The sequence below is a fragment of the Stenotrophomonas sp. Y-13 genome (assembly GCF_046267925.1).
In the GTDB taxonomy this organism is placed as follows: Bacteria; Pseudomonadota; Gammaproteobacteria; order Xanthomonadales; family Xanthomonadaceae; genus Stenotrophomonas; species Stenotrophomonas acidaminiphila_A.
Genome location: NZ_CP176501.1, coordinates 585,172 through 641,084, shown reverse-complemented (window position 1 = coordinate 641,084; position 55,913 = coordinate 585,172). Strand labels below are relative to the sequence as shown.

Genomic DNA, 55,913 nt, shown 5'->3' with positions numbered 1-55,913 from the left:
CTCGGCGGCCAGCACGTAGGAAGTCATCACCTTGGTGATGCTGGCCGGCGGCAGCGGCATGTGGATGTTCTCGCCGGCCAGCACCTGCCCGGAGGCGTAGTCCATCAGCACCCACGCGGTGGAGGTGGACGGCGCCGGCGCGGGCGGGATCGCCACCTGGGCGGGGGCGGCGGCCGGCGCCGGGGCCGGGGTGGGCGTCTGGGCGGAGGCCAGGCCGATGGCGAACGTCGTGGCCATGGCGGCGGCGGCAAAGCGGAATTTCATCGGAAAGCGGTTCCTGTCGGGACAAGGAATGGAAAACAGGCGGTCATTGTAGGGCGTGGTGGCGGCATCGCACCGGCATCAGCGCCCGATCGGCGTGGCTTCCATGCCTTGTAGCGCAGTCAGTCGCGGACGATCTGTGGCCTGCCGAAGCCCAGACCGGTGATGCGGCCGGCAAGTTCCGCCGCCTTGGCCACGTCCTCGGCCGGCACGCGCAGGCGCCACAGGGTGCGCCCGCCACTGACCACGTCGCTGAGCGTGGCGCCGGCGATGCCGGCCGCACTCAACTGCCCCAGCGCGCGGGCGGCGTTGTCGCGGCTGGAAAAACTGGCGACCTGCAGCAGGATCGCGCCCAGCGCGCGTGCCGCGGCATCGGGCGCGGGCGTGGCCGCCACCGGTGCGGCGCCAACCGGCGCCGCCGATGACGATGGGCCGGGGGCCGCCGGTAACGCCTGCACGGCCACCGCCTGCGGCGCCGGACCGGCGGCGTGGACTTCGGCCGGCCGCGGCGTTGCCGGCGCAGCGGCCGGCAGCGCCTGGACCAGCTGGTCCATGCGGCTGGGCGACGGCGGCGCGGCGGCGGTGCTGCCGGCCGCCGCCGTGGCGCGCGCGCGCGCCGGGCGGCGCGTCTCGCGCGAGGCCAGCAGGTTGTCGCTGCCGGGCGTCAGCCCGCGTACTTCCACCCGGCCGGTACCGCGCTGGGTGATGCCCAGGCGCACCGCGGCGGCATAACTGAGGTCGATCACGCGGCCATCATGGAACGGGCCGCGGTCGTTGACCCGCACGATCACCGACTCGCCGTTGTCCAGGTTGGTGACGCGGGCGAAGCTGGGCAGCGGCAACGTCTTGTGCGCGGCAGTGAACTGGTACATGTCGTAGACCTCGCGGTTGGAGGTCAGGCGCCCGTGGAACTTGGCGCCGTAGTAGGAAGCCGTGCCCTGCTCGACGTAATCGTCGACCCGCTCCATCACCCGGTATTCCTTGCCGAGCACCACGTACGGCGAGCGGTTGCCGATGGCCGAGCGCGGCTCGTCGCTGACCACCGGTTCCGGGATGCAGGCTACGTCGGGCACGTAGTCGGGGGTGCTGTCCTTGACGCCCGGGCGGTACAGGCCGCCGGCACTGTAGTGGCCGCGCGTGCCGGGATCCTCCTGTGCCTTGGCGTAGGGCGAACCCTCGGGGCAATGCGCGGGGCGCCCGCCGCGGCCCTGCACCACGCTGCCGTGCGTGGCGCCATGGCCGCTACCGGCGGCCCTGGACTTCGGTGGCGCGCTGCTGCAGGCAGCCAGCCCGAGGACGATCAACGCAGGGACCAGCCACTTGCTGTTCATGCCGGCGGCAACTCCTGTCCGGCGATGGCCTGCGACAACTGGAACACGGCCATCGCGTACATCTTGGAAAGGTTGTAACGGGTGATCGCGTAGTAGTTCTGGAAGCCCAGCCAGTACTGCTTGCCGTCGCTGCCTTCCAGGGTGATCGGGGTGGCGGTGGCCCCGGCCGCGCGTACCGGCACCCGCGGGTGGTAGCCGCGGGCGGCCAGGGCATCGAGGCCCAGGGTCGGCGTCCAGTCGACGGGGTTGAGTTCCTCGCGGCCGGCGTCGAGCGTGGCCGGCACCGCGACCGTGCCGCCGCGCACCCAGCCGCCCTTCTTCACGAAGTAGTTGGCGATGGAGGCGAACACGTCGTCGTAGCTGGTGAACAGGTCGCGGCGGCCGTCGCCGTCGCCATCCACGGCATAGTCCAGGTAACTGGACGGCATGAACTGGCCCATGCCCATCGCGCCGGCGTAACTGCCCTTGAGCGCGGCGATGTCCAGCTTCTCCTGCGCGGCCAGTTCGAACAGCTTGGCCAGTTCGTCGCGGAAGAACAGTTCGCGGCGCACTTCGCGCTCGAGCTTCTCCGGGTCGCCGCTGCGCGGGTACTTGAACGCCAGCGTGTACAGCGCATCGAGCACGCGGTGGTTGCCGGTGTTGGCGCCGTAACTGGTCTCCACGCCGATGATCGCCACGATCACCTCGGCCGGCACGCCGCTGCGCGCCTGCACGCGCTGCAGGGCGTCGCGGTGCGTGGCCAGGAACCTGCGGCCGCCGTCGATGCGCGCCTGGCTGATGAACATCGGCCGGTACTCGTTCCACGGCTTGACCCGTTCGGCCGGGCGCGCCATGGCGGCGATGATCGGTTCGCGGATCTGCGCCTGCGCCAGCACCGATTCGATGTAGGCCGGGTCCAGCCGGTAGCGCGCGGCGGTGTCGCGTACGAAGTTGGCGCGCGCGGTCTCGAACGGCACCGGGGTCAGGTCCACCGGCGGCAGGTCGGACCTGCGCTCGGGGACGGCTTCGGCCGGCGTACCGCCGGTGCCTATCGGTTTGCCCGCCGCGAGCGGAGCGGGAGCAGGCGCCTGGGGCTGGGTCGCGCAGGCGACCATGCCCAGGGTGAGACAGCAGACCAGAACACGTCGAATCATCAGCCGAGATTAACAGGTCATTGATGAATTTCCATCAATAACACCATGAATCGCAAAGGGATTGGAAGTGCCCGGGAGCCGGCGGCGGCCCATGCCGCCACCCGGCAACTGAATGCGCTGCCAGCGGAAAGTACCGGCGCGGCGCCCTGCCCGCTCCCCTCCGCACCCGGCGCGGAGGGCGGCCCGCTGTACGCACCGGCCTGTCCGCACCTGCCGCGACCGAGCGCACGTTTCCTGCCGGCCGCGTGCGTGCCCGAACGCGCCGCACCACGCCAGCGGACGCCAGAAAAAATCTGGGCACCGGCTGCACCCCCCATCCCAGTGGGTGCAGCCGGTGCCCGGACCGGATCGCGACACGTGCCGGGCGTCTCCCCACGCCCGGCCGGCGGATCCCGGCCTTGCCGTCCCGCGGATTCGCAGGCCGGCCGCCACGGCGCGACGCGTCCGGTGGCGGGGAGCATTGTGACGCTTTTGTTAATTCCGGTGTTTGATCGTGATCAACCCCGGCCGGACCGGCGTCGCAGTTTCCGCCGGCTCAGCCGTGGCCGCCGTGCACCGGGTTGTAGCTGCGCGCGGCCATCACCAGGCCGAACCCGGCCAGCAGCGACACCGCGGCGGTACCGCCGTAACTGATCAGCGGCATCGGCACGCCCACCACCGGCAGCAGGCCCGAAATCATGCCGCCGTTGACCAGCGCATAGACGAAGAACGACAGGCCGGTGGCGCCGGCGACCAGCCGCGAGAAGCCATCGCGCGACTGCGCCGCGATCCACAGGCAGCGGCCGATGATGAAGATGTACAGCGCGATCACGATCGCCACGCCCAGCCAGCCGAATTCCTCGCTCAGCACCGAGAACGCGAAGTCGGTGGTCTGCTCGGGAATGAAGTTCAGGTGCGACTGCGACCCCAGCCCCCAGCCCTTGCCGGTCAATCCGCCCGAGCCGATGGCGATCTTGGACTGGATGATGTTCCAGCCAGCGCCCAGCGGATCGTTGTCCGGATCGCGGAAAGTGAGGATGCGATCCTGCTGGTAGGGACGCAGGAACGAGAACCACGAGATCGGCGCGAACAGCACTACCGCCAGCGCGCTGCCGCCGACGGTGCCGGCGGTGATGAACCACCACCACGGCATGCCCGACAGGTACAGGACGAAGACGCCGCTGGCGGCGATCAGCATGGCGGTACCCAGGTCCGGCTGCAGCATCACCAGCGCGGTGGGCACGCCGATGATCAGGCCGGCGACCAGCACCACCGGTATCCGCGGCGGCAACGGCATCCGGTGCAGGTACCACGCCACCATCATCGGCATGCTCACCTTGAGCAGCTCGGCCGGCTGCAGGTAGAACAGCTTCAGGTCCAGCCACTGGCGCCCGTACTTGCCGGTGCCCAGCACGAACACCGCCAGCAACGGCAGCATCGACAGCGCGTAGATCATCGGCGTCCAAGCGCGGATGCGCAGCACCGGCACCCGCGCGATCGCCCACATCGCCACCAGGCCCACCGCGAAGCGCGCGCCCTGGGCCATCACCAGGCCGCTGCCGCCGGCGCTGTCCAGCACCGCCAGGCCCATGCCCATCAGCGCGCACAGCGCCAGCAGCAGCGGCCAGTCGAGGCCACGGGTAAGGCGCTGCGCCATCTCCAGCAGCCAGCGCAGGAAGTCCCTCATCGCCGTTCCTCCTGTACCGGTTCCGGCGACGATGCCGGTGACGGTGACGGTACCGGTGTCGGGGACGGCTCGCCCGCCGGCACTACCGCGGGAGCGGGGGCGGGGGCGGAGGTGGCGGAACCGGTATTGGCCGCCCCTTCGACCACGCCGCTGGCATCGACGGCCTGCTGCACGTCCGGCATCACCCCGAGCAGCCACGCATCGAACACCTTGCGCGCGATCGGCGCCGCCGCCGCGCCGCCATAGCCGCCGCCCTCGACCGCGACCGCGATGGCGATGCGCGGGTCCTCGGCCGGGGCGAAACCGATGAACAGCGCGCGGTGGCGCAGGTGCATCGGCAGGCTCTTCGGGTTCACCGCGGCGGTGCCCTTGCGGCTGACCACCTGCGCGGTACCGGTCTTGCCGGCCATCAGGTACGGCGCCCCGGCCGCCACCCGCCAGCCGCTGCCGCCCGGCTGCATGGTGCCCATCATGCCTTCGCGCACGGCCTGCAGGTTGCCGGGATTGGGGCTGATCGGCCGCGGTGCGGGCTGCGGCAGCGGCGTCCAGTCATGGTCGAAGCCGACCTTCTGCTCGACCACCAGGTGCGGCCGGCGCAACTGCCCGGAGGCCAGCCCGCCGACGCCGCGCACCAGCTGCAGCGGGGTCACTTTCCACAGGCCCTGGCCGATGCTGGCGTTGACCATGTCGCCGGGATACCAGCGCTCGTTGCGCAGCCGCGCCTTGGCCGCCGGCGACGGCAGGATGCCGCCGATCTCGCCGGCCAGGTCGATGCCGGTGGGCTGGCCGAAGCCGTAGTGGCCGCCCATGTACTGGTCATAGCGCTCCACGCCCATGTCCACGCCGAGCTGGTAGTAGTAGGTGTTCACCGACTGCGAGATCGACTTGCGCAGGTCGGTCCAGCCGTGGCCGCCGCGATTGGCGTCGCCCCAGCCGCGGCTCACGCCCGGCAGGTAGAACATGCCGCGCGAGAGGATCTTGTCCTCGGGCCGGCGCAGGCCGCTGTCGAGCCCGGCCAGGCCCAGGAACGGCTTGACCGTGGAGCCCGGCGCCACGCCGCCCAGCACCAGGCGGTTGAACTGCGGCCGCGAGGGGTTTTCGTTGAGGCGCTTGAAGTCGGCGTGGGAAATGCCGTTGACGAACAGGTTGGGGTCGTACGAAGGCAGGCTGACCATGGCCAGGATCTCGCCGGTGCGCGGGTCGATCGCCACCGCCGACCCTTCCTGCTCGCCGAACGCGGTCACCATCGCCTGCTGCAGGTCCACGTCGATCGACAGCCGCAGGTCGGCGCCGGACTGCGCCGGTACCCGGCCGAGCGTGCGGATCGCCCGGCCCTGCACGTTGGTCTCCACCCGCTCGTAGCCGATCCTGCCGCGCAGCCGGTCCTCGTAATAGCGCTCCAGCCCGGACTTGCCGATATGGGTCAGCGCCGCATTGCCCTCGCCCAGCTCCTGCAGGTCCTTGTCGTCGACCCGGCCGACATAGCCGATGACGTGCGCCAGCAGGTCGCCATAGGGGTAGCGGCGGGTCAGGTACGGCTCCAGCTCCACCCCCGGGTAGCGCCAGCGGTCGACCGCGAAGCGCGCCATTTCCTCGTCGCTGACCCGCAGCTTCAGCGTCACCGGCATGAAGCTGCGCCGCGCCTTGCGCGACTGGTTGAAGCGCTCGATGTCCTCGTCGCTCAACGAAAAGATCGCGCGCAGCCCGGCCAGCGTGGCGGCCATGTCCTGGACCTTGTTCGGGGTCACGTCCAGGCGGAACGCCGGCACGTTCTCGGCCAGCAGGCGGCCCTTGCGGTCGTAGATCAAGCCGCGCCCGGGCACCACCGGCCGCGCCTTGATGCGGTTGGCTTCCGAGCGGGTGGCGTAGACGTCGTGGTCCAGCACCTGCAGCTTGAAGTACCAGCCGGCCAGCACGCCCAGCCCCAGCAGCACGCCGAGGAAGCCGACCGCCGCACGGCGCCGGAACTGCTCGACCTCGGCCTGCGGGTTCTTGTGCTGGCGCCGCCCGTACATGGCTCAGGGCCCGCGCTTGCCCAGCCGCGCGGCGTCCAGCAGCACGTAGATCGGCAACCACAGCAGCATGCCCGGCAGCGGCGCCCACCAGTAGCTCCACGGCAGCAGCGGCTCGGCGGTGAACAGGTGCACGGCGGCGCTGATGATGCGGTCGTTGAGCAGCAGCCCGCCGATCGCCAGCGCCTGCTGCGACAGCGGGAAGAAGCGGATGCGCGCGCGGAAGCGCTGCAGGATGAAGGCGAACACCACCAGCCGCAGCGCCTGCTCGCCGAGGATCCCGCCATACAGCAGGTCGGCCAGCAGGCCGATGATGAAGGCAAAGCCCAGCCCGACCCGCTCCGGGGTCTCGATCACCCAGTAGCCCAGCACCAGCGCCAGCCAGTACGGGCGGATGGGCTGCAGCAGTTCCGGCAGCGGCACCAGCCCCAGCAGCAGGGCCAGCGCGATGCTGGCGGGCAGTACCCAGCCGCGGTTGCGCAGGCGGCTCATGGCCGGGTCTCCTGTGGAAGCGTGGGCGCGCGGCCGGAGGTCGCGGGGCGGGGCGCAGGCGGGTTGGCGGCGGACGGGGCGTTTTCCGGCGCCGGTGGGGTCGGGCGCGGCGCATCGGCCGCGCCGCCCTGCGTTGCCGCGGCCGCGGGACGCGGGCCGGTACCCCCGGATGTCCCGTTGTCCGGCGCCGGACGCGGGCCGGGCACCGTGTCGCCGCCGCCCGGCGGCTCCAGGCCGCTGGTCACCGGCATGCGCGGGATCTGCGGCACCGAGCGCAGCAGCAGCACGTCGCGGCCCCGGTCCAGCTTGGCCGCCGGCTCCAGCGCGCCGACCAGGAAGGCATGGGTATCGTCCGGCCGCAGTTCCACGATCCTGCCCACCGGGAAACCGGCCGGGAAACGCCCGCCCAGCCCGGAGGTGACGATCTCGTCGCCCACCTCGACCCCCGCGCTGAGCGGGATGTCACGCAGTTCGAGGCGGTCGCCACGGCCATAGGCGATCAGGCGCACGCCGTTGCGCGCGACCGTCACCGGCACCGCGTGGTCGGGGTCGGTCAGCAGCAGCACGGTCGAATGCAGCGGGGTCACCGCGATCACCTGCCCCATCAGGCCACCGGCGTCGATCACCGCCTGGCCGATGTGCACGCCTTCGCGGCTGCCGGCGTCCAGCACCAGGCGCTGCTTCACCGGGTCCAGGTCGATGTCCAGGATCGGCGCCAGCTGCACGTCCAGCCCGGCGCGCTCGGCCACGTTCAGCAGCTCGCGCAACTGGGCGTTGTCCAGCGCCGCGGTCTGCAGCCGGGTCAGGCGCGCGTTGGCCAGCAGCAGCTGGTTGCGCAGTTCGCGGTTCTCGGCGACCAGCTGGTTGTGGCTGGCGGCGTTGTCGCGCACCGAGGCGCCCAGGCGCCCGGGCAGGCCGGCCAGCGCCCACACCGGCTGCACCGCCACCGCGGCCTGGGTGCGCAGGCGCGACAGCCAGCCGCCCTGGTCGTCCAGCACGATCAGGGTGATCGCCAGGGCCAGGTAGGCCAGCAGCCGCAGGGTGCTGCTGGCGTCGCCCTGTCGGGAGGCTACGGGGGGACCGGCATAGGGCGGCACGACGGACTTCAGCTGGAAAAATACGGGAGAAGGATGCGACGACGCCCCGGCGGTGCGATGCCCGGCGCCTGCGCGCCAAGGGCACCGCGCCGCAGAGGCGCGGGCGCGGTAGCGGGCCGGTGCGGCTTATTCCGGCGCAAAGAACTCGTTGCCGTGCATGTCGACCAGCTCCAGCGCGCGGCCACCGCCACGCGCCACGCAGGTCAGCGGGTCGTCGGCCACCTGCACGTGCAGGCCGGTTTCCTCGGAGATCAGCCGGTCCAGGTCGCGCAGCAGGGCGCCACCGCCGGTGAGCACGATGCCGCGCTCGGCGACGTCGGCGCACAGTTCCGGCGGGGTCTGCTCCAGCGCCAGCTTGACCGCCGAGACGATCCCGGACAGCGGTTCGTGCAGGGCCTCGAGCACCTCGTTGGAGCTGATCTTGATCATCTTCGGCACGCCCTCGGCGAGGTTGCGGCCGGAGATTTCCATCTCCTGCACCTCGGCCTGCGGGTAGGCGCAGCCCAGTTCCACCTTGATGCGCTCGGCGGTGGCTTCGCCGATCAGCATGCCGTGGTTGCGGCGCACGTAGTTGGTGATCGACTCGTCGAAGCGGTCGCCGCCGATGCGGACCGAGGCCGAATAGACGATGCCGTTGAGCGAGATCACCGCCACCTCGGTGGTGCCGCCACCGATGTCGATGACCATCGAGCCGCGCGCCTCGGTGACCGGCATGCCGGCGCCGATGGCCGCCGCCATCGGCTCCTCGATCAGGTACACGTCGCGCGCGCCGGCCTCCTCGGCCGATTCCTTGATGGCGCGGCGCTCGACCTGGGTCGAGCCGGCCGGCACGCACACCAGCACGCGCGGGCTCGGGCGCAGCACGCGCGACTTGTGCACCTTCTTGATGAAGTGCTTGAGCATCGCCTCGGTGTAGGTGAAGTCGGCGATGACGCCGTCCTTCATCGGGCGGATGGTGGTGATGTGCCCCGGGGTACGGCCGAGCATCTGCTTGGCCTCGGCGCCGACGGCGGCCACCGAGCGGGTACCGCCGATGGCGCGGTCCTGGCGCACGGCCACGACCGACGGCTCGTTCAGCACGATCCCCTGCCCGCGCACGTAGATGAGGGTGTTGGCCGTGCCCAGGTCGATGGACAGGTCATTGGAGAACATGCCGCGGAGCTTCTTGAACATGTGGGGAGTGATCCTGAGGGCGCGCGCCCACGCCGGATGGCGAAAAAATGGGCAGAAAACGAGGTTGGCTAGCCTATCAACCCACCCCGGCACGGGCAAGGAAAATCCATGCCCGCAGCGGGTTTGGAGGCACTCGCCGGGGTTCGCCGGCGACACGTGCTTCTGGTCGCGCGCCGCCGCAGCCGGTACCCTTATGCACTTTGGCGCGCGCCCGCGCCACCCCGCCTGCGCCCGTACGGCGGCGGTTCCCCTTTACCCGTATAGGCCCGTTCGCGATGTCCGCTCTGATCTGTGGTTCCCTTGCCTTCGACACCATCATGGTGTTCCCGGACCAGTTCAAGAACCACATCCTGCCGGACAAGGTGCACATCCTGAACGTGTCCTTCCTGGTGCCGCGCATGCGCCGCGAGTTCGGCGGCTGCGCCGGCAACATCGCCTACAACCTGCACCTGCTCGGCGGCAACCCGATCCCGATGGGCACCGTGGGCTCGGACTTCGGCCCGTACCGCGAGCATTTCGACGCGCTGGGCATCGACCTGAGCCGGGTGCGGGTGATCGAGGAACTGTTCACCCCGCAGGCGTTCATCACCACCGACCACGACAACAACCAGATCACCGCCTTCCACCCGGGCGCGATGATGCGCTCCTACGAGAACCACGTGAAGGACGTGCCGGGCGTGACCCTGGGCCTGGTCGGCCCCGACGGCCGCGAAGGCATGATCCAGAACGCCATCGAATTCAAGGAGATGGGCGTGCCGTTCATCTTCGACCCGGGCCAGGCCATGCCGCTGTTCAACGGCCCGGAACTGCGCACCTTCATCGAGCAGGCCGACTACGTGGTGGTCAACGACTACGAGTCCAACCTGCTGCAGGAGCGCACCGGCTGGAACGAGAAGGAGATCGTCGGCCGGGTCAAGGCCTACATCACCACCCGCGGCCCCAAGGGCGCGGTGATCCACACCCCGGACAGGAGCTACGACATCCCGCCGGCGCACGAGCGCCGCGTGGTCGACCCGACCGGCTGCGGCGACGCCTTCCGCGCCGGCCTGATCTTCGGCATCCAGAAGGGCTACGACTGGCTGACCATCGGCCGCATGGGCAACCTGATGGGCGCGCTGAAGGTGGAGCACCCGGGCACCCAGAACCAGCGTTTCGACTTCGACGAGTTCAACGAGCAGTTCAAGCAGCAGTTCGGCTACGCGCTCTGACCCGGCCGCCAGGCCACCTGCGGAAACGGCGCCGGAAGGCGCCGTTTTTCGTTGTAAGTGCCGGGCTTGCCCGGCACGGGGCCGTTTACCCGCAAAGTCCCCGTGCGGGGCAAGCCCCGCACCTACGGATCACCTCCGAGCCCGCGTTCTGCCCGCGAGGCCGGGACACACCAGCGGAAAGCGAACAGGAAGGCGCCGCTCTTCGTGTAGGTGCCGGGCTTGCCCGGCACGGGGCCGTTTACCCGCAAAGTCCCCGTGCGTGGCAAGCCCCGCACCTACGGACCACCTCCGGGCACGCGTTCTGGCCGCGCGGCCGGGACACACCTGCGGAAAGGGCGCCGCCATTCGTGTAGGTGCCGGGCTTGCCCGGCACGGGGCCATTACCCGCAAAGCCACCATGCGGGGCAAGCCCCGCATCTACGGATCACCTCCGGGCCCGCGTTTTGACCGCGCGGCCGGGACACACCTGCGGAAAGGGCGCCGCTCTTCGCGTAGGTGCCGGGCTTGCCCGACACGGGGCCGTTACCCGCAAAGCCACCATGCGGGGCAAGCCCCGCAGCTACGGACCACCTCCGGGCCCGCGTTCTGACCGCGAGGCCGGGGCTCATGCGCGCGGTTCGTAGCGGGCGGCCTCGCGCTCCAGCCAGGCCGGCAGGTCACGCCTGCGCACGCCTTCGCGCCTGGCCCGCTGCAGGCAATCGAGCATGTAGCACCGCTTGCCGGCGGCGTCGCCGGCCAGCGACAGCGCCAGGTCACGGTCCATCCAGCGCCGGAACAGCAGGTACAACGCCACGTGCAGGGCAATGGCCAGCAGACTGACCACGAGCACGATCGCCAGATCCATCACCGCACCTCCGTCGTTGCCGGCAACACCTTCGCCCCACGCACCTGCGCCAGCTCCTGTTCCAGGGTGAGCTCCTGAGGCCCGCGCCGCAGGTGGCCCGCACGCAGTACGCTGCCGCCGGCCAGGTAGAGCAGGTAGGCCTCCCCGGAGCGCAGTGCGACGTTGCGGAACTCCGCCGACGGCAGGCAGCCGATGGCGTCGAGCCGGTTCGCCGGCGCCACCTGCAGCGCCGCACCCCCTGCCCCCTTGATCCACTGGCGTACATGCACCCGGGCATCGTCCGGAGTGAGCGCCACGACGTCGGCGATCACGATGGCGTCGGCCTCGGCGGCCAGCGCGGCGGCCAACGCCTGTTGCTGTCGCAGGTCCCCGGCCACGAGCCGGCGCTGCATGTCGGCGGGCAGGCTGCCGCAGGCGAGCGCCGGCGCCTGCGGCAGCCACAGCAACGCGACCAGCACGCATGGCCAGTACGCGCGCGGCGCGCCACGGCGTCGCGGCATGCAGCCGGCATCCCTGCGCATGCCGCTCAATCCCAGCCCGCGGGCATCTGGCTGCCATCCAGGCCGCCGGTCTCGAAGACCGCGGTGCGGGTGCCACCGGCCTTCACCGGGAACTCGATGCGCACCACCGTGGCCTTGCGCGCCAGCCGCCACAGGCCACGGTTGTCGGTGATGAACATGGCGATCGCCTCGTCGGTATCCGGGCGGTACGCGGCCATCCGCCGTGGCGCCTGGTCGTCCACCGTCACCGTGACCTGGCAGCTGCCGTAGCAGGCCTTGGCGAAGTCGCCGGTCTGCAGCACCAGGTAGGCGTGGCGCTTCCATTCCGGATGGTCGCGGAACACCAGCTGCACCACCTTGGGGCCGGTGCCGTCGACATCGACCCGCTCCTTGCCCTGGATCATCGCCGAGCGCTGCACGCCCTTGCTGCCCACCGATACCTGGTTGTAGCTCCACAGGCCCTGCATGCGGCGCAGCTCGCGCGCGGCCTCGGCCTTCTGCTTGACCTCGGCGAAGCCGGGTTCGATGCGGCGGGCGGCGTCGGAATCGGGGAACTGGTCGAGCAGCGCGGCGCCGTGGACGCGCGCCTTCTCCCACTCGTTGGCGGTCACCGCCGCGTCGTAGAGCCTGGCGATGCCGTCGGCATCGGCCTCGCGCCTGGCGCGCTCCTGGGCGGCGGCGGCGGCCTGCTGCTGGCGCTCCGCTTCCGGGTTGCTGCAGGCGGCCAGGGCGACGACGCACAGGGCGCCAAGGGTCAGGGGTTTCATCGAGCGACTCCGCGTGGACAGGCGCGGCAATGCCGCGCGGTGGCGCCCACTTTAAACATCCGCTGCCGCGAACCCCAGCCCTGCCGCTGCGGTGCCCGCCCTGGCCCAGACAGAAACGGCGGGCCCGGGGGCCCGCCGTTGTCGGTTCTGCTGCTACGCGCCGGTTACGGCTTGGGCGCGGCCTCGGCCTTGGCGATCATGTCGGCCACCGACGCGGTGGTGATGGGGTGATAGCCCGGCTTGGCCCTGGCGAATACCTCCTTGGCGAAGGCCAGGCCTTCGGGGGTCTTCAGCAGTTCGGCGTAGATCGGCAGGATCAGCTTGCGACGGCCGACCTTCTGGATGAACTCGCCGGCGGCCGGCTGGGCCTGGGTATAACCGCTGCGGATGGCCAGCGGATACCAGCGCATGGCGATCTCGCCGTTCGGGGTGCCGGTGAAGTGGTAGCCCTTGTCCAGCTGCTCGAGCTTGGCCACCGGCACGGTCTTGCCCAGGCCGTCGATGAAGCGCACCCACTCCTGGGTGGTCCACTGGCTGGTCACCTGGTTGCTCGGCAGCTGCTCGCTGCCCAGCCAGGCGATGCGCGCGGTATCGACCACGGCGAAGCCGCGCGAGCGCGCCTTCGGTGCGAACGACGGGATGCCCGGTTCTTCCAGCCACGCGTGCAGTTCGGCGTCGCTCACCGCGGTCGGATTCTTCGGCAGCAGGTTCTTCTTCAGGTACTCGACGAACTGGTCGGTGTTGGCGCTCTGGAAGGCATGGTCATCGAACCAGCCGCGCAGGAACGGGTCGAACACCTCGCGGCCGAAGCGCTGCTCCAGGAACTGCAGGAACCACGCACCCTTGACGTAGGCCACCTGGCTCAGCGCGTCGTCCGGGTCGCGCTCGGTCAGCGGCGGCAGCGCCAGCGCCTGGTCGGCCGGGCTCATGTCCTTCACTTCGTTGAGCAGGTCGGTCTGGTCGATCTCGCGCTCCATCTCGGCCGCCTCCTGGCCGTACAGCGCTTCGGTGATGCGCGCCTGCACGTAGGTGGTGAAGCCTTCGTTGAGCCAGATGTCCTTCCAGCTGGCGTTGGTCACCAGGTTGCCCGACCAGCTGTGCGCCAGCTCATGGGCGACCAGCGAGACCAGCGACTTGTCGCCGACGATCACGGTCGGGGTGGCGAAGGTCAGGCGCGGGTTCTCCATGCCACCGAACGGGAACGACGGCGGCAGCACCAGCATGTCGTAGCGGCCCCAGCGGTATTCGCCGTACAGCTTCTCGGCGGCACCGATCATCTTCTCGGTGTCCTCGAACTCCTTGGCCGCCTTGTTGACCATGGCCGGCTCGGCCCACACGCCCGAGCGCGGCGAGATCGGCTCGAACACCAGGTCGCCGGCGGCGATGGCCAGCAGGTAGGACGGGATCGGCTGCGGCATCTTGAAGGTGTAGTCGCCGTCACGGGCCGCCTTCGGGTCGTTGTCGGCGCTCATCAGCACCATCACGTCCGGGCGGCTGGCCACGTGCGCGCTGTAGGTGAAGCGCACGCTCGGGGTGTCCTGCAGCGGCACCCACGAGCGCGCGTGGATGGCCTGCGACTGGCTGAACATGAAGGGCAGCTTCTTGCCCTCGGTCATCGACGGCTCCAGCCACTGCAGGCCCGAGGCGGTCGGCGCGGTGTGGTAGGTGATGCGCACGCTGGCCGGCTGCTCCGGGGCCTGGATGGTCAGCTTGCTGCCGAACACCTTGTCCGCCGGCGCCAGCTCGAACTGCAGCGGCGTGGCGGCGCCGTCGGCGGCCAGCGCCTCGACCTTGGCGATGCTCAGTTCGCGGGTGTCCAGCACCAGCTGCCTGGCGGCCTTGTCCTTCCACTCCAGCGCATAGGTGGCGGTGCCGCCGATCTGCTTCTGCTCGAAATCGACCTTCAGGTCCAGCGCCAGGTCCTTGATGACGACCTTGTCCGGCTCGGCGTAGGAGCTTTCATCGTGGCTGCGGCTGACGGTGTTCACGGCGGCGGCGGGCTTCTCGGCGACGGGGGCGGCGACGGGGGCGGCGGGGTCCTTGGCGCAGCCGGCGGCGAGCGCGACGGCCAGGGGCAGCATCAGGAAGGGTGAACGCATGGGATTCCTAGGGAGCTGAGGAGTGAGTGGAGAGGAGTGAGAAGTGAGAGAAGGCAGAAGCAGGAGCGCGGGCAAATCCGCTGTCTCTTGCTGCTCACTCCTCTTCACTCACTCCTAGATCTTGTAGCCGGAGTGGATGGCGACGATGCCGCCGCTGAGGTTCTTGTAATGGCAGCGCGCGAAGCCGGCCTCGGCCATCATCGCCTTGAGTTCTTCCTGCGGCGGATGCTTGCGGATGCTCTCGGCCAGGTACTGGTAGCTGTCGCCGTCGCCGCGCGCGAACAGCTTGCCCAGCCGCGGCAGCACCTTGAACGAGTGGAAGTCGTAGATCGGCTTGAACCAGTCCGCGGTGACTTCGGAGAACTCCAGCACGCGCGCCTGGCCGCCGACCTTGAGCACGCGGTACATCTCGCGCAGCGCGGCGTCCTTGTCGGTGACGTTGCGCAGGCCGAAGGAAATGGTCACCAGGTCGAAGCTCTGGTCCGGGAATGGCAGCGCCTCGGCGTTGAGCTGCACCCACTCGAAGCCGGACACGTGGCCGCGGTTGGTCAGGCGGTCACGGCCCACCGACAGCATGCCGGCATTGATGTCGCCCAGCACCACGCTGCCCTCGGCGCCGAGCCGCTCCTTGAGCAGCACGGCGATGTCGCCGGTGCCGCCGGCCAGGTCGAGCACGCGGTCGCCCGGCTTCACCTGGGCGGTGGCCACGAAGTAGCGCTTCCACAACCGATGGATGCCCAGGCTCATCAGGTCGTTCATCAGGTCGTAGTTGTCGGCCACCGACGTGAACACCTGGCCGACAAGCTTCTGCTTGTCCTTGGCCGGCACGTCGCGGAAGCCGAAGTGGGTGGTGCCGCTCTTGTAGGGGGATTCGCTCATGCGGCCGATTATCGCACTCCCGCGGCGGCGGCGCGGCGGGCCCCGGGAAGGCGCCGTTATCATGGCCGGCCACCCGACGGATCCCTGCCCCGATGATCGCCACGCCCGACTACCGCGCCCTGCTCGACACCGCCATCGCCGAGGCCCGCCAGGGCCTGGCCGAGGGCGGCATCCCGATCGGCGCGGCGCTGTACCACAACGACGGCCGCCTGCTCGGCTGCGGCCACAACCGCCGGGTGCAGGAGGGCGACCCCTCCATCCACGGCGAAACCGACGCCTTCCGCAAGGCCGGCCGCCAGCGCGGCTACCGCGACACCATCATGGTCACCACCCTGGCCCCGTGCTGGTACTGCTCCGGGCTGGTGCGCCAGTTCAACATCGGCACCGTGGTGGTCGGCGAATCGGTCACCTTCGCCGGCGGCATCGACTGGCTGCGCGAGAACGGGGTCAGGGTCATCGACCTGAACGATGCCGGCTGCATCGCGATGATGCGCGACTTCATCGCCGACAACCCCGAGGTCTGGAACGAGGACATCGGCGAGTAAGGTGCCGCAGCGCCCGCGCAGGACCGCGGCCGCGCCGCGGGCGGCTGCTCCGTTCGGCCGCCATCGCGCCGGGTGTGACGCAGTCCACATCCAGGCAGTTCCGCCATCGCACCGCCACCCCGGTGTCATCGACACCGGCTATGCTCGGTCGTGCAGGGGGCACTGCCATCAAGGTGACGCGATGCATATTCCGCCCGTACACGGACGCCATCGGGAATCGCTGCGCCAGGCCGGCGAACGCCTGCGCGCCCACTATGCCCGCCATCGCCGCTCCGCCGCCTTCTGGGACGCCTACCAGCAGATCCAGAACGAGCTGGCCGCCGCCTTCCCCGAGCACCGCGCCGAGCTATGCAACCGCATGGCCACCTTCGCCCAGCGCCTGGGGGCGGTGGAGGAAGCGCAGCTGGTGGATGCGGCGGTGCGCCCGGACTGACCGCCAGGGCACGTGACGCCGCCGCCGGGGCATGCCGCGGCGGCGCCATGCCGGCGCGGCGACCAGCGCCGCGCAGCGGTCAGGCCTGCGGCGGTTCCCCGTTCGCGGCCAGGCGGCGCCGATTGAACAGGCGCTGCACCACCACGAAGAACAGCGGGATGAAGAACAGGCCAAGCACGGTGCCGGCGATCATGCCGCCCAGTACGCCGGTGCCGATGGCGCGCTGCGCGCCGGAACCGGCGCCCGAAGCGATGGCCAGCGGCAGCACGCCCAGGCCGAACGCCAGCGAGGTCATCACGATCGGGCGCAGGCGGTCGCGTACCGCATGCATCGTCGCCTCGATCACCCCCGCGCCCTTCTCCAGGTGCTCCTTGGCGAACTCGACGATCAGGATCGCGTTCTTCGAGGTCAGGCCCACCGTGGTCAGCATCGCCACCTGGAAATAGACGTCGCGCTCCATGCCGCGGAAGGTGTTGGCCAGCACCGCGCCGAGGATGCCCAGCGGCGCCACCAGCAGCACCGCGGTCGGCACGCTCCAGCTCTCGTACAGCGCGGCCAGGCACAGGAACACGATCAGCAGCGACAGGGTGTACAGCAGCGGCGTCTGCGCACCGGCCTCGCGCTCCTGGTAGGACACCGCGGTCCACTCGATGCTGAAGCCCGGCGGCAGCTGGCTGGCCAGCTTCTCCACTTCGGCCATGGCGTCGCCCGAGGCCACGCCCGGCGCGGCCTCACCCTGGATTTCCAGCGCGGACACGCCGTTGTAGCGCTCCAGCCGCGGCGAACCGTAGTCCCAACGCTGGCTGGCGAAGGCCGAGAACGGCACCATCTGCCCGGCGCTGTTCTTCACCGTCCACAGGTTGAAGTCCTCCGGGTTCATGCGGAAGCCGTCGTCGGCCTGCATGTACACGCGCTTGACCCGACCGCGGTCGATGAAATCGTCGACGTAGCTCGAGCCCCACGCGGTGGCCAGGGTGCTGTTGATCGCATCCAGCGACAGCCCGTGGGCGCCGGCCTTGGCCACGTCGATGTCCAGCCGCAGCTGCGGGGTATCGTCCAGGCCGTTGGGGCGGACGTTGGCCAGCTTGCTGCTCCTGGCGGCCATGCCCAGCAGTTGGTTGCGCGCGTTGACCAGCGCCTCGTGGCCCTGCCCGGTGTTGTCCTTCAGGAAGAAGGTGTAGCCCGAGGCGGTACCCAGCTCCGGCATCGCCGGCGGCGGGAAGGCGAAGATGAAGGCGTCCTTGATCTGCCCCAGCGCGGCCATCGCGCGCCCGGTGACCGGGCCCACGCCCTGGTCGGCAGTGCGCTCGTCCCAGTCCTTGAGCTTGACGAACGCCATGCCCGAGTTCTGGCCCATGCCGGAGAAGCTGAAGCCCTGCACCGAGAACACCGATTCCACCGCGTCCTTCTCGTTCTGCAGGAAGTGGTCCTCCAGCTTGTAGATCGACTCCAGCGTGCGCTCCTGGGTGGCGCCCACCGGCGCCTGCACCAGCGCCATCAGGATGCCCTGGTCCTCGTTGGGCAGGAACGAGCTGGGCAGGCGCATGAACAGCACCGCCATGGCCACCGCCAGCGCCGCGAACACCGCCATGAACCGCCACGGCCGCGCCAGGATCCCGCGCACGCCGCGCTGGTAGGTCGCGCTGGTGCGGTCGAAGCCATTGTTGAAGCCGTTGAAGAAGCGCCCGGCCAGGCCGCGGTGGGCGACATGGTGCTCGCCCTTCTTCAGCGGCTTGAGCATGGTCGCGCACAGCGCCGGGGTCAGCACGATCGCCACCAGCACCGACAGCGCCATCGCCGAGACGATGGTCGCCGAGAACTGGCGGTAGATCACGCCGGTGGAGCCGCTCATGAACGCCATCGGCACGAACACCGCCGACAGCACCAGGCCGATACCGACCAGCGCGCCGGTGATCTGCCCCATCGACTTGCGCGTGGCCTCCAGCGGCGACAGCCCTTCCTCGGACATGATGCGCTCGACGTTCTCCACCACCACGATGGCGTCGTCCACCAGCAGGCCGATCGCCAGCACCATGGCGAACATGGTCAGCATGTTGATCGAGAAGCCCAGCGCGGCGAGGATGCCGAACGTGCCCAGCAGCACCACCGGCACCGCGATCGTCGGGATCAGCGTGGCGCGGAAGTTCTGCAGGAACAGGTACATGACCAGGAACACCAGCACGATCGCCTCGAGCAGGGTCTTGACCACGCCCTTGATCGACACCTTCACGAACGGCGTGGTGTCGTACGGGATCACCGCCTTGAGCCCGTGCGGGAAATTGGCCGCCAGCTCGTCCAGGGTCTTGCGCACGCCTTCGGCGGTGTCCAGCGCGTTGGCGCCGGTGGCCAAGGTGACGGCCAGGCCGGAGGCCGGCTTGCCGTTGTAGCGGGTCACGAAGTCGTAGGTTTCCGCGCCCAGCTCCACCCGCGCCACGTCGCCCAGCCGCAGCGTCGAGCCGTCGGCCTCGGTGCGCAGCACGATATCGCGGAACTGCTGCGGGGTCTGCAGCCGGTCCTGCGCGTTGATGGTGGCGTTGAGCTGCTGGCCCTTCACCGCCGGCGCGCCGCCCAGCTGGCCCACGGCCACCTGCGCGTTCTGCGCGCGTACCGCCGCGCTCACCTCGTCCACCGAGACCCGGTAGGTCTGCAGCTTGTTCGGGTCCAGCCAGATGCGCATGGCGTACTTGCCGCCGAACACCTCGATCGAGCCCACGCCCGGCACCCGGCTGAGCGGGTCCAGGACGTTGGAGCCGACGTAATCGGAGATGTCGTGCTCGTCCATGCTGCCGTCCTCGGACACGAAGCCGACGACGTTGAGGAAGCCCGAGCTGGACTTGGCGACGTTGATGCCCTGGCGCTGCACTTCCTGCGGCAGCAGCGGCATCGCCAGCTGCAGCTTGTTCTGCACCTGCACCTGGGCGATGTCCGGGTTGGTGCCGCTCTCGAAGGTCAGGGTGATGCTGGCCTGGCCGTTGGAAGAGCTGTTCGACGAGAAGTAGATCAGCCCGTCCAGGCCCTTCATGTTCTGCTCGATGATCTGCGTCACCGAGTCCTCGACCACCTTGGCCGACGCACCCGGGTAACTGGCCGAGATCGATACCGCCGGCGGCGCGACCTCCGGGTACATCGAGACCGGCAGCTTGAGCATCGCCAGCGCGCCGGCGAGCATGATGATGATGGCGATGACCCACGCGAAGATGGGCCGATCAATGAAGAAGCGAGCCATGGATGTCTCCGCTTACTGCTGGGCGGCCGGTGCGGCGGGCGCCGCGGGCTTGGCGGGCTCGGCACCCTTCTCGGTGGCCTGCACCGGCATGCCCGGGCCGATCTTCTGCAGGCCCTCGACGATGACCTTGTCGCCGGCCTTCAGGCCGTCCTCGACCAGCCACTTGTCGCCGATGGCACGGCTGACGGTGACCGCGCGCTGGGCGACCTTGCCCTCGCCATCGACCACCATCGCGCTCGCATTGCCCTTGGGGTCGCGGGTGATGCCCTGCATCGGCACCAGCAGCGCGTCCTGGCGCACGCCGCTGCCCAGCACCGCACGTACGAACATGCCCGGCATCAGCACCTGCTCGGGATTGTCCACCCGCACCCGCAGGCCATAGCTGCCGGTGCCGGGGTCGACACTGACCTCGGAGAACTCCAGCGTGCCCTTGTGCGCGTACGTGCTGCCGTCTTCCAGCACGATGTCCACCGGCAGCCCGGTCGCGCCCTGCAGGCGCCCGGCGGCCAGCTCGCGGCGCAGCTGCAGCAGCTCGGCCGAGGACTGGCTGACGTCGATGTAGATGGGGTCCAGCTGGTTGATGGTGGCCAGCGCTTCGGCCTGGCCGGCACTGACCAGCGCGCCCTGGGTGACGCTGGACTTGCCGATCTGGCCGCTGATCGGCGCGGTGATGCGGGCATAGCCCAGGGTGACGTTGGCCGCGTCCAGCGCGGCGCGGGCGGCACCGACGTCGGCCTCGGCCTGCTTCCAGGCCGCCTGCGCGTTCTCGTCGTCCTGCACGCTGATCACCCGGCTCTTGACCAGCTCGGTACTGCGCCGCGCGGCCAGCCGCGCGGCGTTGGCGCTGGCTTCGGCGCGCGCCAGCTGCGCCCGCGCGCTGTTGGCCTGGGCACGGTAGGCGGCGTCGTCGAGCTGGTACAGCGGCTGGCCCTGCTTGACCACGCTGCCCTCGGTGAACAGGCGCCGGGCGACGATGCCGCTGACCTGCGGCCGCACTTCGGCCACCTGGTAGCCGGTGGCCCGGCCGACCAGTTCGCGGGTCAGGGTGACCGGCTCGGCCTTCAGGGTGACGACGGTGACCTGCCCGGGGCCACCACCCTGCTGCGGCGGCTGCCCGCCACAGGCGGCCAGTGCGCCGGCGACCAGCAGCGACAGGAGGACGGGGCGGAGAATCGATCGACTCATGGCGGGGAAACTCGGCAGTAAGGAAGGAAGCCATGCGACCGGGCCGGCCCGCCCTGGACGGCGGCCACCCGCGGCGGCGCACAGGAAGGGCCTGCGCACGTTACCGCGATCGAATGACGGCAAAAGAGCGCGGAAGGATACATACATGCATGTCTGTTTGTAAATTGGTAGAATTCAGACATGTTTCATGTCAGTTGTGTGCAACGGCACTGCGATGGCGCGTAAGAGCAAAGAGGACGCACAGGCGACCCGCGAGGGCATCCTCGACGCGGCGATCGCCTGTTTCCACGAACACGGCGTGGTCGGCACCACGCTGGCGATGATCGCCACCCGCGCCGGCTATACCCGCGGCGCGGTGTACTGGCATTTCCGGAACAAGACCGAAGTGCTGGAGGCGATGATCGAGCGCGACCGCATGCCGTTCGTGCAGCGCCTGCAGCGCACCTACGCGCCGCAGCGGCAGACGCCGATCCTGGACCTGCGCGAGGTCATCCGCGTTTCGCTCGCCGAACTGGCCGGCGACCCGCGGCAACGCAGCCTGATGGAGATCCTGCTGCGCAGCGAGCAGTCCAGCGAAAGCCTGAGCATCCAGGCGATGCAGCGCCAGAACTCGCAGGAGGAGCTGGACATGGTCACCCGCACCCTGGAGCGCGCGCGCGAACTGGGGCAGCTGCGCCCCGGGGTCGACGCGGCCACCGCCAGCCGCATGCTGCACATCAGCCTGACCGGCGCGCTGTACAACGCCATGGCGCAGCCGGAAGAGTACGACCTGGAGCGCGACGGGCTGATGGTGATGGACGTGGTGCTGCAGGCCTACGTCCGCGAGGGGGTGTTCCAGCCGGGCGTGTTCCCGGCGCACGAGGACAGCGCGGGCTGGGATACCTTACGCCCCGCCCTGGCGGCGCCCGGAACGACGACGGCGCCCACAGGGGGCGCCGTCGTCGCACAGGCGGTGGGGTTACAGGATGTAGCGGCTCAGGTCCGGGTCCTGCACCAGTTCGCCCAGGTGCCGGTCGACGTAAGCGGTGTCGATGGCCAGGGTTTCGCCGTCGCGGTCCGGCGCCTCGTAGCTGAGCGTGTCCAGCAGCCGTTCCAGCACCGTGTGCAGGCGGCGGGCGCCGATGTTCTCCTGCCGCTCGTTGACCTGGAACGCGATCTCGGCCAGGCGCTCGATGGCGTCGGCGGTGAAGCTCACCTTGACCCCCTCGGTGGCCAGCAGTGCTTCGTACTGCTTGGTCAGCGCCGCCTTCGGCTCGGTAAGGATGCGCACGAAGTCGTTCTTGCTGAGCGCGCCCAGCTCGACGCGGATCGGGAAGCGCCCCTGCAGCTCCGGGATCAGGTCGCTGGGCTTGGCCAGGTGGAACGCGCCGGAAGCGATGAACAGGATGTGGTCGGTCTTGACCGTGCCGTACTTGGTGGACACGTTGGAGCCTTCCACCAGCGGCAACAGATCGCGCTGCACGCCTTCGCGCGAAACATCGCCCCCACCCACGTTGTCGCCACGCTTGGCGACCTTGTCGATCTCGTCGATGAACACGATGCCGTGCTGCTCGCAGGCCTCGATCGCGGCCGTGCGGATGTCGTCCTCGTTGACCAGCTTGCCGGCCTCCTCTTCGACCAGCAGCGGGCGTGCGGCCTTGATCGTCAGCGTGCGCTTGTTCGACTTGGCGCCGCCCAGATTGGCGAACATCGAACGCAGCTGCTGGCCCATTTCCTCCATGCCCGGCGGGGTCATGATGTCCATGCTCACGTTGGCGGACATCTCCAGCTCGATCTCGCGCTCGTCCAGCTCGCCGTTGCGCAGCATGCGCCGGAACTTGATGCGGGTCTCGCTGTCGGCCGCCGACGGCTCGTTGCGCGCGGCCTCCGCATCGAAGCCGATGCCGACGCTGCGCCGCGGCAGCAGCGCGTCGAGGATGCGGTCCTCGGCCTTCTCCTCGGCCTGGGTGCGCACCCGCACCTTGGCCTGCTCGCGGTACAGCTTGACCGCGGTGTCGGCCAGGTCGCGGATGATCTGCTCCACGTCCTTGCCGACGTAACCGACTTCGGTGAAGCGGGTCGCCTCGACCTTGACGAACGGCGCATTGGCCAGCGTCGCCAGGCGCCGCGCGATCTCGGTCTTGCCGACGCCGGTGGGGCCGATCATCAGGATGTTCTTGGGCATCACCTCGTTGCGCAGCTCGGCCGGCAGCTGCATGCGCCGCCAGCGGTTGCGCAGGGCGATGGCGACCGCGCGCTTGGCGTCGTGCTGGCCGACGATGTGCCGGTCCAGCTCCTGCACGATCTCGCGCGGGGTCATGGTGGCGGAGGAAACTTCGATCTTGTGGGTCATGGCTCTACCTGGAAAACGAGGGCGCCGGGGGGTGGCGGAAGTCGCGGGCTGCACGGAACGCCGGAACCGATGAGCGCGGGGATGCCGCGCATCGGCCCCACCGGCTTCATGGGTGCATGCGGCACGTGCCTCAGAGTTCTTCGACCACCACGTTGGTATTGGTATAGATGCAGATGCCGCCGGCGATGTTGATCGCCTCGGTGGCCACCGCGCGCGCGTCCATCTGGGTATGCGCCAGCAGCGCGCGCGCCGCGCTCAGGGCGTAGGAACCGCCGGAGCCGATGGCGATGATGCCGTCTTCCGGTTCGATCACGTCGCCGGTGCCGCTGATGATCAGCGAGGTTTCCCGGTCGGCCACGGCCAGCAGCGCCTCGAGCTTGCCCAGGCGGCGTTCGGTGCGCCAGTCCTTGGCCAGTTCCACCGCCGCGCGGGTCAGCTGGCCGTGCTTCTCCAGCTTGGCCTCGAACAGCTCGAACAGGGTGAAGGCATCGGCGGCGGCGCCGGCGAAGCCGGCCAGCACCTGGCCGTCGCGGCCGAGCCGGCGCACCTTGCGCGCATTGCCTTTCATCACCGTGTGGCCCAGCGTGACCTGGCCATCGCCGGCGATCGCCACGTGCTCGCCGCGACGCACGCAGCAGATGGTGGTGGCGTGGAAAACATTCGGGTTCTGGCTGGGATCCATTGGGGCCTCCGGGGTGTCCCGGCAACAATGGGGGCAGTGGCCGACGGTTCAAGCAGCCGCCCGCGGGCAGCACAGCTTGATTCAGGTCAAGTGGCGGCCGCTGCGGCCCCACCATCATGGCGGCGTGGCCCGGCCACCCGAGGAACACCGTGATTCCCTACCCGCTGCTGCTCACCGCGCACCTGTTCGCCGCACTGATGTTCGTCGGCGCGGTGTTCTTCGAGGTGCTGATCCTCGGCAGCGCCCTGGCCCAGGTATCGGCGGCGACCCGGCAGCGCATCGAGGCGGCCATCGCCCGCCGCGCGCGCCGGGTGATGCCGTGGGTACTGGCGGTGCTGTACGCCAGTGGCCTGGGCATGGCCTGGCATTACCGCATGGCGCTGGCGCAGCCGCTGGCCAGCCGTTTCGCGTTGCTGCTCACGCTGAAGATCGCACTGGCGCTGAGCGTGCTCGGCCACTTCGCCGTGGCGATGGCCACGCGCGGCGACGGTCCGCGCATCGAACGCCGCTTCCGGCGCATCCACCACAGCGTGTTCTGCCACATGCTCGGCATCGTGCTGCTGGCCAAGGCGATGTTCCATCTCAGCTGAGTGCGCGGATCCGCGCCGGCACGCCGGGCATGGCACAGGTAGCCGCCATGCCGGACGCTGTGCAGGTGCGCCTGCGCGATGCCCGGATGGTCCAGCTGGCTGCCCAGCCACGCCCCCACCTGCACGCCCTCCCTCACCTCGGCGGCCACCCGGCAGCCGGCGGGGTCGCAGGCGCGCACCGACAACAGCCGGTGCGCGACATACGGCGGCACCTCGTTGGCCGCCAACCGCGCCGGCATCGCCCCGCGGCGGATGAACACCGGCCCGCCGGCGCGGTATGGCGACGCCGCGGGCGGGTGCCAGTACGGCACCAGCAGCAATTCCTCGCCGGCCGCGGCATCGCGCAGGCTGACGCGACAGGGGAAGCCGCGCGCGCTGTCGGCGATGCGGCGCACGGCATAGCGCGCCGCCAGCCCGGCGTCATCGGGATCGAACAGGGGCTGCAGCGATGCGGGATCGATGCCGGAAAGCACGGAGGCGGCCATGGCGCTCAACGGGAAGCGGGACAGGCGTGCAGGATGTCGCCACGATGGGACCCCGGCCGGCCCTATCCAGACGCGGCATTGCGTCCGTGCGGAAGCGCTGCTCAGTCTGACGGGGAGCTGCGCCGCTTGGCGCGCGGATGCGCCGCGTCGTAGACCTTGGCCAGGTGCTGGAAATCCAGGTGGGTGTAGATCTGGGTGGTGGCGATGTCGGCATGGCCAAGCAGTTCCTGCACGCCGCGCAGGTCGCCGGACGACTCCAGGATGTGGCTGGCGAAGCTGTGCCGCAGCATGTGCGGATGCACGTGCTTGAACAGCCCCTGGCGCTGCGCCAGCTGCTTGATCCGGATCTGCACCGCGCGCTGGCTGATCGCGCCGCCACCGCGGCCGGGGAACACCGGGCCGTCGTTGCCGCCGCCACTGTCCTTGCGCCACGCCAGCAGTGCCGCCAGCGCGTGCGAACCGACCGGCACGGTGCGCTCGCGGTTGCCCTTGCCGTGCACCAGCACCATCGCGCTGGCCAGGTCGATATCGCGCCAGCGCAGCGCGCACAGCTCGCTCAGGCGCAGGCCCGAGGAATAGAACAGTTCCAGCAGCGCGCGGTCGCGCAGGCCCAGCGGCGCGTCGGTCGGCAGCTCGACCAGGCGCACCGCCTCGTCGGCATCGAGCACCTGCGGCAGCTTGCGCGGCGCCCTGGGCGCGCGCAGCCCGGCCGCCGGGCTGCTGCCGATCGCGCCGCGCTTGAGCAGCCAGGCGTAGAAGCTGCGGATCGCCGACAGGCGCCGCTGCAGGCTGCGCGGCGACAGGCCGCGGCGGTGCCCGGCGGCGATGAATGCGCGCAGCTGGTCGGTTGCCAGCGCCAGCGGTTCGCCGGCCCCCTGCGCATCGCACCACTGCGCCAGCGCCGCGAGGTCGCGCCGGTACGCATCGAGGGTGTGCGCGGACATGCGCCGCTCGACCTGCAGGTAGGACAGGAAAGCTTCGACGGCGTCCATCGCCGCGGCCACCTCAGCCGGCGCGGAACCGCTGCAGCGCCACCACCAGCGATTCGCCCATCATGCGCAGGAACAGCGTGCCCATGCCGGGATAGAAGCGGTTGGGGTCGTGGCTGCCGACGGCGATCAGGCCGACCCCCGGCAGCGGCAGCAGCGCGGTGGACATCACCTCGCCGACCCGCTCGCCATACAGCACTTCGTTCTTCTCCGGCTGCAGGCGGCCGCAGATCGGCTCGCCATCCTGCAGGCAGTCGTGGAACGGCGCCAGCCGCGCGTCGCCGGCGGCGATGACCTGCAGCCATGGCGCCTGTTCCAGTTCCGCCACCGGCTGCAGGCTGACGATGCGCACCAGGTCGCCGGCGAAGTCCTCCTCCAGCGACGCGGCCATCGCGCGCAGGGTGTCGGCGGCGTTGCCCTGGCGCATCAGCGCCAGGGTCAGCTGGTGGGTGCGCACCGCCAGGCGCTCGTTGACCTGCGCGTTGGTGCCCAGCTCGACCAGCCGCCGCGACAACTCGCGGTTCTTGTCGCGCAGCACTTCCAGCTGGTAGCTGGCCAGCGACGCGGTCGGGCCGTCATCGCGCGGCACCACCAGGGTCAGCGCCAGGTCGGGGAACTGCTTGAGGAAGGTTGGATGACGCCGCAGCCAGGCCGCGACTTCATGCGCGCCGATCTTCTCCAGGGTTTCGTTCATCCCATCCACTCTCCATCGAATACGAAGGCCGCCGGGCCGGACATCACGATCTGCGCGTCATCGGCCGGCCACTGGATGCGCAGGTCACCGCCGGGCAGCGACACCACGGCATCGCGCGCCAGCCGGCCGCGCTGCATCAGCACCACCGCCGCGGCGCAGGCGCCGCTGCCACAGGCCAGGGTCTCGCCGACGCCGCGCTCGAACACCCGCAGGCGGATATGCCCGCTGTCCAGCACCTGCGCGAAGCCGACGTTCACCGACTCCGGGAACGAGGCATGCTGCTGCAGCAGCGGGCCGATCCGCTCCACCGGTGCGGCGTCGATCAGGCCCACTTCCAGCACCGCGTGCGGGTTGCCCATCGACACCGCGCCGAAGCGCACGTTCTCGCCCTGCAGCGGCACCACGTATTCCTCGCGCGCGCGCGGGAAACCGATCAGCGGAATCGACGCCGGCGCGAACTCGGGCCGGCCCATCGCCACCGCGTAATGCCCGGCGTCCAGCCGCTGCACGACATGCGTGCGCAGCGGGCTGTCGATCAGGAATTCCTCCCCCTGCGCCGCGCCGTCGCGTACCAGCCAGGCGCCCACGCAGCGCGCGCCGTTGCCGCACTGCTGGGAGGTGGAGCCGTCGGAGTTCCAGATCCGGTATGAGGCCACCGAGCCGGCGGCGCGCGGCGGCTCGATGGTCAGGATCTGGTCGCAGCCGACGCCACGGTGGCGGTCGGCCAGGCGCGCGGCCAGCCCGGCATCGGGCGGTGGGGTGCCGTCACGCAGGTCCAGCACCACGAAATCGTTGCCGGCACCGTGCATCTTGCTGAAACGCAGGCGCGGCGCGGCCGCCCTATTCATGGTCGTGGCCGTCGGCCTTCGCGTCCTGTGCGGGGCCGTCGGCCGGCGGCTGCGGGGCGGGCTTCACTTCCTGCTCTTCCACCGGCACCGGCTTCTGCGGCATCACCAGCGGCCCCTTGTTGCCGCAGGCGGTGAGGACCAGCAGCGCACAGGCGGCTGCAACGAGCATCGGAAGGCGGGACGTCTTGTTCATGGCCCGAGTATATCCACTCGGCGGTCAACACAGCCGCGCGCCCACGCACCCGGGCTCACTCTGCCGGCGGCAGCGGGCGCGTCCACAGCCAGGTGCAGACGCAGGCCATGCTGCCGATCGAAATCCCCTTCACCCAGGCCAGCGGCACGCACCACAACATGATCAACGCGCAGGCCAGCATGGTGAGGGTGGCCATCCATTTGCCACTGCGGCTGACCGCGCCGTGCGCCTGCCAGTCGGCGATGGCCTTGCCGAAGCGCGGATGCGACAGCAGCCAGCGGTGCAGCCGGGCGGAGCCGCGCGAGGCGGCCCAGGCCGCGATCAGCACGAACACCGTGGTCGGCAACCCCGGCACGAAGATGCCGACGATGCCCACCCCGAGGCTGGCATAGGCCAGCAGCCACCACGCCCAGCGCAGGCGTGGCGGGCGCGGTCCGCGCGGGGTGGGCGGCTCCGGCACGTACGCCGCTGCCGTCAGTGCGCCACGTCCAGCTGCGACAGCACGAACGCGTAGGCCTCGGCCAGCTCGTGGTAGCGCTGGAAGCGGCCGGACTTGCCGCCATGGCCGGCTTCCATGTTGGTGCGGAACACGATGGGATGGGTGCCGGTGTTGACGTCGCGCAGGCGCGCCACCCATTTGGCCGGCTCCCAGTACTGCACCTGCGAATCCCACAGCCCGGTACCGACGAACAGCGCCGGATAGGCCTGCGCCCGCACGTTGTCATAGGGCGAGTAGCCGAGCATGTAGTCGTAATACGGCTTCTGCTCGGGGTTGCCCCACTCGTCATACTCGTTGGTGGTCAGCGGGATGCTGGCGTCAAGCATGGTGGTGACCACGTCCACGAACGGCACCTGCGCCACCATCACCCGGTAGTCGGCCGGCGCCTGGTTGGCGACCGCGCCCATCAACAGGCCGCCGGCGCTGCCACCGGCCGCGGCCACCCGGTCCTTCGCCGCGTAGCCCTGCGCCACCAGCGCGCGGGTGACGTCGATGAAGTCGTTGAAGGTGTTCTGCTTGCGCAGCAGCTTGCCATCCTCGTACCAGTGCCGGCCCATTTCCTCGCCGCCGCGGATATGGGCGATGGCATAGACCACGCCGCGGTCCAGCAGGCTGACCACGCTCTGGTTGAAATACGGATCCATCGACATGCCGTAGCTGCCGTAGGCGTACTGGTACAGCGCGGCGGTGCCGTCCTTGCGGAAGCCCTTGCGGTAGACCAGCGACACCGGCACCCGGGCGCCGTCGCGCGCGGTCACCCACACCCGCTCGGTCTGGTACAGCGACGGGTCGTAGCCGATCACCGGCTGCTGCTTGAGCTGGCGCCGCTCGCCGGTCTTCACGTTCAGTTCGTAGGTGGTGGCCGGCGTGGTCAGTGAGGTGTAGCTGTAGCGCAGCCAGTCGGTGTCCGGTTCGGCGTTGACCGACAGGCCCATCGAATACGCCGGCTCGTCGGCCCTGACCAGTTCGCTGCGGCCGTCGGCGAACAGCAGGCGCACCCGCTCCAGCGCCTCGGCGCGTTCGGCGATGGCGGTGAAGCCGTCGAACAGCTCGAAGCCTTCCACCAGCACCTGCGGGTCGTGCTTCACCCAGTCGCGCCATTGCGCGCGCGAGGTGGCGCCGTCCGTCGCAGTGACCAGCTTGAAGTTCTTGGCGCCGTCGGCATTGGTCCGGATCACCCAGCGGCCATCGAAATGGTCGGCGTCGTACTCCACGTCGCGCTCGCGCGGCGCCAGCACGGTGAACACCGCCGGGTCGGCGGCCGGCGCGTAGCGCAGCTCGGAGGACACGGTGCTGTCCACGCCGATGGTGATGTAGCGGTCGTCGCGGGTGCGGCCCACGCCCATGTAGAAGCTGTCGTCGTCTTCCTCGTAGACCAGCGCGTCGCTGCTGGCCGGGGTGCCGAGCACGTGCTTCTTCACGCGCACCGTGAGCAGGGTCTCCGGGTCGTTCTCGACGTAGAACAGGGTGCGGTTGTCATCGGCCCACACCACGTTCGGCGACACCCCGTGGATCACGTCCGGCAGCAGCTGCCCGGTGGCAAGGTCCTTGAACCGGATCACGTACTGGCGGCGGCCGACGTCATCCTCGGCCCAGGCCAGCAGGCGGTTGTCCTGGCTGACTTCCATGTCGTCGACGGCGAAGTAGCCCTTGCCCTCGGCCATGGCGTTCAGGTCCAGCAGCACCTCTTCCGGCGCCTGCATGTCGCCCTTGCGGCGGGCGTGGACCGGGTAGTCCTTGCCGGTCTCGTAGCGGGTGTAATACCAGTAGCCGCGCTCGCGGTACGGCACGCTGGCGTCGTCCTGCTTGATGCGGCCGACGATCTCGGCGTAGAGCGCGTCCTGCAGCGGCTTGAGCGGCGCCATCAGCGCATCGGTGTAGGCATTCTCGGCGTTGAGGTAGGCCAGCATCGCCGGGTCCTTGCGTGCGTCGTCGCGCAGCCAGTAGTAGACGTCCTCGCGGACCGCGCCGAACGGCGCCCTGACCTGGTGGGGACGCTTTTCGGCATCGGGGGGGACGGGCGGGGAAGCGGCGGCGGTATTCATCATCAGGCTTGCGACCAACAGGCAAAGGACAGGTTTCACGGCACGGGCTCCATGGACGGACACGTTGCCGCCCGGGCGATGGCCGACAGTGTGCCATGGACGTCGCCGCGGGCACGGCCTGCGCGCGGCGGCCTATGATGGCGGCGATGAACACCGCCGCCCCCACCCCGTCCGGCTACAGCCGGCGCAGCCACGAGATCGCCCCGTTCCATGTCATGTCCCTGCTGGCCCGCGCCAATGCGCTGGAGCAGGCCGGCCACGACGTGATCCACCTGGAGATCGGCGAACCCGATTTCACCACCGCCGCGCCGATCATCCGCGCCGGCCAGGCCGCGCTCGCCGCCGGTCATACCCGCTACACCGCCGCGCGCGGCCTGCCGGCGCTGCGCGAGGCCATCGCCGGCTTCTACCGCGGCCGCTACGGCCTGGAGATCGACCCGGAACGGATCCTGGTGACCCCGGGCGGCTCGGGCGCGCTGCTGCTGGCCTCCAGCCTGCTGGTAGACCCGGGCCGGCACTGGCTGCTGGCCGACCCGGGCTATCCGTGCAACCGCCATTTTCTGCGCCTGGTCGAGGGTGCCGCGCAGCTGGTGCCGGCCGGCCCGGACAGCGGCTACCAGCTGACCCCGGCGCTGGTCGAGCGGCACTGGAACGATGACAGCGTCGGCGCGCTGGTCGCCTCACCCGCCAATCCCACCGGCACCACGCTCGATGCCGCGCAGCTGGCCGCGCTGTCGGCCACGCTGAAGGCACGCGGCGGACACCTGGTGGTGGACGAGATCTACCACGGCCTGACCTACGGCTTCGACGCGCCCAGCGTGCTGCAAGTGGACGACGAGGCGTTCGTGCTGAACAGCTTCTCCAAGTACTTCGGCATGACCGGCTGGCGCCTGGGCTGGCTGGTGGCGCCAGCGGCGGCGGTGCCCGAGCTGGAGAAGCTGGCGCAGAACCTGTACATCAGCGCGCCGTCGATGGCCCAGCACGCGGCGCTGGCCTGCTTCGAGCCGGAAACCATCGCCATCTTCGAGCAGCGCCGCGAACAGTTCCGCCAGCGCCGCGACTACCTGCTGCCGGCGCTGCGCAGCCTTGGCTTCCGCATCGACGTGGAGCCGCAGGGCGCGTTCTACCTGTATTGCGACGTAAGCGCATTCACCGACGATGCGCAGGCGTTCTGCGCGCACTTCCTGGAGACCGAGCACGTGGCGTTCACCCCGGGCCTGGACTTCGGCCACCACCGCGCCCGCCAGCATGTGCGCATCGCCTATACCCAGGACGTGGCACGGCTGCAGGAGGCGGTGACGCGGATCGCGCGCGGGCTGAAACGCTGGAAGGCCCAGCGCCCGGGACGAGGAGCGGGTGAACAGAAGTGAGGGGGAGTCAAAGCAGCCCCACGCCAACCGGCCTGCGCGCGGTGCGTCAGCATGCCAAAGCGCTCAGGGATCAAGTGAATCAACCTGCAGGATCATGGGGACGCACCTCGGGCTCCCTGACTTCCTGCAACGGACCGACATCCACGCGACTCCGCCATCCCTTGAAATACTGTTCCGACATTTTGTTGAGCGTCTCCACGGCCCGAGTTGCAGGCGGACATGATTGACTGACCGCGTCAACGTCGCCTGCCAATGCGCCCGAGTTAAGCCCGGCAATGCATAGCCGGGGGCTGTACGCCGCATTGCCGGCAACCGCCCTTATTTCACGGTCGTACCTCGTCTTGGCACGTACCGCCGCGACATCGTCCCGGTATTGCTCCCGCAGCTTGGCGTAGAGCACTTCCGCCCTGCCTCGCTCATCGACCGGCATGGCGGCATACACCGATCTCATGACAGCCTTGAATGTCGGATCATCACGCTCCGCAGCCAGTGTCAGCCATGCCAGGCCCAGGGGTCGATCCTTCGCGACTCCCTCGCCGTTGAAATAGGCAAGGCCAAGGGAGTATTGAGCGGGCTTGCTGCCCCAGCCCGCGGCGAGCAGCAGAAACTCTTCACCTCGCCGATAGTCACCCTTTTCCCACATCTTGAGGGCAAGGCAATAATTGACTTCTCCGGGTAGAAACCGGTAGACCGCCCCGTTGCACTCCAGGGCTGGCGCCGGATCTTCAGACGCAGATACCGAAGGCTGGGCATGCGCGGCGGCAACCGCCCCTGCAATCAACAGGAGCCACAACGATGGCTTCATATTCACCAGCATATTGCGCCTCCCGTTTCCTACTACCAGGGACATGGAGTGGCATCACGTTTTAGGCGTCGCGCGCATCGAAAACCTGGCTGCGCAGGGCGAACCGCATTGGCCCAGAGTGCCGCACATTGGAAGTGCGATCCAGAGCCGGACAAGCCGACGCCACCTTGCGGTGGCGTCGGCTTGATACCTCATTTACCGCCCAGCTGCTCCCACAGGAAGCTGTAGGCCAGCGCCGACATGTGCGCGGCCTGCGCGTTGTTGGCCGCGCCGCCGTGGCCGCCTTCGATGTTCTCGTAGTAGGTCACGTTCTTGCCGGCGTCGATCATCATGGCCGCCATCTTGCGGGCATGGCCCGGGTGCACGCGGTCATCGCGGGTGGAAGTGGTGAACAGCACCGGCGGGTAGTTCTTCGCCGGGTCGAACAGGTGGTACGGCGAGAAGGTCTTGATGAACTCCCAGTCCGCGGTGTCCGGGTTGCCGTACTCGGCCATCCACGAGGCACCGGCCAGCAGGTGGCTGTAGCGCTTCATGTCCAGCAGCGGCACCTGCACCACCACCGCACCGAACAGCTCCGGATACTGGGTGAGCATGTTGCCGGTGAGCAGGCCGCCATTGCTGCCGCCCTGCACGCCCAGGTGCCTGGCGCTGGTGATCCCGCGCGCGACCAGGTCCCTGGCCACGGCTGCCATGTCCTCGTAGGCCTTGTGCCGGTTCTGCTTCAGCGCGGCCTGGTGCCAGCGCGGGCCGTATTCGCCGCCGCCACGGATGTTGGCCACCACGTACACCCCGCCCTTGTCCAGCCACGCGCGGCCCATGCCGCCGGAATAGGACGGGGTCAGCGAGATCTCGAAACCGCCGTAGCCGTACAGCAGGGTCGGGTTGGAGCCGTCGCGCTTCATGTCCTTGCCGTGCACCACGAAGTACGGCACGCGGGTGCCGTCCTTGCTGGTGGCGAAGTGCTGCTCGATCACCTTGCCGCTGGCGTCGAAGAACGCCGGCATGGTCTTGAGCACTTCCGGCTGCTGGCCGATCTGCGCCAGCGACAGCGTGGTCGGGGTCAGGTAATCGGTGACGGTCATCCACACCGCGTCGCTTTCATCCGGATCCACCGCGCCGACGCCGATGGTGCCGAACGCCGGGGCGCCGACGAAATCGCTGCGGGTCCAGCCATCCTTGCCGTGGGTCAGTACCTGCAGCCGGTTCTTGACGTCATCGAGCACGTTCAACACGACATGGTTGCGGGTCCAGGCGGCGCCGGCCAGCGAGGTGCTGTCGGTCGGCGCGAACAGCACGTCGAACTCGCGCTTGCCGGCCATGAAGTCGTCGAACTTCGTCGCCAGCAGCGAGCCGGCGGCGTAGGTCTTGCCGCCCACGGTCCACGGCTCGCGCAGTTCCAGGGTCAGCCACTCGCGGCGCACGCCCTTCTCGGCCGAATTGGGCGCATCGACCTTGGTCAGCTTGCCGTCGGCACCGAGCAGGAACAGCTCGTTGTTGTAGAAGGCGATGGTGCGGCTGACGAAGTCGCGCTCGAAGCCCGGGGTGTCGTCATGCATCGCCGCGATGTACATGTCCTGCGGCGTGCCTTCGTACACCGGGGTGGCCGCCGACATCGGCGTGCCGCGCTTCCAGCGCTTGACCACGCGCGGGTAGCCGGACGTGGTCATGGAGCCGTCGCCGAAATCGGTGTAGACGAACACGGTGTCCTGGTCGATCCAACCCAGGCCGCCCTTGGCCTCCGGGCGGAAGAAGCCGTCCTTGATCCACTCCTTCTTCGACAGGTCGAACTCGCGGGTGACGTCGGCATCGGCACCGCCGCGCGACAGCGCGATCAGGCAGCGGGTGTACTGCGGGCGCAGGCAGTTGGCGCCGTGCCATACCCAGTTCTCGCCTTCGGCCTTGTTCAGCGCGTCCAGGTCCAGGACGGTCTCCCACAGCGGCTCGGCCTTGCGGTACTCGACCAGCGTGGTGCGGCGCCACACGCCGCGCTCATGCTGCTTGTCCTTCCAGAAGTTGTAATAGTAGTCGCCGATCTTCTCGACGCCGGGGATCTTGGCGTCCGAATCCAGCACCGCGCGGATGCCGGCCTCCATCTCCTTGAACTGCGGGCTCTGCGCCAGCCGCGCCTCGGCCTTGGCGTTCTGCTCCTTCACCCACGCCAGCGGCTTGTCGCCGGTGACGTCTTCCAGCCAGGCGTATTTGTCCTGGCCTTCATCGGCGGCCATGGCGGCTCCGGACAGGCTGGCGGTGAACAGGCCCGCGGCAAGGCAGGCGGAAGAGAGTCGGGACATGATGGCTCCATGCGGTCATAGGCCGCGCACGCTAGCACAGCCGCCCTGCGGGCTTCCCCTGTCGAAGGTCAGGCCGCGCGTACCGCGGCGGCCGGGCGCGCCCGGCGCAGGCGCCGCGCCTGCGGCCGCTGCCGGCTGCCGCTGCGTTGCCGCCGGTTGCGCCAGGCCGCGGGCAGGCGGAACCGGTACAGCGCCCACCATGCGCTCAACGGCATGCCCAGCAGCCACAGCGGCAGCCAGCCGATCCAGGCATTGCTGCCGCGCATGGCCGGCCACACCAGCACCAGGGCCAGCCCCGCGAGCGCGGCCTGCCTGACGCAGCGCAACACGCGCGGATCGGGATGTTCGACGGAAGTACGGCGGGACGAGACGGCCATGACATGCTCCGGTAACGGGTTCGGGCGCATGCTGCCGGGCATCCATCTCAGGGGGTGCGACCGGGCATTGACGCATCCATCGCCGCCCATCGAACATGCTGGCGTCATCCACCACGGCGCTCCACTCCGCAATGCGACCCATTCCCGCGTTCCTGTCTGCCTTGTTGCTGAGCCTGACCCTGCCGCTGGCGCCGGCCCTCGCACAGGACGCCGCGGCGGCCGCCCCCCAGGCCGAGGGCATTGCCGACGGCCCGATCGACCTGCAGCGGTTCATGGGACGCTGGTACGTGATCGGACGGGTGCCGAACTTCGTCGAGCGCGGGCATGTGGCCAGCGTCAACACCTACACCCTGCGCGGCGACGACCGGGTCTCGATCCGCTACCAGTACCGCGATGGTTTCACCGCGCCCGAGGAGGAGCTCGACCTGCGCGCGCGGGTGGACGAGGACAGCGGCAACCGCCGCTGGCGCACCTGGTTCTACAAGGTGGTGCCCACCCACACCCGCGTGCTGGAAGTGGCGCCGGACTATTCCTGGGCGCTGATCGGCTACCCGGGCCGCGAAATGGCGTGGATCTTCGCCCGCGAGCCGGACATGGACGCCGCGCTGTACCGGCAGCTGGCGTTGCGCCTGCGCGACCGCTACGAGGTCAACACCGACAAGCTCAAGCGGGTGCCGCAGCATCCGTCGCAGGTCGGCAGGCTCGGCTTCGAGGTGCCCAACCGCGACTGAGCGGCGCCGCCGGAGCCGGCGGCTTTGACCTGCGTCAATCGCCGCGCGCCGGCCGCGGCCTAGCATGGCTGTCCTTCGACCGGGACAACGCCATGCCCAATGCCCCTGCCCGTCCTTGCGCTCCCCGGCCGGCGCGGCGGCGATGAACGCGCAGCTGCAGCGCCGCGGTACGCCGGCGCCATGACGGGGTCAAGCGCGCCGGCGTTGCGGCGCGGGCGGCGTCAGTCGTAGTTGCTCAGCGCCAGCGACAGCAGTGCCTTGGCCTGCTCGCGCAGCGACTGCGGCTCGACGATCTCGGCGTCCGAGCCGTAATGCAGCACGTCCATCAGCAGCTCGCGCGACACGCTGTACGGCACCTTCAGCTCGTAGCGCCCATCGGCCAGGAACCGGCCCTGCTGCTTCGAGTGCCAGTGTTCGTCGGCCACCCAGCGCGCGGCCTTGGCGCTGAACAGGATGGTCGCCCAGCCCTTGGGCGCACCGGAGAAGATGCCGTAGCCGGCACCCAGCTGCGCGTCCAGTTCGCCATCGTCGATGTCGCGCGCGGCCTGGTCGATCACCCGCGCCTTGTGGATGCGGTCCACGGCGAAGCTGCGCAGCGCCTCGCGGCCATGGTCCCAGGCATCCAGGTACCAGTTGTCGCGGTAGTGGGTGATGCGCTGCGGCGAAACCGTGCGCCGGGTGACCTCGTCGGTGGAACGGGCGCGGTAATCGAAGGACAGCTGGCGGCGCTCGAGCACACCCGAAGCCACCGTGCGGAAGCTGGCCTCGTCGAGCTTGCGGCCACGGTGCGGGATCACCCGCACCCGCTCCACCGGCCACGACGAGGCACCGGCCTGGGCCGCCAGCAGGCCCTCGATGCGCTGCTGCAGCGGTGCCAGCACCGAGGACAGCACGCCGCCGCCGGTACGCGCCAGCAGGTGCTGGGACGCCAGCAGCGCGTGCAGTTCCTCCGAGCTCAGCCACAACCCCGGCAGCTCGAACCGGTCGCTTTCCCCGCTCTGGTAGCGGAAACCGGCCTCGCCATCGCCCTCCACCGGCGCCATCAGCGCATCGCGCAGGAAGGCCAGGTCGCGGTAGACCGTGGCCCGTGAACAGCCCAGTTCTTCCTGCAGGCGCGCCACCGTGATCGGATAGCGCGCGGACTTGAGCAGGCGATGCAGTGCGTTGATGCGTTCGTAGCGGTCCATGGCCCGATTATGTCCGACTCGGAGGTGAATGGCGCGCGGCGGCCGCGGCGCCAGGCTTAACCGCGGGTCAAGCGCCCCCGGGCGGCGGGCGGGGGCGGCGGGGCCATCCGGTATCATGAAAACGGTTCCCGTTCCCGCCTTCCCTGGAGACTTCCCGATGTCCCTGCGCGTTTCCCTGCTCCTGCCGTTGCTGCTGTGCGCCCCCATGGCGTGGGCGGACGATGCCTCCGACCCCGCCGCGATGACCTCGCCGTGGAGCGGCAGCGGCGGCGAACTCGGGTTCGCCTCGGCGCGCGGCAACAGCACCACCGAAAGCCTCAACGGCCGCCTGAAGCTGCGCTACACCGACGATGACTGGGTGCACAGCATGGACCTGTTCGGGCTGCGCTCCAGCGCCGAGTACAAGCAGACCGCCGACGACGGCAGCACCTACCGCAAGCGCCAGACCACCGCCAACCGCTATACCGCCGGCGCCGGCAGCGCGCTGCAGCTGGGCGAACACCGCCAGCTGACCGCCACGGTGCGCTACGAAAGCGATGATTTCGCCACCTATGACCGCCAGGGCAGCTTCGGTCTGGGCTATGGCACCCGGCTGATCGACGGCGAACGCCTGGTGCTCGATACCCAGATCGGCCCCGGCGTACGCCGCTCGCACAACTCCGAGACCGACGAGAACCGCACCGGGCTGATCGGCCGCGGTCTGTTCGACCTCAAGTTCGGCCTCACCGACAACACCGACCTGGTGAACACCCTGCTGGTCGAGTCCGGTTCGTACAACACCTTCGCGCAGAACGATTTCGGCGTTTCAGTGGCGATGAACCGCCATTTCGCGCTCAAGGCCGGCTGGCAGGCCCGCTACAACAGCGACGTGGCCGAGGACAAGCGCAAGACCGACACCCTGGCCACGATGAACGTGGTCTACAGCTTCAAGTAAGAAGCCGGGAACGGGGAACAGGAAGACCGGCAGCGGCCGCCGGAGGAGCGCCTGCGGCGCGCCACGGCCACGCGCCACCCGTCCATTCCCCGTTCCCTTTTCCTGTTTCCCGCCTCAGCGCAGCAGTTCGCCGGCGCCGCCGTCCAGCAGTTGGCGCGCGACATCCCGGCCCAGCGCTTCCGGATCGTTGCCCGGGCCCTGCCCCTGCGCGCGCACCGCGCGCCCGTCGGCGACACCGCCGACCAGCCCCTGCAGCCACAGGTCCCCGCCGCGCCATTGCGCCAGCCCGGCCACCGGCACATGGCAACTGCCGTCCAGCGCGCGGTTCATCGCCCGCTCGGCTTCCACGCAGGCGCGGGTAGCGGCGTGGTCCAGCACCGCCAGCAATGCGATCACGTCGGCGGCATCGGCGCGGCATTCCACCGCCACCGCCGCCTGCGCCGGCGCCGGCAGCCACTGCGGCGGGCGCAGCCGGTCGCGGATCCGCGCCCCCAGCTCCAGGCGCTCGAGCCCGGCGCAGGCCAGGATGATGGCGTCGTAATCGCCGGCGTCGAGCTTGGCCAGGCGGGTGTTGACGTTGCCGCGCAGGTCGCGCGCCTGCAGGTCCGGGCGCAGCGCGCGCAGCTGCGCCTGGCGGCGCAACGACGAGGTGCCCACCACCGCGCCATGCGGCAGCGCGTCCAGGCTGGCATGGCGGTTGGAGACGAAGGCATCGGCCGGATCGGCGCGTTCCAGGATCGCCGGCAGCGCGAACGGCGCGTCCAGTTCCATCGGCACGTCCTTGAGCGAATGCACCGCGCAGTCGGCCTCGCCGCGCAGCATCGCCAGCTCCAGTTCCTTCAGGAACAGGCCCTTGCCGCCGATGGCGGCCAGCGAGCGGTCCAGGACCTCGTCGCCGCGGGTGCTCATCGGCACCAGTTCGACCACCAGGCCGGGGTGCGCCTGGCGCAGGCGGGCGGCGACGTGTTCGCTCTGCCACAGGGCGAGCGGGCTCTTGCGGGTGGCGATGCGCAGCATGTTCATGGCGCCATTATCGGCGCAGGACTCACGTGCCGGCCAGTTCCGCCTTCAGCGCCGCCACGCAGCGACGGCTGACCTCCAGCGGCTGCGCCACCCCGCGCAGCACCGCCTGCACCTGCCCGGCCGCGGTCCGCCGCAGTTCCTGCAGGCGTTCGCGCGAGACCAGGCAGTTGCGGTGGATGCGCACGAAGCGGGTGCCGAACTCCTCCTCCAGCGAACGCAGCGATTCCTCGATCAGGTCCTCGCCATGCACGTGGTGGACCACCACGTACTTCTCCTCGGCCTGCAGGTAGAGCACGTCCTCCAGCGGGATCACCCGCAGGTTGCCGCGCAGCCGCGCGCACAGCACCCGGCGCCCGCCCGCGGCAGCGGCCGCCGCCGCGCCGCCACGCCCGGCCAGGAAGGTACGCGCGCGCTCCAGCGCGGCCGCCAGCCGCTCGGCGCGCACCGGTTTCATCAGGTAATCGATGGCCGCCGCCTCGAAGGCCGACAGCGCGTGCGACTCGTAGGCGGTGCAGAACACCACCGCCGGGCGCGGTTCCAGCCGCGCCAGTTGCCGCGCCACGTCCAGGCCATCCATGCCGGGCATGGCAATGTCCAGCAGCACCACGTCCGGCTGCGCCCGCGCGCAGGCCTCCACCGTCGCCTGGCCGTCGCCGGCCTCGGCCACCACCGCCACCCCGGCATGCGCGGACAGCAGCATCCGCAGCCGTTCGCGCGCCAGCGGCTCGTCATCGGCAATGAGCACTTTCATCGCCACTCCCCTGCCCTGCATTGCTCCCCGGATGACGCATGGTAGCCAACCCCGGCACGGACCGGCAGTCACCGGCCGGCCGCACCGCGCCGGGCCTCAGCCGCGTGCGAACCGTGCCTGCAGCCAGTCGCCCAGGGCCTGGATTTCCTCGGCGCAGACCTGGTGGGCCATCGCATAGCGATGCCATTCCACCCCGAACCCCAACCCCTTGAGCACCTGCAGGCTGTGTTCGGCGACCTGCACCGGGATCACCGGGTCGGCGCTGCCGTGGGCCATGAATACCGGCTGCGCGGTGGCGCCTTGCACAAGCTGCGCGGCGGCGGCATCCACCTCCGGCAGGTAGGTCGACAGCGCGACCAGCCCGGCCAGCGGCGCCTGCTGGCGCAGGCCGGCGGACAGGGTGATGGCGCCGCCCTGCGAGAACCCGGCCAGCAGGATGCGCTCGCGGGCGATGCCACGCGCCTGCTCGCGCGCGATCAGCGCCTCGACCTGGGCCACGGACTCGGCCACGCCGGCTGCATCGGCACGGCTGCGGAAATCCAGGCTGACGATGTCGTACCACGCACGCATCGGCATGCCGTTGTTGATGCTGACCGGGCGCTTGGGCGCATGCGGGAACACGAAGCGGATCGCCGGCCAGTGCGGCCGCACCAGCTCCGGCACGATCGGCGCGAAGTCATGGCCATCGGCGCCCAGCCCGTGCAGCCAGATCACCGACCACGCCGGCACCGCGCCGGTTTCCTGTTCCACTGTTTCCAGCATTGCATGCAACTCCAAGGGACCGGGGCGCATTATGCCTGCGCGGGCAGAGCAAACTCCTGCCGTCTGCCGTTGCTGTTGCTGTTGCTGTTGCTGTTGCTGTTGCTGCGCCCAGCTTTGACTTCCCCGGCCGTAGAGCGAGCCGAGCACCGCAGCGGGACAGGGGGCGAAGAGGCGCACGTGTCTGAGCGAAGCGAGTTGTGCGCCGTCCCCCTGGCACGCGAGGAGCGCAGGGAACCGGCGGGCGCAGCCCGGCGGATCGCGTCCCGGCCCGTGTTTCTTTTGGCTACCTTTTCTTTGCACGAGCAAAGAAAAGTAGCTCGCCCCCCGAAGGGGGGCGAAAGCCTTTGATCCTGATTCTGTCCCTGCTGTGGCTCCCCCTGATCGCCAAAAGCGAAAGACCCGGGCATCTGCGCCAAAGCGACAACCAAAAGTTGGTAAATCAAGCAATCCAGAGGCAAAGCGAGAAGCGAAAGCTTGAAAGCAGAGCTTTCGCCCCTGCTTCGCAGAAGCGAGTTACTTCTCTTTGCTCGTGCAAAGAGAAGTAACCAAGAGAAACACGCCCCTGCCTACGCGCCCACGGCACTGCGTGCCGCGGGTCCACTCCGCTGCCGGGATTTTTCGACGAGACCCAGCTGCGATGCAGCTGGGGCCGGGGCAGTCGCCTCACGGCGCCAGCCCGCTCACCGGGGCGAAGCAGTGCTTCGCCTATTTCCGCCGAACCCATGCACGTCGCCCTTCGGGTTTTTCCCGCCGGCTCCGTCGCTGCGGAAGGGGACCCGGAAATCAAAAGCAGAGAAGCAAAAGCACGATCAACGGCTACGGCGAAGGCGAAGCACCTTCCCCCTCGCCCCCGTTTCACATCCGATCCGTTTTTTAGCCACGAAACCCGACGCCCCAGCCGTCGGCAGAACAGAGACCCGCCCTGTTACTCCACGGAAAGCGGCGCCTGCATCGCCGCCGCGCGCAGCTCGGCCGCGCGCACCAGCACCGGTGGCGGCGCGCTTTCCTCGGGTATGGTCAACAACCGGTGCCGGTGCAACCAGTCGCCAATCTGGCGCGACGAGGTCAGCCCCACCACCGGCACCGCCAGCACCATGCCGATCACCACCGGCGCCATCCACGCCGCCAGCGACGGCGACACCGCATAGGCCATCGCCCCCATCGCCAGGCCGAACACACTCAGCCCGCCATAGCTGCGCAGCAGCGCGGTCCAGGAGACCCGGCCGTCGTCGCGCTGCTGTGCGTCCCAGCCCGAGTCCTTGCCGGCCAGCACCTCGGCCACGCCACGCGACTGCACGTACATCACCACCGGCGCCATCAGCGCCGCCAGCAGCGTTTCCAGCAGCATCGAGACGAACGCGCGCAGCGCGCCGCCGCAGCCGCGCCGCTCGCTGCGCGAACTGAGCATGGCCACGTAGCCCATCGCCTTGGGCGCGAGCAGCACGGCCATGGTCACGCCGAACACCCACAGCACGCCCTGCTCGTCCAGCCCGCGCCAGTAATGCGCGGGTGACAGCCGCAGGTGCAGCTCCTCGGCCACGTCGATGCCGCCATGGATCAGCGGGATGGCCATGCCGATCAGCATCAGCATCGCCCACATCGGCGCGGTGAAGTAGTGGCCGATGCCGACCAGCATGTGCACCCGGCTGATCCAGTGCAGCCCGGCAGCGGTGACCACCTTGGAGTGCTGCAGGTTGCCCTGGCACCAGCGGCGGTCGCGGATCAGCAGGTCGGTCAGCGTCGGCGGGCCCTCCTCGTAGCTGCCCTGCAGGTACGGCACCATGTGCGCCGCCCAGCCACCGCGGCGCATGAGCGCGGCCTCGACGAAATCGTGGCTGAGCACATGCCCGCCGAACGGCTTGCGCCCGGGCAGTTCCGGCAGCCCGGCCTGCTCGGCGAAGGCGCGGGTGCGGATCACCGCGTTGTGGCCCCAGTAATTGCTCTCGGCACCGTGCCACCAGGCCACACCGTAGGCCATCACCGGCCCGTAGACGCGGCCGCCGAACTGCTGCATGCGCGCGAACGCGGTACGTCCGCCGACCACCGCCGGCAGCGACTGGATCAGGCCGACGCCGGGGTGTTTTTCCATGGCCGAGGCCAGGCGCACGATCACCTCGCCGGTCATCAGGCTGTCCGCGTCCAGGATCAGCATCTGCGGGTACGCGCCACCGAAGCGGCGCACCCAGTCGGCGATGTTGCCCGCCTTGCGCCCGGCGTTGTCGGCGCGGCGCCGGTAGAACAGCCGGCCGTGGCCGCCGGTGGCCTCGACCAGCCGCGCGAACACCTGTTCCTCGGCGCGGCCGATGGCCTCGCGGGTGGTGTCGCTGAGCACGAAGAAGTCGAAGCGATCGAGCTGGCCGGTGGCCGCCACCGATTCGTAGATGGCCTGCAGCCCGGCCATCATCCGCCGCGGGTCCTCGTTGTAGGTGGGCATCAGCAGCGCGGTGCGGCTGTGCAGTTCCGGCAGCGGCGCGTGCGGGTGGATGCCCAGCTTGCGCCGCCCGCGCAGCAGCGCCTGCAGGCCGGCCAGGCTGCTGACGAAAGAGAACGCGATCCAGGCGAACAGCAGCACGAACAGGCCCAGCAGGCAGGCTTCGAGTACGTTGACGCCGCCGTTGGCCAGGACCCGCGCCATCATCCAGGTGGCCACCGCCGTCATCGCCGCGGTAGTGCCGAACACATACAGGCGGCGCAGCACGATGTTCGGCGGCGACGTGTCCTGCCGGCGCCCCTGCAGGCGCCCCTCGCGCAAAGACTGCACCGGCATGGACAGCGGGCTCTCCGCCGGCAGCACGGCGATGCCGGCATCGCGCGCCGGACCCGGCGCAGCGGTCATGCGCCCCCCCTCGCGCCAGGACGCGCGGGGCGGCAGGCAGGTGCCGCCGCCGGCAGGCGGGCGGAAACGGCGGCAACAGGGGTTCCGTGGTGCACGGGGCTCTCCGGGGGCAGACAGGGCGCCAAAGCTAGAAGATCGAACCTAAACAGGCTGCGAACATGCCCGATGCAGGCGGACCGCTCGCCGTGGCCAGGCCCGGGGCCTGCCCGATGCCCGGCGCCGGCCCGGCCTCATCGTAGTGCATGTCCCGGCCACCCCGCCGCGGGTCGCCACGACCCGGCATGCGGTCAGCGCGGCGGCGACAACAGGCCGCGGCGGCGGAACCACCATTCCAGCGGCACCGTGACCAGCGGCGGTACTGCGGCCAGCAACGCCAGCAGCAGCGCCCACGACGGCCAGCGCTGGCGCACGCCGACATACACGCTGGCGACCACGTAGAACAGGAACGCCAGCCCATGCAGGCGCCCGAACAGCCATACCCCCAGCTCGGTCGTCTGCGTGCCGTACTTGAGCAGCATGCCGACCAGCAGCCCGGCCCAGGTGGCGCCCTCGACCAGGGCGGCGACGGCGAACAGCTTTCCAGCGGCGGACATCGGGTTGGCGGGCATCGGCACGGGGTCATGAACGGAAGGACGCGGATTGTAGGCGATGCGCCACCGACGGATGCGCCGGGATGGCACCGGCAGCGGGCCGATGGCGCATTGGCCTAGAATCCACGACGGCGGTGGGGGCCGGCATGCGCTGCGCTCCCGGACCACCGCGCCCCGTTCCCGTCGCCGGCGATGCCTCGATCGATGCCTTTCCCCTCCCTGCACCAGGCGCTTCACCAGCTGCTGCGACAGGCGTTCCGCGCCCTTCCTATCTCAGACGCCCGACGCGACAGGTGGCGCAACCGCCTGCTGGAGCGCTTCGGCGGGCTGCTGCCGCCGCCGCCGCGCGGGCATGCGCCCGAAGCGGGAACCGCGGCGCGCATCGTCCGGCCCCTGCACCGCGCCGATGAACCGGCGATCGGCCATGTGCCCTACACCCGGGCAGCCCTGCCCAGCCCCCTGCCCGCCACCTTGGTCGCGTTCTACCTGCCGCAGTTCCATGCGTTCGCCGAGAACGACGCCTGGTGGGGCAAGGGCTTCACCGAATGGCGCAACGTCACCCGGGCGCTGCCGCAGTTCGAAGGCCATGCGCAGCCGCGGCTGCCTGCGGATCTGGGCTTCTACGACCTGCGCAACCCGCAGGTGATGCGCGACCAGGCGCGCCTGGCAGCCGAGTACGGCATCGGCGCGTTCTGCTTCTACTACTACTGGTTCAGCGGCCGCACCCTGATGGAGGATCCGCTGCGGCAGTGGCTGGCCGACGATGGCATCGACCTGCCGTTCTGCCTGTGCTGGGCCAACGAGAACTGGACACGTCGCTGGGACGGGCGCGACGGCGAGATCCTGATCGGACAGCAGCACAGCGCCGCGGACGACCTGGCCTTCATCGCCCACGTCGCCCCTTACCTGCGCGACCGCCGCGCGCTGAAGGTGGACGGCCGGCCGATGCTGCTGGTCTACCGCCCGCACCTGCTGCCCGATCCGCGCGCCACCGCGCAGCGCTGGCGCCAGTGGTGCCGCGACAACGGCATCGGCGAGCTGCACCTGGCCTACGTACAGGGCTTCGAACGTCCCGATCCGCGGGACATCGGCTTCGACGCGGCCGTCGAGTTCCCGCCGAACATGAGCAACCCGCGCTCGCTGGCCACGGAACAATGGCTGATCAACCCGGACTTCGCCGGCGACGTACGCGACTGGCGCGAGCTGGCGCGCGAGGCGGCGGCACGGCCGCTGCCCGGCTACACGCTGTATCCCGGGGTGAACCCCGGCTGGGACAACGAACCGCGGCGTCCCGGCGGCGGCCGCATCTTCCTGCATGCCTCGCCGCGCGGTTATCGCGACTGGCTGCACGCGACCGTGCACGAACGGCTGGCGGCGGTCCCCGCCGGGCGGCGCCTGGTATTCATCAACGCCTGGAACGAATGGGCCGAGGGGGCGGTCCTGGAACCCGACGCGCGGCTGGGCCATGCCTGGCTGGACGCCACCCGGCAGGCGCTGGCGCCGCTGCCGACACGGCCGGCCGCCGCACGCCCGTGCGCGGTCATCCACGCCTGGTACCCGGACGTCTTCGACGAATTGCTGCAGGCGCTGCAGCGCAACGGGCTGGCATGGCGGATCGTGGTCACCACGTCGCCGGAGCGACGGGACGAGATCGAGCGCATCGCGCGCGCGCGCGGGCTGCAGGCAGAGGTGCATGCGTTCGCCAACCACGGCCGCGACATCCTGCCGTTCCTGCACGTCGCCGGGCGCCTGCTGGACGAGGGCGAGGACCTGGTGCTCAAGCTGCATACCAAGCGCTCCACGCATCGCGCGGACGGCGAGCAGTGGCGCAACGAGCTGGTCGCGCGCCTGCTGGCCCCGGACAGGGCGGCGGCGATCGCGCAGGCCTTCGCCGCGGAGCCCGGACTGGGGCTGGTCGCGCCGGAAGGCCACGTCCAGCCGCTGCACTTCTACTGGGGCGCCAACGAGCGCAACGTGCGTGTCCTGCTCAGCCGCCTGGGCATCGCGCAGCCGAACCTCGAACACGACACATTCATTGCCGGGAGCATGTTCTGGGCACGCCTGCCGGCGCTGCGCCCGCTGCTGGACGGGCACTTGCAGCCGTCGCAGTTCGAGGCCGAGGCGGGCCAGGTGGATGGCACCCTGGCGCATGCGATCGAGCGGGTATTCGCCCTGGCTGCGCGCGAAGCCGGCTTCCGGCAGGCCACCGCCGCCGAGCTGCTGGGGCTGTCGGCGGACGCGTCCGCGCCTTACGCCTACGCGCGGCGCCGGTGAGCAGGCGGGGCCGCGATGCGGCCCCGCGACTTGCTTCAGGCGTGCGCGAACGGCACGCCGGTGCGCGCCTTCAGCGTGTCCATGTCCACGCCCGGGGCGGCTTCCACCAGCACCAGGCCGTCATCGGTGACATCGAACACGGCCAGGTCGGTGATGATGCGGTCGACCACGCCCACCCCGGTCAGCGGCAGCGTGCACTCGGGCAGGATCTTGTGCTCGCCGTTCTTTGCGGTGTGCTCCATCAGCACCACCACGCGCTGCACGCCGGCCACCAGGTCCATCGCGCCGCCCATGCCCTTGACCATCTTGCCGGGCACCATCCAGTTGGCCAGGTCGCCCTTGGCGGTGACCTGCATCGCGCCGAGGATGGCCAGGTTGATATGGCCGCCGCGGATCATCGCGAACGAATCGTGGCTGCCGAAATAGCTGGCGCCGGCGCGGGCGGTCACGGTCTGCTTGCCGGCGTTGATCAGGTCGGCGTCGACTTCGGCGTCGGTCGGGAACGGACCGATGCCCAGCAGCCCGTTCTCGGACTGCAGCCACACGTCCATGCCCTCGGGGATGTGGTTGGCCACCAGCGTCGGCAGGCCGATGCCCAGGTTCACGTAGGCGCCATCGGTCAGCTCGCGCGCGGCGCGCTGCGCCATCTCGTCACGGGTCCAGGCCATTTCAGTTCTCCTCCTGACGCACGGTGCGCTGTTCGATGCGCTTCTCCGGCGTCGCGTTCAACACGATGCGGTCGACGTAGATGCCCGGCAGGTGCACCTGGTCCGGGTCGATGGCGCCCACCGGCACGATCTCCTCCACTTCCACCACGCAGACCTTGCCGGCCATGGCGCAGGCCGGGTTGAAGTTGCGCGCGGTCTTGCGGAACACCAGGTTGCCGGCCGCGTCGGCCTTCCATGCCTTGACCAGGGAGACGTCCGCCTTGAGCGCGGTCTCCATCACGTAATGCTTGCCGTCGAACTCGCGGGTTTCCTTGCCTTCGGCGACCACGGTGCCGTAGCCGGTGGCGGTGAAGAACGCCGGGATGCCCGCGCCGCCGGCGCGCAGGCGCTCGGCCAGGGTGCCCTGCGGGTTGAACTCCAGCTCCAGCTCGCCGGCCAGGAACTGCCGCTCGAACTCCTTGTTTTCGCCCACGTAGGACGAAATCATCTTGCGGATCTGGCGGGTTTCCAGCAGCTGGCCGAGGCCGAAGCCATCGACACCGGCATTGTTGGAGATCACGGTCAGGCCGGTCACGCCGGAGTCGCGCAGCGCCGCGATCAGCGCTTCGGGAATGCCGCACAGGCCGAAGCCGCCGACCGCCAGGGTCTGGCCGTCGGCGACCACGCCGTCCAGCGCCTGGGCCGCGCTGGCCACCACCTTGCCGCGCCGCCCGTCCAGGGTTGAAGGATCGCTCATCGCATCATGCCCACAGTCATAAGGATGGCCGCATTCTAGCCGCAGTCCGGCAACGGCCCTCTTGGACCTTCGTCCAGCCGCGAACGGCCCGCTCACCGCCAAGCGACTAAACTGGGCGTCTTTCCACGTTTCGACAGGTTGCCCGCATGCCACTACCCGCGTTCAAGGCCTACGACATCCGCGGCCGCGTGCCCGAGGAACTCAACGAGGACCTCGCGCGCAGGATCGGCAAAGCCTTGGCGGCCCGCCTCGACGACGGCCCGGTGGTGCTCGGCCACGACGTGCGCCTGACCAGCCCCGGCCTGCAGGAGGCCCTGGCCGCCGGGCTGCGCGGCGAGGGCCGCGAGGTGATCGACATCGGCCTGTGCGGCACCGAGGAGGTCTACTTCCAGACCGATCACATGGGCGCGGCCGGCGGGGTGATGGTCACCGCCAGCCACAACCCGATGGACTACAACGGCATGAAGCTGGTCAAGGCGCAGGCGCGGCCGATCAGCTCGGACACCGGCCTGTTCGCCATTTCCGACGCGGTGGCCGCGGATGACGCGCCGGCGCAGCCGCCGCGCGCCGGCCAGGTGCAGCGGCACGACAAGGGCGCCTACATCGCCCACCTGCTGTCCTATGTGGACGTGCCCACGTTGCGGCCGCTGAAAGTGGTGGTCAATGCCGGCAACGGCGGCGCCGGCGCCATCATCGACCTGCTTGCCCCGCACCTGCCGCTGGAATTCGTGCGCATCTGCCACGAACCCGATGGCAGCTTCCCCAACGGCATCCCCAATCCGCTGCTGCCGGAGAACCGCGCCGCCACCGCCGACGCGGTGCGCGCGCATGGCGCCGATTTCGGCATCGCCTGGGACGGCGACTTCGACCGCTGCTTCTTCTTCGACCACAACGGCCGCTTCATCGAGGGTTACTACTTGGTGGGCCTGCTCGCCAAGGCGATCCTGGCGCGCAACCCCGGCGGCAAGGTCGTGCATGACCCACGCCTGGTGTGGAACACGGTGGAGATGGTGGAGGCGGCCGGCGGCGTGCCGGTGCTGTGCAAGAGCGGGCACGCCTTCATCAAGGAAAAGATGCGCGCGGAGAACGCGGTCTACGGCGGCGAGATGAGCGCGCACCACTATTTCCGCGAATTCGCCTATGCCGATTCGGGCATGATCCCGTGGCTGCTGATCGCGCAGCTGGTATCCACCAGCGGCCAGTCGCTGGCCGAACTGGTCGAGGACCGCATGGCCGCCTATCCGTGCAGCGGCGAGATCAATTTCAAGGTGGCCGATGCCAAGGCCGCGGTCGAACGTGTGATGCGCCACTTCGCCGCGCAATCGCCCACCTTGGACCATACCGACGGCATCAGCGCCGATTTCGGCGACTGGCGCTTCAACCTGCGCAGTTCCAACACCGAACCGCTGCTGCGGCTCAATGTCGAAACGCGCGGCGACGCGGCGCTGCTGCAGGCGCGCACCGACGAGATCTCCACCCTGCTTTCGGCCTGAGACTTCAACATGAGCAACATCACGCCCGTCATCCTGTCCGGCGGCTCCGGCACCCGCCTGTGGCCGCTCTCGCGCGAGACCTACCCCAAGCAGTTCCTGCCGCTGACCGGTACGCTGACCATGCTGCAGGCAACCTGGCACCGCGCCGCCGCCGTCGCCGCGCGTGGCCCGCTGGTGATCGCCAACGAAGCGCACCGCTTCGTCGCCGCCGAGCAACTGCAACAGGCAGGCGCGGAGCCGCAGGCGATCATCCTCGAGCCGATGGGGCGCAATACCGCGCCGGCGATCGCGGTGGCCGCGCTGGAAGCCACGCGCCAGGGCGATGACCCGCTGCTGCTGGTGCTGCCGTCGGACCATGTGATCGCCGACGAGGCCGCCTTCCACGCCGCCGTGCGCCAGGCCGCGACCGCCGCCGAAGCCGGCAAGCTGGTGACTTTCGGCATCGTCCCGACCGGCCCGGAAACCGGCTATGGCTATATCAAGGCCGCGCCCGGTGGCGGCGCCCGCCCGGTCGAGCGCTTCGTCGAGAAGCCCGACCTGGACACCGCCACCGCGTATGTCGCCAGCGGCCAGTACCTGTGGAACAGCGGCATGTTCCTGTTCCGCGCCTCGCGCTACCTGGAGGAACTGGCCCGTTTCAATCCGGCCATGCTCGAGCGCAGCCGCACCGCCTGGGAAAGCGCGCGCCGCGACACCGACTTCACCCGACTCGATGCCGACGCGTTCGCGGCGGTGCCGTCGGACTCGATCGACTACGCGGTGATGGAGAAAACCGCCGATGCGGTGGTAGTGGCGCTGGATGCCGGCTGGAGCGACGTCGGTTCGTGGACCGCGCTGCGCGACGTGTCCGCACGCGATGACGACGGCAACGCCCACCACGGCGATGTGATCGCCATCGATTGCCGAAATACCTATGCCTATGGGGAACGGCTGGTGGCGCTGGTCGGGCTGGATGACGTGATCGTGGTCGAGACCGATGACGCGGTGCTGGTCGGCAGGGCCGACCGCATGCAGGAGGTCAAGGACGTGGTGGCGCGACTGAAGGCCGACGGCCGCAGCGAGGCCGCCTGGCACCGCAAGGTCTACCGTCCGTGGGGCGCCTACGACTCCATCGATAACGGCGAGCGGTTCCAGGTCAAGCGCATCACGGTCAAGCCCGGTGGCACCCTGAGCCTGCAGATGCACCACCACCGCGCCGAGCACTGGGTGGTGGTCAGCGGCACGGCCGAGGTCACCCGCGGCGATGAAGTGCTGCTGCTCAGCGAGAACCAGAGCACTTATATCCCGCTGGGAGTCACGCACCGGCTGCGCAACCCCGGCAAGCTGCCGCTGGAACTGATCGAGGTGCAGTCGGGGAGTTATCTCGGCGAGGACGACATCGTGCGCTTCGAGGACACCTACGGGCGCAGCTGAGGCCCCCTCGCGCCAACTGGAAGCCCGGCCGGTGGCCGGGCTTCCAGCCTGAACTCGCTGCGACCCAGGTCAGGCCGCAGCAATCTCCGCCATCACCCGCTTCAGCGCGTCCTGCCAGGCCGGCAGCACGATGCCGAAATCCTGCTGCAGCCGGCGGTTGTCCAGCACCGACCAGGCCGGGCGCTTGGCCGGCGTCGGGTACTGCGAACTGGGGATGGCTTCCACCAGCGGCGCTTTCGCCAGCACGCCGGCGGCCAACGCTTCGGCAAAGAGCGCCTCGGTGAAACCGTGCCAGCTGGTCTGCCCCGATGCGGTCAGGTGCCAGGTGCCGGACAGGCCGCCCGGATGCCGCAACGCGTGTGCGGTGACGTCGGCGATCAGGGCAGCCGGGGTCGGCGTGCCGATCTGGTCGGCGACCACGCGCAGTTCGTCGCGCTCGGCGCCCAGGCGCAGCATGGTGCGCAGGAAATTGCCGCCATGTGCGGCATACACCCATGCGGTGCGGAAGATCAGGTGGCGCCCGCCGGCGGCGCGCACCGCGTCCTCGCCATCGCGCTTGCTGGTGCCGTAGACCCCCAGCGGTGCGGTCGGCGCGTCCTCGCGGTAAGGCGCGCGGCCCTGCCCGTCGAACACGTAATCGGTCGAGTAATGCACCAGCGGCACGCCTTGCGCGGCGCACCAGCGCGCGATCACGCCCGGGGCCTGCGCGTTGGCGCGGAACGCGGCCTCCGGTTCCTGTTCGGCACGATCCACCGCGGTATAGGCCGCGGCATTGACCACCAGCGCCGGCCGCAGCCGGTCCAGCAGCGCCGGCAGGCTGTCGGGCCGGTCGAAATCGGCCACTTCGCAGGCGCTGCCGTCAGCCAGCGTGCCGCTGCGGGTGGTGGCGACCACCGTGCCCAGCGGCGCCAGCGCGCGCAGCAGTTCGCGGCCGACCTGGCCGTTGCCGCCGAACACCAGGATCGTCATGGCTGATACACCGGCAGCCGGTCCTCGGGGATATCCGCCAGGAACGGCGCCGCTTCATCCTTGGCCGACAGCGTCGGCGCGCTGACCGGCCAGTCGACGGCGATGCCGGCATCGTTCCAGCGCACGCCGGCGTCGGCTTCCCTGACGTAGACGTCGGTGCACAGATAGCTGAACACGGCGCGCTCGGACAGCACCGCAAAGCCATGCGCGAAGCCTTCCGGGATCCAGAACTGGCGATGGTTGTCGGCGCTGAGCAGCACCGCGTCCCAGCGCCCGAAGGTCGGCGAGCCGCGGCGGATGTCCACCGCCACGTCATAGACCTCGCCCTCGAGCACGCTGACCAGCTTGCCCTGCGGCCGCGGCCACTGGTAATGCAGGCCGCGCAGCACGCCCTTGACCGAAGTGGAGACGTTGCTCTGCACGAACTTGGTGGGCAGCCCGTGCGCGGCGAAGCGTTCGGCGTTCCAGGTCTCGAAGAACATGCCGCGGGCGTCGCCGAACACGGCGGGCTCGATCACCACGCAGCCCGGCAGTGCGGTCTCGATGACCTTCATGGCACCACCCCGCGCTGCAGCAGCTTCTGCAGGTACTGGCCATAGCCGTTCTTGAGCAGCGGCGCGGCCAGCGCCTCCAGTTCGGCCGCGCCGATCCAGCCCTGCCCATAGGCGATTTCCTCGGGGCAGCAGACCTGCAGGCCCTGCCGGGTCTGGATGGTCTCGATGAAGTTGGACGCCTCCAGCAGCGACTGGTGGGTGCCGGTGTCGAGCCAGGCATAGCCACGCCCGAGCTGCTCCAGGTACAGCGTGCCCGCGTCCAGGTAGCACTTGTTCAGGTCGGTGATCTCCAGCTCCCCGCGCGGCGAGGGGCTGAGCGCGGCCGCGTAGTCGCTGGCATTGCCGTCATAGAAATAAAGCCCGGTGACCGCGTAGTTGGAGCGCGGGTTCTGCGGCTTCTCGACCAGGCCGACGACCTTGCCGTCGCGATCGAACTCGGCCACGCCATAACGCTCCGGGTCATTGACCCAGTAACCGAACACGGTCGCCCCGGCCTCGCGCGCATCGGCGCTGCGCAGCAGCTGGCGCAGGCCGTGGCCGTGGAAGATGTTGTCGCCCAGCACCAGGCAGCTCGGCTTGCCGCCGACGAAATCGCGGCCGATCAGGTAGGCCTGCGCCAGACCGTCCGGGCTCGGCTGCACCGCGTAGCGGATGTCCATGCCCCACTGCGAGCCGTCGCCCAGCAATGCCTGGAACAACGCCTGCTCGTGCGGGGTGTTGATGATCAGCACCTCGCGGATGCCGGCCATCATCAACACGCTCAGCGGGTAGTAGATCATCGGCTTGTCGTACACCGGCAGCAGCTGCTTGCTGACGCCCTTGGTGATCGGATACAGGCGCGTGCCGGAACCGCCGGCGAGGATGATGCCTTTGCGTTGGGTCATGTCGTCTCCGGTGTCAGGCGGCGGTGCCGATGCGCTGCAGGCGGTAGCTGCCGTCGAGCACGCCGTTGACCCACGCCTGGTTGTCCAGGTACCAGTCCACGGTGAAGGCGATGCCCTGTTCGAAGGTATAGGCCGGCTCCCAGCCCAGTTCGTCCTTCAGCTTGGACGCATCGATGGCGTAGCGGCGGTCGTGGCCCGGGCGGTCGGCCACGTAGGTGATCTGGCTGCTGCGCGGCTTGCCGTCCTCGCGCGGGCGGCGCGCATCGAGCAGTGCGCAGATCGCCTGCACCACTTCGATGTTCTGCTTCTCCGAGTTGCCGCCGACGTTGTAGGTCTCGCCGACCCTGCCCTTGGCCAGTACCGTGCGGATCGCTTCGCAGTGGTCGGTGACGAACAGCCAGTCGCGCACCTGCCGGCCGTCGCCGTACACCGGCAGCGGCTCGCCGGCCAGCGCCTTGGCGATCACCAGCGGGATGAGCTTTTCCGGGAAGTGGTACGGGCCGTAGTTGTTGGAACAATTGGTGGTCAGCACCGGCAGCCCGTAGGTGTGGTGGAACGCGCGCACCAGGTGGTCCGAGGCGGCCTTGGACGCCGAGTACGGCGAATTCGGCGCATACGGGGTGGTCTCGGTGAACTTGCCGGTCTCGCCCAGCGTGCCGTAGACCTCGTCGGTGGACACGTGCAGGAACCGGAACGCCTCGGCCTCGGTGGCCGGGAGCCCCTTCCAGTAGTCGCGCACCGCTTCGAGCAGGCCCAGGGTACCGACCACGTTGGTCTGGATGAAGGCGCCGGGGCCGTCGATCGAGCGGTCGACATGGCTCTCGGCGGCGAAGTTCAGCACCGCGTCGGGCCGGTGCTCGGCCAGCAGGCGCTCGACCAGGGCGCGGTCACCGATGTCGCCCTGGACGAAAACATGCGCCGGGTTGCCTTCCAGGCTCGCCAGGGTGCGCAGGTTTCCCGCGTAGGTGAGGGCATCGAGGTTGACGACCTTGATGCCGCGGGCGACCGCCTCCAGCACGAAATTGCCGCCGATGAAGCCGGCACCGCCGGTCACTAGCCAGGTGGGCACTATTCTTGTCTCCTGTGACGTCCATTCGCCCGGATCTCCGCGATCCGAGGCTTGCTCCAAGCGGCACAGGATACAGGCACCCCTGCCGCGCCAGCTTTGCCGCCACTGAACGCCGGACGATGCACGTGCGCCCGGGTGCAGGCAGGCGATGGACCCACGGCCGATGATGGCCCCCGCCCCAGCGGAACGCGGGGCGGGCATATCCATACGCATTCGCACGGGACTCCCCCAGCCGCTAGAATCGGGCCCTCATCTGTCCGGCACTGGCGCCGGCCCCCTGCAACCGAAGGATCCCGCAGCACATGAAAATCCTCGTCGCGTACAAGCGCGTGGTGGACTACAACGTCCGCATTCAGGTCAAGCCGGATGGTTCCGGCGTGGTCACCGACGGCGTCAAGCTTTCGCCCAACCCGTTCGACGAAATCGCGCTGGAAGAAGCCCTGCGCCTGCGTGACAAGGGCATCGCCAGCGAAGTGGTGGTGGCCACCATCGCCCCGGCCGACGCCCAGGCGCACCTGCGCAACGGCCTGGCCATGGGCGCCAACCGCGCCATCCACGTGGTCACCGACCAGGCGATCCAGCCGCTGACCGCCGCCCGCACCCTGCTCAAGCTGGTGGAAAAGGAACAGCCGGACCTGGTCATCCTCGGCAAGCAGGCCATCGACGACGACGCCAACCAGACCGGGCAGATGCTGGCCACGCTGTGGGCGCGCCCGCAGGCCACCTTTGCCTCCAAGGTGGAGATCGCCGACGGCAAGGCCACGGTCACCCGTGAAGTCGACGCCGGCCTGGAAACGCTGGAAGTGGACCTGCCGGCAGTGATCACCACCGACCTGCGCCTGAACGAGCCGCGCTTCATCAAGCTGCCGGACATCATGAAAGCCAAGGCCAAGCCGCTGGAGACCCTGCAGTTGGCCGACCTGGGCGTCGAAGCCGCCGATACGTTCAAGACCACCCATTACGCCGCCCCGGCCAAGCGCAGCAAGGGCGTGATGGTGAAGGATGCCGCCGAACTGGTGGCCGCACTCAAGCAGAAGGGGCTCTTGTGATCATCCCTGATCAAGAGCCCGGCCATCCGTGGCCGGACTTTCCAATGCCGAAGCCTTGCGCCCCATTTGAAGGAAGTTCCGATGTCTAAAATTCTTGTGATCGCCGAACACCTGGACGGCAAGCTCAACAGCGCCGTCGCCAAGACCGTGTCGGCCGCGGCCGCCATCGGCGGCGACATCGACGTGCTGGTACTGGCCGCCGATCCGGCCGCCATCGCCGCCGAAGCCGCGCAGATCGCCGGCGTCGGCAAGGTGCTGACCCTCGCCAACCCGGCCAACGAACACGCCGTGGCGCAGGTCCAGGCCCCGCAGATCGCCAAGGTCGCCACCGGCTACAGCCACGTGCTCGGCCCGTCCACCACCACCGGCAAGGACCTGATGCCGGCCGTGGCCGCCTTGCTGGGCGTCAACCAGGTCTCCGACCTGATGGCCGTCGACGGCCCGCATACCTTCAAGCGCCCGATCTACGCCGGCAACGCCATCATCACCGTCGAGGTGCCGGCCGACCAGGTGGTCGTGGCCACCGTGCGCGCCGCCTCGTGGCCGGAAGCGGCCAAGGGCAACAACGCCGCGGTCGAAGCGATCAGCGTCGATGTCGCGCTGCCCGCGCACACCCGCTTCGTCGGCCTGGCCGCCGGCAAGAGCGACCGCCCGGACCTGCAGAGCGCCAAGCGCGTGGTATCCGGTGGCCGCGGCGTGGGTTCGGAAGAGAACTTCAAGGTCATCTACCAGCTGGCCGACAAGCTCGGCGCCGCGGTCGGTGCCTCGCGTGCCGCGGTCGATGCCGGCTATGTGCCCAGCGACATGCAGGTCGGCCAGACCGGCAAGATCATCGCCCCCGAGCTGTACATCGCCGTGGGCATCTCCGGCGCGATCCAGCACCTGACCGGCATCAAGGATGCCGGCACCATCGTGGCGATCAACAAGGACGGCGACGCG

Annotated in this window: 50 protein-coding genes and 2 pseudogenes (2 of these 52 only partly in view); 13 read left to right on the top strand and 39 right to left on the bottom strand. The window is 69.7% G+C overall.

Annotated elements, in window-relative coordinates:
- The 8 genes from ACJ7VY_RS02780 to ACJ7VY_RS02745 all read right to left on the bottom strand — a co-directional run.
- On the bottom strand, positions 1-264 hold the start of the coding sequence (locus ACJ7VY_RS02780; protein ID WP_104938031.1) for a D-alanyl-D-alanine carboxypeptidase family protein. The gene continues 936 nt to the left of window position 1, outside the view; 264 of the gene's 1,200 nt are visible here — the first part of the coding sequence; it begins with the start codon at positions 262-264; the stop codon falls past the left edge of the window.
- A gap of 119 nt (positions 265-383) precedes the next feature.
- Positions 384-1,592, bottom strand: a complete 1,209-nt coding sequence (locus tag ACJ7VY_RS02775; protein WP_409476318.1) for a septal ring lytic transglycosylase RlpA family protein — start codon at positions 1,590-1,592, stop codon at positions 384-386.
- On the bottom strand, positions 1,589-2,725 hold the full coding sequence (mltB, locus tag ACJ7VY_RS02770) for a lytic murein transglycosylase B (RefSeq protein ID WP_313228803.1): 1,137 nt from the start codon (positions 2,723-2,725) through the stop codon (positions 1,589-1,591). Before mltB ends, ACJ7VY_RS02775 begins: the two co-directional genes overlap by 4 nt.
- Before the next feature lie 535 nt (positions 2,726-3,260).
- Positions 3,261-4,391, bottom strand: a complete 1,131-nt coding sequence (gene rodA, locus ACJ7VY_RS02765) for a rod shape-determining protein RodA (RefSeq protein WP_104938028.1) — start codon at positions 4,389-4,391, stop codon at positions 3,261-3,263.
- Positions 4,388-6,406, bottom strand: a complete 2,019-nt coding sequence (gene mrdA, locus ACJ7VY_RS02760; RefSeq protein WP_409476317.1) for a penicillin-binding protein 2 — start codon at positions 6,404-6,406, stop codon at positions 4,388-4,390. Before mrdA ends, rodA begins: the two co-directional genes overlap by 4 nt.
- Before the next feature lie 3 nt (positions 6,407-6,409).
- The gene (gene mreD / locus ACJ7VY_RS02755) at positions 6,410-6,895 is read right to left on the bottom strand and encodes a rod shape-determining protein MreD (RefSeq protein WP_161615648.1); all 486 of its coding nucleotides are present in this window, start codon (positions 6,893-6,895) and stop codon (positions 6,410-6,412) included.
- Complete coding sequence (gene mreC, locus ACJ7VY_RS02750; protein ID WP_409476316.1) at positions 6,892-7,992, bottom strand: rod shape-determining protein MreC; 1,101 nt, start codon at positions 7,990-7,992, stop codon at positions 6,892-6,894. Before mreC ends, mreD begins: the two co-directional genes overlap by 4 nt.
- 126 nt (positions 7,993-8,118) lie before the next feature.
- Positions 8,119-9,165: a rod shape-determining protein gene (locus ACJ7VY_RS02745; protein ID WP_054662886.1), complete on the bottom strand. Its 1,047-nt coding sequence runs from the start codon at positions 9,163-9,165 to the stop codon at positions 8,119-8,121.
- A 275-nt stretch (positions 9,166-9,440) separates the two neighbouring features.
- Here ACJ7VY_RS02745 and ACJ7VY_RS02740 point away from each other — a divergent pair, with 275 nt between their 5' ends.
- Entirely contained in the window at positions 9,441-10,373 is a 933-nt protein-coding gene (locus tag ACJ7VY_RS02740) for a carbohydrate kinase family protein (protein ID WP_104938026.1), read from the top strand.
- Positions 10,374-10,977: 604 nt separating this feature from the next.
- Here the strand turns inward: ACJ7VY_RS02740 and ACJ7VY_RS02735 are convergent.
- From ACJ7VY_RS02735 to ubiE, 5 genes are all read right to left on the bottom strand, one after another.
- Positions 10,978-11,217 carry a hypothetical protein gene (locus ACJ7VY_RS02735; protein WP_409476315.1) on the bottom strand — a complete coding sequence of 80 codons (240 nt, stop codon included), beginning with the start codon at positions 11,215-11,217 and terminating at the stop codon, positions 10,978-10,980.
- A complete protein-coding gene (locus tag ACJ7VY_RS02730; RefSeq protein WP_409476314.1) occupies positions 11,217-11,717 on the bottom strand; it encodes a hypothetical protein in 501 nt (166 codons plus the stop codon). Before ACJ7VY_RS02730 ends, ACJ7VY_RS02735 begins: the two co-directional genes overlap by 1 nt.
- Positions 11,718-11,743: 26 nt before the next feature.
- Positions 11,744-12,484, bottom strand: coding sequence for a hypothetical protein (locus ACJ7VY_RS02725; protein WP_293762182.1), 741 nt, complete (start codon positions 12,482-12,484; stop codon positions 11,744-11,746).
- A 164-nt stretch (positions 12,485-12,648) separates the two neighbouring features.
- The gene (locus ACJ7VY_RS02720) at positions 12,649-14,583 is read right to left on the bottom strand and encodes a M1 family metallopeptidase (RefSeq protein ID WP_161615314.1); all 1,935 of its coding nucleotides are present in this window, start codon (positions 14,581-14,583) and stop codon (positions 12,649-12,651) included.
- A 114-nt stretch (positions 14,584-14,697) separates the two neighbouring features.
- Positions 14,698-15,462, bottom strand: coding sequence for a bifunctional demethylmenaquinone methyltransferase/2-methoxy-6-polyprenyl-1,4-benzoquinol methylase UbiE (ubiE, locus tag ACJ7VY_RS02715; RefSeq protein ID WP_054662867.1), 765 nt, complete (start codon positions 15,460-15,462; stop codon positions 14,698-14,700).
- A 92-nt stretch (positions 15,463-15,554) separates the two neighbouring features.
- On the opposite strand from ubiE, the gene ACJ7VY_RS02710 reads away from it, so the two are divergent.
- Positions 15,555-16,007 carry a nucleoside deaminase gene (locus ACJ7VY_RS02710; RefSeq protein ID WP_104938022.1) on the top strand — a complete coding sequence of 151 codons (453 nt, stop codon included), beginning with the start codon at positions 15,555-15,557 and terminating at the stop codon, positions 16,005-16,007.
- Between the two features lie 181 nt (positions 16,008-16,188).
- The gene (locus ACJ7VY_RS02705) at positions 16,189-16,440 is read left to right on the top strand and encodes a hypothetical protein (RefSeq protein WP_409476313.1); all 252 of its coding nucleotides are present in this window, start codon (positions 16,189-16,191) and stop codon (positions 16,438-16,440) included.
- Between the two features lie 79 nt (positions 16,441-16,519).
- On the opposite strand, the gene smeE is transcribed toward ACJ7VY_RS02705, so the two are convergent.
- Positions 16,520-19,666, bottom strand: a complete 3,147-nt coding sequence (smeE, locus tag ACJ7VY_RS02700) for a multidrug efflux RND transporter permease subunit SmeE (RefSeq protein ID WP_104938020.1) — start codon at positions 19,664-19,666, stop codon at positions 16,520-16,522.
- 12 nt (positions 19,667-19,678) lie between these two features.
- Positions 19,679-20,851: an efflux RND transporter periplasmic adaptor subunit gene (locus ACJ7VY_RS02695; protein ID WP_409476312.1), complete on the bottom strand. Its 1,173-nt coding sequence runs from the start codon at positions 20,849-20,851 to the stop codon at positions 19,679-19,681.
- Positions 20,852-21,038: 187 nt separating this feature from the next.
- Here ACJ7VY_RS02695 and ACJ7VY_RS02690 point away from each other — a divergent pair.
- Positions 21,039-21,608 (top strand): annotated as a pseudogene (locus ACJ7VY_RS02690) (TetR family transcriptional regulator); the annotation flags it as partial.
- A gap of 201 nt (positions 21,609-21,809) precedes the next feature.
- Here ACJ7VY_RS02690 and hslU read toward each other — a convergent pair.
- Both hslU and hslV read right to left on the bottom strand, forming a co-directional pair.
- A complete protein-coding gene (hslU, locus tag ACJ7VY_RS02685) occupies positions 21,810-23,183 on the bottom strand; it encodes an ATP-dependent protease ATPase subunit HslU (RefSeq protein ID WP_202626506.1) in 1,374 nt (457 codons plus the stop codon).
- A gap of 130 nt (positions 23,184-23,313) precedes the next feature.
- On the bottom strand, positions 23,314-23,865 hold the full coding sequence (hslV, locus tag ACJ7VY_RS02680) for an ATP-dependent protease subunit HslV (RefSeq protein ID WP_104938016.1): 552 nt from the start codon (positions 23,863-23,865) through the stop codon (positions 23,314-23,316).
- A gap of 116 nt (positions 23,866-23,981) precedes the next feature.
- Here hslV and ACJ7VY_RS02675 point away from each other — a divergent pair, with 116 nt between their 5' ends.
- On the top strand, positions 23,982-24,455 hold the full coding sequence (locus tag ACJ7VY_RS02675; protein WP_409476311.1) for a CopD family copper resistance protein: 474 nt from the start codon (positions 23,982-23,984) through the stop codon (positions 24,453-24,455).
- Positions 24,456-24,535: 80 nt separating this feature from the next.
- Here the strand turns inward: ACJ7VY_RS02675 and ACJ7VY_RS02670 are convergent.
- The 7 genes and pseudogenes from ACJ7VY_RS02670 to ACJ7VY_RS02640 all read right to left on the bottom strand — a co-directional run.
- Positions 24,536-24,940 (bottom strand): annotated as a pseudogene (locus ACJ7VY_RS02670) (DUF1203 domain-containing protein); the annotation flags it as partial.
- A 101-nt stretch (positions 24,941-25,041) separates the two neighbouring features.
- The gene (xerC, locus tag ACJ7VY_RS02665; protein WP_313249328.1) at positions 25,042-25,932 is read right to left on the bottom strand and encodes a tyrosine recombinase XerC; all 891 of its coding nucleotides are present in this window, start codon (positions 25,930-25,932) and stop codon (positions 25,042-25,044) included.
- A gap of 13 nt (positions 25,933-25,945) precedes the next feature.
- The gene (locus ACJ7VY_RS02660) at positions 25,946-26,623 is read right to left on the bottom strand and encodes a DUF484 family protein (protein ID WP_409476310.1); all 678 of its coding nucleotides are present in this window, start codon (positions 26,621-26,623) and stop codon (positions 25,946-25,948) included.
- Entirely contained in the window at positions 26,620-27,471 is an 852-nt protein-coding gene (gene dapF, locus ACJ7VY_RS02655) for a diaminopimelate epimerase (RefSeq protein WP_293762212.1), read from the bottom strand. The genes ACJ7VY_RS02660 and dapF overlap by 4 nt, the downstream gene beginning before the upstream one ends.
- Positions 27,464-27,664, bottom strand: a complete 201-nt coding sequence (gene lptM, locus ACJ7VY_RS02650; protein ID WP_104938012.1) for an LPS translocon maturation chaperone LptM — start codon at positions 27,662-27,664, stop codon at positions 27,464-27,466. The genes dapF and lptM overlap by 8 nt, the downstream gene beginning before the upstream one ends.
- Positions 27,665-27,719: 55 nt before the next feature.
- Complete coding sequence (locus ACJ7VY_RS02645) at positions 27,720-28,124, bottom strand: YbaN family protein (protein WP_409476309.1); 405 nt, start codon at positions 28,122-28,124, stop codon at positions 27,720-27,722.
- 14 nt (positions 28,125-28,138) lie between these two features.
- Complete coding sequence (locus ACJ7VY_RS02640; RefSeq protein ID WP_409476308.1) at positions 28,139-30,247, bottom strand: S9 family peptidase; 2,109 nt, start codon at positions 30,245-30,247, stop codon at positions 28,139-28,141.
- Between the two features lie 107 nt (positions 30,248-30,354).
- On the opposite strand from ACJ7VY_RS02640, the gene ACJ7VY_RS02635 reads away from it, so the two are divergent.
- The gene (locus tag ACJ7VY_RS02635) at positions 30,355-31,578 is read left to right on the top strand and encodes a pyridoxal phosphate-dependent aminotransferase (protein WP_409476307.1); all 1,224 of its coding nucleotides are present in this window, start codon (positions 30,355-30,357) and stop codon (positions 31,576-31,578) included.
- 79 nt (positions 31,579-31,657) lie between these two features.
- On the opposite strand, the gene ACJ7VY_RS02630 is transcribed toward ACJ7VY_RS02635, so the two are convergent.
- The 3 genes from ACJ7VY_RS02630 to ACJ7VY_RS02620 all read right to left on the bottom strand — a co-directional run bounded on the left by ACJ7VY_RS02630 (position 31,658) and on the right by ACJ7VY_RS02620 (position 35,051).
- Entirely contained in the window at positions 31,658-32,428 is a 771-nt protein-coding gene (locus tag ACJ7VY_RS02630; protein ID WP_240213326.1) for a tetratricopeptide repeat protein, read from the bottom strand.
- Positions 32,429-32,574: 146 nt separating this feature from the next.
- Positions 32,575-34,674 carry a prolyl oligopeptidase family serine peptidase gene (locus tag ACJ7VY_RS02625; protein WP_409476306.1) on the bottom strand — a complete coding sequence of 700 codons (2,100 nt, stop codon included), beginning with the start codon at positions 34,672-34,674 and terminating at the stop codon, positions 32,575-32,577.
- 68 nt (positions 34,675-34,742) lie between these two features.
- Complete coding sequence (locus ACJ7VY_RS02620) at positions 34,743-35,051, bottom strand: hypothetical protein (RefSeq protein WP_104938009.1); 309 nt, start codon at positions 35,049-35,051, stop codon at positions 34,743-34,745.
- Positions 35,052-35,182: 131 nt separating this feature from the next.
- On the opposite strand from ACJ7VY_RS02620, the gene ACJ7VY_RS02615 reads away from it, so the two are divergent.
- On the top strand, positions 35,183-35,782 hold the full coding sequence (locus tag ACJ7VY_RS02615) for a lipocalin family protein (RefSeq protein WP_104938008.1): 600 nt from the start codon (positions 35,183-35,185) through the stop codon (positions 35,780-35,782).
- A gap of 221 nt (positions 35,783-36,003) precedes the next feature.
- Here ACJ7VY_RS02615 and ACJ7VY_RS02610 read toward each other — a convergent pair whose 3' ends face one another.
- Positions 36,004-36,969, bottom strand: coding sequence for a helix-turn-helix transcriptional regulator (locus ACJ7VY_RS02610; RefSeq protein ID WP_104938007.1), 966 nt, complete (start codon positions 36,967-36,969; stop codon positions 36,004-36,006).
- A gap of 157 nt (positions 36,970-37,126) precedes the next feature.
- Between ACJ7VY_RS02610 and ACJ7VY_RS02605 the strand changes: the two genes are divergently transcribed.
- Positions 37,127-37,903: a YdiY family protein gene (locus ACJ7VY_RS02605; RefSeq protein WP_104938006.1), complete on the top strand. Its 777-nt coding sequence runs from the start codon at positions 37,127-37,129 to the stop codon at positions 37,901-37,903.
- 114 nt (positions 37,904-38,017) lie between these two features.
- Here the strand turns inward: ACJ7VY_RS02605 and hemC are convergent, their stop codons facing one another.
- From hemC to ACJ7VY_RS02580, 5 genes are all read right to left on the bottom strand, one after another.
- Positions 38,018-38,926 (bottom strand): hydroxymethylbilane synthase, encoded by a 909-nt coding sequence (gene hemC / locus ACJ7VY_RS02600; protein WP_313256540.1) that lies wholly within the window; start codon positions 38,924-38,926, stop codon positions 38,018-38,020.
- 22 nt (positions 38,927-38,948) lie between these two features.
- Positions 38,949-39,677, bottom strand: coding sequence for a LytR/AlgR family response regulator transcription factor (locus ACJ7VY_RS02595; RefSeq protein WP_409476305.1), 729 nt, complete (start codon positions 39,675-39,677; stop codon positions 38,949-38,951).
- Between the two features lie 96 nt (positions 39,678-39,773).
- Complete coding sequence (locus ACJ7VY_RS02590; RefSeq protein WP_312348862.1) at positions 39,774-40,439, bottom strand: alpha/beta hydrolase; 666 nt, start codon at positions 40,437-40,439, stop codon at positions 39,774-39,776.
- A gap of 925 nt (positions 40,440-41,364) precedes the next feature.
- Entirely contained in the window at positions 41,365-43,275 is a 1,911-nt protein-coding gene (mdoH, locus tag ACJ7VY_RS02585; RefSeq protein ID WP_240213340.1) for a glucans biosynthesis glucosyltransferase MdoH, read from the bottom strand.
- A 287-nt stretch (positions 43,276-43,562) separates the two neighbouring features.
- Positions 43,563-43,868: a DUF3817 domain-containing protein gene (locus ACJ7VY_RS02580; protein WP_240213387.1), complete on the bottom strand. Its 306-nt coding sequence runs from the start codon at positions 43,866-43,868 to the stop codon at positions 43,563-43,565.
- Positions 43,869-44,069: 201 nt separating this feature from the next.
- On the opposite strand from ACJ7VY_RS02580, the gene ACJ7VY_RS02575 reads away from it, so the two are divergent.
- A complete protein-coding gene (locus ACJ7VY_RS02575) occupies positions 44,070-46,139 on the top strand; it encodes a glycoside hydrolase family 99-like domain-containing protein (protein ID WP_409476304.1) in 2,070 nt (689 codons plus the stop codon).
- A gap of 35 nt (positions 46,140-46,174) precedes the next feature.
- On the opposite strand, the gene ACJ7VY_RS02570 is transcribed toward ACJ7VY_RS02575, so the two are convergent.
- Entirely contained in the window at positions 46,175-46,807 is a 633-nt protein-coding gene (locus ACJ7VY_RS02570) for a CoA transferase subunit B (protein ID WP_161615133.1), read from the bottom strand.
- A gap of 1 nt (position 46,808) precedes the next feature.
- The gene (locus tag ACJ7VY_RS02565; RefSeq protein ID WP_104938001.1) at positions 46,809-47,543 is read right to left on the bottom strand and encodes a CoA transferase subunit A; all 735 of its coding nucleotides are present in this window, start codon (positions 47,541-47,543) and stop codon (positions 46,809-46,811) included.
- Positions 47,544-47,689: 146 nt separating this feature from the next.
- Here ACJ7VY_RS02565 and ACJ7VY_RS02560 point away from each other — a divergent pair, with 146 nt between their 5' ends.
- Both ACJ7VY_RS02560 and ACJ7VY_RS02555 read left to right on the top strand, forming a co-directional pair.
- Entirely contained in the window at positions 47,690-49,036 is a 1,347-nt protein-coding gene (locus ACJ7VY_RS02560; RefSeq protein ID WP_409476303.1) for a phosphomannomutase, read from the top strand.
- A gap of 9 nt (positions 49,037-49,045) precedes the next feature.
- The gene (locus ACJ7VY_RS02555; RefSeq protein WP_161615131.1) at positions 49,046-50,449 is read left to right on the top strand and encodes a mannose-1-phosphate guanylyltransferase/mannose-6-phosphate isomerase; all 1,404 of its coding nucleotides are present in this window, start codon (positions 49,046-49,048) and stop codon (positions 50,447-50,449) included.
- 69 nt (positions 50,450-50,518) lie between these two features.
- On the opposite strand, the gene rfbD is transcribed toward ACJ7VY_RS02555, so the two are convergent.
- The 4 genes from rfbD to rfbB are packed head-to-tail and all read right to left on the bottom strand — an operon-like array spanning position 50,519 to position 53,925.
- The gene (gene rfbD, locus ACJ7VY_RS02550) at positions 50,519-51,418 is read right to left on the bottom strand and encodes a dTDP-4-dehydrorhamnose reductase (protein ID WP_409476302.1); all 900 of its coding nucleotides are present in this window, start codon (positions 51,416-51,418) and stop codon (positions 50,519-50,521) included.
- Positions 51,415-51,972, bottom strand: coding sequence for a dTDP-4-dehydrorhamnose 3,5-epimerase (gene rfbC, locus ACJ7VY_RS02545; RefSeq protein ID WP_409476301.1), 558 nt, complete (start codon positions 51,970-51,972; stop codon positions 51,415-51,417). The genes rfbD and rfbC overlap by 4 nt, the downstream gene beginning before the upstream one ends.
- Positions 51,969-52,856 (bottom strand): glucose-1-phosphate thymidylyltransferase RfbA, encoded by an 888-nt coding sequence (gene rfbA, locus ACJ7VY_RS02540; protein WP_161615128.1) that lies wholly within the window; start codon positions 52,854-52,856, stop codon positions 51,969-51,971. The genes rfbC and rfbA overlap by 4 nt, the downstream gene beginning before the upstream one ends.
- Before the next feature lie 13 nt (positions 52,857-52,869).
- Entirely contained in the window at positions 52,870-53,925 is a 1,056-nt protein-coding gene (rfbB, locus tag ACJ7VY_RS02535; RefSeq protein ID WP_293762264.1) for a dTDP-glucose 4,6-dehydratase, read from the bottom strand.
- A 302-nt stretch (positions 53,926-54,227) separates the two neighbouring features.
- On the opposite strand from rfbB, the gene ACJ7VY_RS02530 reads away from it, so the two are divergent.
- Both ACJ7VY_RS02530 and ACJ7VY_RS02525 read left to right on the top strand, forming a co-directional pair.
- Complete coding sequence (locus tag ACJ7VY_RS02530) at positions 54,228-54,974, top strand: electron transfer flavoprotein subunit beta/FixA family protein (protein ID WP_104937995.1); 747 nt, start codon at positions 54,228-54,230, stop codon at positions 54,972-54,974.
- 81 nt (positions 54,975-55,055) lie between these two features.
- Positions 55,056-55,913 carry the 5' portion of an electron transfer flavoprotein subunit alpha/FixB family protein gene (locus ACJ7VY_RS02525; RefSeq protein WP_293762268.1) on the top strand. It continues 78 nt past the right edge of the window, so only the first 858 of its 936 coding nucleotides appear in the window; its start codon is at positions 55,056-55,058; the stop codon falls past the right edge of the window.

Excerpts from the sequence above, each read along its gene's own strand:
- ACJ7VY_RS02595 (WP_409476305.1), bottom strand. The coding sequence starts at position 39,677 with ATGAAAGTGCTCATTGCCGATGACGAGCCGCTGGCGCGCGAACGGCTG.
- mltB (WP_313228803.1), bottom strand. The coding sequence starts at position 2,725 with ATGATTCGACGTGTTCTGGTCTGCTGTCTCACCCTGGGCATGGTCGCC.
- ACJ7VY_RS02555 (WP_161615131.1), top strand. The coding sequence starts at position 49,046 with ATGAGCAACATCACGCCCGTCATCCTGTCCGGCGGCTCCGGCACCCGC.
- ACJ7VY_RS02605 (WP_104938006.1), top strand. The coding sequence starts at position 37,127 with ATGTCCCTGCGCGTTTCCCTGCTCCTGCCGTTGCTGCTGTGCGCCCCC.
- ACJ7VY_RS02590 (WP_312348862.1), bottom strand. The coding sequence starts at position 40,439 with ATGCTGGAAACAGTGGAACAGGAAACCGGCGCGGTGCCGGCGTGGTCG.
- ACJ7VY_RS02695 (WP_409476312.1), bottom strand. The coding sequence starts at position 20,851 with ATGAGTCGATCGATTCTCCGCCCCGTCCTCCTGTCGCTGCTGGTCGCC.
- ACJ7VY_RS02560 (WP_409476303.1), top strand. The coding sequence starts at position 47,690 with ATGCCACTACCCGCGTTCAAGGCCTACGACATCCGCGGCCGCGTGCCC.
- ACJ7VY_RS02630 (WP_240213326.1), bottom strand. The coding sequence starts at position 32,428 with ATGTCCCTGGTAGTAGGAAACGGGAGGCGCAATATGCTGGTGAATATG.
- mrdA (WP_409476317.1), bottom strand. The coding sequence starts at position 6,406 with ATGTACGGGCGGCGCCAGCACAAGAACCCGCAGGCCGAGGTCGAGCAG.
- ACJ7VY_RS02740 (WP_104938026.1), top strand. The coding sequence starts at position 9,441 with ATGTCCGCTCTGATCTGTGGTTCCCTTGCCTTCGACACCATCATGGTG.
- ACJ7VY_RS02570 (WP_161615133.1), bottom strand. The coding sequence starts at position 46,807 with ATGGCCTGGACCCGTGACGAGATGGCGCAGCGCGCCGCGCGCGAGCTG.
- rodA (WP_104938028.1), bottom strand. The coding sequence starts at position 4,391 with ATGAGGGACTTCCTGCGCTGGCTGCTGGAGATGGCGCAGCGCCTTACC.
- ACJ7VY_RS02745 (WP_054662886.1), bottom strand. The coding sequence starts at position 9,165 with ATGTTCAAGAAGCTCCGCGGCATGTTCTCCAATGACCTGTCCATCGAC.
- smeE (WP_104938020.1), bottom strand. The coding sequence starts at position 19,666 with ATGGCTCGCTTCTTCATTGATCGGCCCATCTTCGCGTGGGTCATCGCC.
- ACJ7VY_RS02575 (WP_409476304.1), top strand. The coding sequence starts at position 44,070 with ATGCCTTTCCCCTCCCTGCACCAGGCGCTTCACCAGCTGCTGCGACAG.
- ACJ7VY_RS02620 (WP_104938009.1), bottom strand. The coding sequence starts at position 35,051 with ATGGCCGTCTCGTCCCGCCGTACTTCCGTCGAACATCCCGATCCGCGC.
- ACJ7VY_RS02775 (WP_409476318.1), bottom strand. The coding sequence starts at position 1,592 with ATGAACAGCAAGTGGCTGGTCCCTGCGTTGATCGTCCTCGGGCTGGCT.
- ACJ7VY_RS02530 (WP_104937995.1), top strand. The coding sequence starts at position 54,228 with ATGAAAATCCTCGTCGCGTACAAGCGCGTGGTGGACTACAACGTCCGC.
- xerC (WP_313249328.1), bottom strand. The coding sequence starts at position 25,932 with ATGGACGCCGTCGAAGCTTTCCTGTCCTACCTGCAGGTCGAGCGGCGC.
- ACJ7VY_RS02615 (WP_104938008.1), top strand. The coding sequence starts at position 35,183 with ATGCGACCCATTCCCGCGTTCCTGTCTGCCTTGTTGCTGAGCCTGACC.
- ACJ7VY_RS02710 (WP_104938022.1), top strand. The coding sequence starts at position 15,555 with ATGATCGCCACGCCCGACTACCGCGCCCTGCTCGACACCGCCATCGCC.
- hslV (WP_104938016.1), bottom strand. The coding sequence starts at position 23,865 with ATGGATCCCAGCCAGAACCCGAATGTTTTCCACGCCACCACCATCTGC.
- ACJ7VY_RS02675 (WP_409476311.1), top strand. The coding sequence starts at position 23,982 with ATGGCGGCGTGGCCCGGCCACCCGAGGAACACCGTGATTCCCTACCCG.
- mreD (WP_161615648.1), bottom strand. The coding sequence starts at position 6,895 with ATGAGCCGCCTGCGCAACCGCGGCTGGGTACTGCCCGCCAGCATCGCG.
- hemC (WP_313256540.1), bottom strand. The coding sequence starts at position 38,926 with ATGAACATGCTGCGCATCGCCACCCGCAAGAGCCCGCTCGCCCTGTGG.
- hslU (WP_202626506.1), bottom strand. The coding sequence starts at position 23,183 with ATGACCCACAAGATCGAAGTTTCCTCCGCCACCATGACCCCGCGCGAG.
- ACJ7VY_RS02625 (WP_409476306.1), bottom strand. The coding sequence starts at position 34,674 with ATGTCCCGACTCTCTTCCGCCTGCCTTGCCGCGGGCCTGTTCACCGCC.
- rfbA (WP_161615128.1), bottom strand. The coding sequence starts at position 52,856 with ATGACCCAACGCAAAGGCATCATCCTCGCCGGCGGTTCCGGCACGCGC.
- ACJ7VY_RS02565 (WP_104938001.1), bottom strand. The coding sequence starts at position 47,543 with ATGAGCGATCCTTCAACCCTGGACGGGCGGCGCGGCAAGGTGGTGGCC.
- ubiE (WP_054662867.1), bottom strand. The coding sequence starts at position 15,462 with ATGAGCGAATCCCCCTACAAGAGCGGCACCACCCACTTCGGCTTCCGC.
- mdoH (WP_240213340.1), bottom strand. The coding sequence starts at position 43,275 with ATGACCGCTGCGCCGGGTCCGGCGCGCGATGCCGGCATCGCCGTGCTG.
- ACJ7VY_RS02580 (WP_240213387.1), bottom strand. The coding sequence starts at position 43,868 with ATGTCCGCCGCTGGAAAGCTGTTCGCCGTCGCCGCCCTGGTCGAGGGC.
- ACJ7VY_RS02720 (WP_161615314.1), bottom strand. The coding sequence starts at position 14,583 with ATGCGTTCACCCTTCCTGATGCTGCCCCTGGCCGTCGCGCTCGCCGCC.
- rfbC (WP_409476301.1), bottom strand. The coding sequence starts at position 51,972 with ATGAAGGTCATCGAGACCGCACTGCCGGGCTGCGTGGTGATCGAGCCC.
- ACJ7VY_RS02610 (WP_104938007.1), bottom strand. The coding sequence starts at position 36,969 with ATGGACCGCTACGAACGCATCAACGCACTGCATCGCCTGCTCAAGTCC.
- ACJ7VY_RS02730 (WP_409476314.1), bottom strand. The coding sequence starts at position 11,717 with ATGCCGCGACGCCGTGGCGCGCCGCGCGCGTACTGGCCATGCGTGCTG.
- ACJ7VY_RS02660 (WP_409476310.1), bottom strand. The coding sequence starts at position 26,623 with ATGAACGAAACCCTGGAGAAGATCGGCGCGCATGAAGTCGCGGCCTGG.
- ACJ7VY_RS02735 (WP_409476315.1), bottom strand. The coding sequence starts at position 11,217 with ATGGATCTGGCGATCGTGCTCGTGGTCAGTCTGCTGGCCATTGCCCTG.
- lptM (WP_104938012.1), bottom strand. The coding sequence starts at position 27,664 with ATGAACAAGACGTCCCGCCTTCCGATGCTCGTTGCAGCCGCCTGTGCG.
- dapF (WP_293762212.1), bottom strand. The coding sequence starts at position 27,471 with ATGAATAGGGCGGCCGCGCCGCGCCTGCGTTTCAGCAAGATGCACGGT.
- ACJ7VY_RS02635 (WP_409476307.1), top strand. The coding sequence starts at position 30,355 with ATGAACACCGCCGCCCCCACCCCGTCCGGCTACAGCCGGCGCAGCCAC.
- ACJ7VY_RS02705 (WP_409476313.1), top strand. The coding sequence starts at position 16,189 with ATGCATATTCCGCCCGTACACGGACGCCATCGGGAATCGCTGCGCCAG.
- ACJ7VY_RS02725 (WP_293762182.1), bottom strand. The coding sequence starts at position 12,484 with ATGAAACCCCTGACCCTTGGCGCCCTGTGCGTCGTCGCCCTGGCCGCC.
- rfbD (WP_409476302.1), bottom strand. The coding sequence starts at position 51,418 with ATGACGATCCTGGTGTTCGGCGGCAACGGCCAGGTCGGCCGCGAACTG.